The 56619-nt window shown below is 69.2% G+C and carries 55 protein-coding genes, 1 tRNA gene, 1 other RNA gene and 1 pseudogene (1 of these 58 only partly in view); 43 read left to right on the plus strand and 15 right to left on the minus strand.

Annotation, left to right across the window (positions count from 1 at the left end; translation table 11 throughout):
• A partial coding sequence (locus KBI44_07265; protein MBP9144266.1) for a peptidase M48 occupies positions 1–377 on the plus strand: 377 nt, incomplete at its 5' end.
• Between the two features lie 92 nt (positions 378–469).
• Complete coding sequence (locus KBI44_07270) at positions 470–1489, plus strand: hypothetical protein (GenBank protein ID MBP9144267.1); 1020 nt, start codon at positions 470–472, stop codon at positions 1487–1489.
• Between the two features lie 101 nt (positions 1490–1590).
• Here KBI44_07270 and KBI44_07275 read toward each other — a convergent pair whose 3' ends face one another.
• The 9 genes from KBI44_07275 to tsaB form a co-directional block, all read right to left on the minus strand.
• Complete coding sequence (locus KBI44_07275; GenBank protein ID MBP9144268.1) at positions 1591–2679, minus strand: VWA domain-containing protein; 1089 nt, start codon at positions 2677–2679, stop codon at positions 1591–1593.
• Between the two features lie 20 nt (positions 2680–2699).
• The gene (locus tag KBI44_07280; protein ID MBP9144269.1) at positions 2700–4196 is read right to left on the minus strand and encodes a magnesium chelatase; all 1497 of its coding nucleotides are present in this window, start codon (positions 4194–4196) and stop codon (positions 2700–2702) included.
• Positions 4193–5149, minus strand: coding sequence for a thioredoxin-disulfide reductase (gene trxB / locus KBI44_07285; GenBank protein MBP9144270.1), 957 nt, complete (start codon positions 5147–5149; stop codon positions 4193–4195). Before trxB ends, KBI44_07280 begins: the two co-directional genes overlap by 4 nt.
• Before the next feature lie 211 nt (positions 5150–5360).
• The gene (locus tag KBI44_07290; GenBank protein MBP9144271.1) at positions 5361–6320 is read right to left on the minus strand and encodes a hypothetical protein; all 960 of its coding nucleotides are present in this window, start codon (positions 6318–6320) and stop codon (positions 5361–5363) included.
• Entirely contained in the window at positions 6317–7093 is a 777-nt protein-coding gene (pssA, locus tag KBI44_07295; GenBank protein ID MBP9144272.1) for a CDP-diacylglycerol--serine O-phosphatidyltransferase, read from the minus strand. The genes KBI44_07290 and pssA overlap by 4 nt, the downstream gene beginning before the upstream one ends.
• A gap of 4 nt (positions 7094–7097) precedes the next feature.
• On the minus strand, positions 7098–7796 hold the full coding sequence (locus KBI44_07300; protein ID MBP9144273.1) for a phosphatidylserine decarboxylase family protein: 699 nt from the start codon (positions 7794–7796) through the stop codon (positions 7098–7100).
• 43 nt (positions 7797–7839) lie between these two features.
• Positions 7840–8073: a DUF465 domain-containing protein gene (locus KBI44_07305; GenBank protein ID MBP9144274.1), complete on the minus strand. Its 234-nt coding sequence runs from the start codon at positions 8071–8073 to the stop codon at positions 7840–7842.
• Positions 8074–8138: 65 nt separating this feature from the next.
• Entirely contained in the window at positions 8139–8660 is a 522-nt protein-coding gene (gene rimI / locus KBI44_07310; GenBank protein ID MBP9144275.1) for a ribosomal protein S18-alanine N-acetyltransferase, read from the minus strand.
• A complete protein-coding gene (gene tsaB / locus KBI44_07315) occupies positions 8657–9337 on the minus strand; it encodes a tRNA (adenosine(37)-N6)-threonylcarbamoyltransferase complex dimerization subunit type 1 TsaB (protein MBP9144276.1) in 681 nt (226 codons plus the stop codon). The genes rimI and tsaB overlap by 4 nt, the downstream gene beginning before the upstream one ends.
• A gap of 46 nt (positions 9338–9383) precedes the next feature.
• Here tsaB and mutS point away from each other — a divergent pair, with 46 nt between their 5' ends.
• Both mutS and nagZ read left to right on the plus strand, forming a co-directional pair.
• Entirely contained in the window at positions 9384–12038 is a 2655-nt protein-coding gene (gene mutS, locus KBI44_07320; GenBank protein ID MBP9144277.1) for a DNA mismatch repair protein MutS, read from the plus strand.
• Complete coding sequence (nagZ, locus tag KBI44_07325; GenBank protein MBP9144278.1) at positions 12035–13087, plus strand: beta-N-acetylhexosaminidase; 1053 nt, start codon at positions 12035–12037, stop codon at positions 13085–13087. The genes mutS and nagZ overlap by 4 nt, the downstream gene beginning before the upstream one ends.
• On the opposite strand, the gene KBI44_07330 is transcribed toward nagZ, so the two are convergent.
• Positions 13084–13521, minus strand: a complete 438-nt coding sequence (locus tag KBI44_07330) for a single-stranded DNA-binding protein (GenBank protein ID MBP9144279.1) — start codon at positions 13519–13521, stop codon at positions 13084–13086. The genes nagZ and KBI44_07330 overlap by 4 nt on opposite strands.
• Before the next feature lie 90 nt (positions 13522–13611).
• Between KBI44_07330 and dtd the strand changes: the two genes are divergently transcribed.
• Positions 13612–14049, plus strand: a complete 438-nt coding sequence (gene dtd / locus KBI44_07335; protein MBP9144280.1) for a D-tyrosyl-tRNA(Tyr) deacylase — start codon at positions 13612–13614, stop codon at positions 14047–14049.
• Positions 14050–14061: 12 nt separating this feature from the next.
• Here dtd and KBI44_07340 read toward each other — a convergent pair whose 3' ends face one another.
• The 3 genes from KBI44_07340 to KBI44_07350 form a co-directional block, all read right to left on the minus strand.
• A complete protein-coding gene (locus KBI44_07340; protein ID MBP9144281.1) occupies positions 14062–14955 on the minus strand; it encodes a site-2 protease family protein in 894 nt (297 codons plus the stop codon).
• 132 nt (positions 14956–15087) lie between these two features.
• On the minus strand, positions 15088–15354 hold the full coding sequence (locus KBI44_07345; protein MBP9144282.1) for an integration host factor subunit beta: 267 nt from the start codon (positions 15352–15354) through the stop codon (positions 15088–15090).
• 88 nt (positions 15355–15442) lie between these two features.
• Positions 15443–16951 (minus strand): hypothetical protein, encoded by a 1509-nt coding sequence (locus KBI44_07350; protein MBP9144283.1) that lies wholly within the window; start codon positions 16949–16951, stop codon positions 15443–15445.
• A gap of 109 nt (positions 16952–17060) precedes the next feature.
• Between KBI44_07350 and KBI44_07355 the strand changes: the two genes are divergently transcribed.
• The 12 genes and pseudogenes from KBI44_07355 to KBI44_07410 all read left to right on the plus strand — a co-directional run bounded on the left by KBI44_07355 (position 17061) and on the right by KBI44_07410 (position 26157).
• Entirely contained in the window at positions 17061–18947 is a 1887-nt protein-coding gene (locus tag KBI44_07355; GenBank protein ID MBP9144284.1) for a tetratricopeptide repeat protein, read from the plus strand.
• 136 nt (positions 18948–19083) lie between these two features.
• The gene (locus KBI44_07360; protein ID MBP9144285.1) at positions 19084–19728 is read left to right on the plus strand and encodes a hypothetical protein; all 645 of its coding nucleotides are present in this window, start codon (positions 19084–19086) and stop codon (positions 19726–19728) included.
• Positions 19715–20626 carry a 4-(cytidine 5'-diphospho)-2-C-methyl-D-erythritol kinase gene (ispE, locus tag KBI44_07365; GenBank protein ID MBP9144286.1) on the plus strand — a complete coding sequence of 304 codons (912 nt, stop codon included), beginning with the start codon at positions 19715–19717 and terminating at the stop codon, positions 20624–20626. Before KBI44_07360 ends, ispE begins: the two co-directional genes overlap by 14 nt.
• A 1-nt stretch (position 20627) precedes the next feature.
• Positions 20628–21047 carry a septation regulator SpoVG gene (gene spoVG / locus KBI44_07370; GenBank protein MBP9144287.1) on the plus strand — a complete coding sequence of 140 codons (420 nt, stop codon included), beginning with the start codon at positions 20628–20630 and terminating at the stop codon, positions 21045–21047.
• 45 nt (positions 21048–21092) lie between these two features.
• A tRNA-Gln gene (locus tag KBI44_07375) sits at positions 21093–21167 on the plus strand.
• A gap of 105 nt (positions 21168–21272) precedes the next feature.
• Positions 21273–22241, plus strand: a complete 969-nt coding sequence (locus tag KBI44_07380) for a ribose-phosphate pyrophosphokinase (GenBank protein ID MBP9144288.1) — start codon at positions 21273–21275, stop codon at positions 22239–22241.
• A 19-nt stretch (positions 22242–22260) separates the two neighbouring features.
• Positions 22261–22932: a 50S ribosomal protein L25 gene (locus tag KBI44_07385; GenBank protein ID MBP9144289.1), complete on the plus strand. Its 672-nt coding sequence runs from the start codon at positions 22261–22263 to the stop codon at positions 22930–22932.
• A gap of 5 nt (positions 22933–22937) precedes the next feature.
• Positions 22938–23549, plus strand: a pseudogene (locus KBI44_07390) (aminoacyl-tRNA hydrolase).
• Positions 23550–23664: 115 nt separating this feature from the next.
• Positions 23665–24198, plus strand: a complete 534-nt coding sequence (gene rpsF, locus KBI44_07395; protein MBP9144290.1) for a 30S ribosomal protein S6 — start codon at positions 23665–23667, stop codon at positions 24196–24198.
• Between the two features lie 2 nt (positions 24199–24200).
• A complete protein-coding gene (locus tag KBI44_07400) occupies positions 24201–24491 on the plus strand; it encodes a 30S ribosomal protein S18 (GenBank protein MBP9144291.1) in 291 nt (96 codons plus the stop codon).
• A 9-nt stretch (positions 24492–24500) separates the two neighbouring features.
• The gene (gene rplI, locus KBI44_07405; protein ID MBP9144292.1) at positions 24501–24947 is read left to right on the plus strand and encodes a 50S ribosomal protein L9; all 447 of its coding nucleotides are present in this window, start codon (positions 24501–24503) and stop codon (positions 24945–24947) included.
• Between the two features lie 4 nt (positions 24948–24951).
• Positions 24952–26157, plus strand: coding sequence for a class I SAM-dependent methyltransferase (locus tag KBI44_07410; GenBank protein ID MBP9144293.1), 1206 nt, complete (start codon positions 24952–24954; stop codon positions 26155–26157).
• A gap of 7 nt (positions 26158–26164) precedes the next feature.
• Here the strand turns inward: KBI44_07410 and KBI44_07415 are convergent, their stop codons facing one another.
• The gene (locus KBI44_07415; GenBank protein ID MBP9144294.1) at positions 26165–28633 is read right to left on the minus strand and encodes a PBP1A family penicillin-binding protein; all 2469 of its coding nucleotides are present in this window, start codon (positions 28631–28633) and stop codon (positions 26165–26167) included.
• A gap of 31 nt (positions 28634–28664) precedes the next feature.
• Here KBI44_07415 and KBI44_07420 point away from each other — a divergent pair, with 31 nt between their 5' ends.
• The 15 genes from KBI44_07420 (at position 28665) to KBI44_07490 (ending at position 45803) form a co-directional block, all read left to right on the plus strand.
• Entirely contained in the window at positions 28665–29210 is a 546-nt protein-coding gene (locus tag KBI44_07420; GenBank protein MBP9144295.1) for a hypothetical protein, read from the plus strand.
• Positions 29207–31198 carry an excinuclease ABC subunit UvrB gene (gene uvrB, locus KBI44_07425; GenBank protein MBP9144296.1) on the plus strand — a complete coding sequence of 664 codons (1992 nt, stop codon included), beginning with the start codon at positions 29207–29209 and terminating at the stop codon, positions 31196–31198. The genes KBI44_07420 and uvrB overlap by 4 nt, the downstream gene beginning before the upstream one ends.
• A gap of 36 nt (positions 31199–31234) precedes the next feature.
• Entirely contained in the window at positions 31235–33115 is a 1881-nt protein-coding gene (gene uvrC / locus KBI44_07430) for an excinuclease ABC subunit UvrC (GenBank protein MBP9144297.1), read from the plus strand.
• An 11-nt stretch (positions 33116–33126) separates the two neighbouring features.
• Positions 33127–34629 (plus strand): DUF4388 domain-containing protein, encoded by a 1503-nt coding sequence (locus KBI44_07435; protein ID MBP9144298.1) that lies wholly within the window; start codon positions 33127–33129, stop codon positions 34627–34629.
• 48 nt (positions 34630–34677) lie between these two features.
• Positions 34678–35070: RNase P RNA component class A (rnpB, locus tag KBI44_07440), an RNA gene on the plus strand.
• A gap of 30 nt (positions 35071–35100) precedes the next feature.
• A complete protein-coding gene (locus KBI44_07445; GenBank protein MBP9144299.1) occupies positions 35101–35997 on the plus strand; it encodes an LD-carboxypeptidase in 897 nt (298 codons plus the stop codon).
• A 15-nt stretch (positions 35998–36012) separates the two neighbouring features.
• Positions 36013–36828 (plus strand): cyclic nucleotide-binding domain-containing protein, encoded by an 816-nt coding sequence (locus KBI44_07450; protein ID MBP9144300.1) that lies wholly within the window; start codon positions 36013–36015, stop codon positions 36826–36828.
• Positions 36829–37383: 555 nt separating this feature from the next.
• Positions 37384–39633 carry an ATP-dependent DNA helicase RecG gene (gene recG, locus KBI44_07455; GenBank protein ID MBP9144301.1) on the plus strand — a complete coding sequence of 750 codons (2250 nt, stop codon included), beginning with the start codon at positions 37384–37386 and terminating at the stop codon, positions 39631–39633.
• Positions 39634–40812: a glycosyltransferase family 4 protein gene (locus KBI44_07460; GenBank protein ID MBP9144302.1), complete on the plus strand. Its 1179-nt coding sequence runs from the start codon at positions 39634–39636 to the stop codon at positions 40810–40812.
• The gene (locus KBI44_07465; GenBank protein ID MBP9144303.1) at positions 40809–41330 is read left to right on the plus strand and encodes a hypothetical protein; all 522 of its coding nucleotides are present in this window, start codon (positions 40809–40811) and stop codon (positions 41328–41330) included. The genes KBI44_07460 and KBI44_07465 overlap by 4 nt, the downstream gene beginning before the upstream one ends.
• A gap of 121 nt (positions 41331–41451) precedes the next feature.
• Positions 41452–42471: a tryptophan--tRNA ligase gene (gene trpS / locus KBI44_07470; GenBank protein MBP9144304.1), complete on the plus strand. Its 1020-nt coding sequence runs from the start codon at positions 41452–41454 to the stop codon at positions 42469–42471.
• Positions 42468–43259: a segregation/condensation protein A gene (locus KBI44_07475; GenBank protein ID MBP9144305.1), complete on the plus strand. Its 792-nt coding sequence runs from the start codon at positions 42468–42470 to the stop codon at positions 43257–43259. Before trpS ends, KBI44_07475 begins: the two co-directional genes overlap by 4 nt.
• Positions 43256–43921 (plus strand): SMC-Scp complex subunit ScpB, encoded by a 666-nt coding sequence (scpB, locus tag KBI44_07480; GenBank protein MBP9144306.1) that lies wholly within the window; start codon positions 43256–43258, stop codon positions 43919–43921. Before KBI44_07475 ends, scpB begins: the two co-directional genes overlap by 4 nt.
• Entirely contained in the window at positions 43918–45084 is a 1167-nt protein-coding gene (locus tag KBI44_07485; GenBank protein ID MBP9144307.1) for a pseudouridine synthase, read from the plus strand. Before scpB ends, KBI44_07485 begins: the two co-directional genes overlap by 4 nt.
• A gap of 29 nt (positions 45085–45113) precedes the next feature.
• Entirely contained in the window at positions 45114–45803 is a 690-nt protein-coding gene (locus KBI44_07490; GenBank protein ID MBP9144308.1) for a (d)CMP kinase, read from the plus strand.
• Between the two features lie 34 nt (positions 45804–45837).
• Here the strand turns inward: KBI44_07490 and KBI44_07495 are convergent, their stop codons facing one another.
• Positions 45838–46938 (minus strand): Glu/Leu/Phe/Val dehydrogenase, encoded by a 1101-nt coding sequence (locus tag KBI44_07495; GenBank protein MBP9144309.1) that lies wholly within the window; start codon positions 46936–46938, stop codon positions 45838–45840.
• 94 nt (positions 46939–47032) lie between these two features.
• Here KBI44_07495 and queG point away from each other — a divergent pair, with 94 nt between their 5' ends.
• The 11 genes from queG to rpoZ all read left to right on the plus strand — a co-directional run.
• Entirely contained in the window at positions 47033–48154 is a 1122-nt protein-coding gene (gene queG / locus KBI44_07500) for a tRNA epoxyqueuosine(34) reductase QueG (protein ID MBP9144310.1), read from the plus strand.
• 126 nt (positions 48155–48280) lie between these two features.
• On the plus strand, positions 48281–50005 hold the full coding sequence (locus tag KBI44_07505; protein ID MBP9144311.1) for a 30S ribosomal protein S1: 1725 nt from the start codon (positions 48281–48283) through the stop codon (positions 50003–50005).
• Positions 49989–50330 carry an integration host factor subunit beta gene (locus KBI44_07510; protein ID MBP9144312.1) on the plus strand — a complete coding sequence of 114 codons (342 nt, stop codon included), beginning with the start codon at positions 49989–49991 and terminating at the stop codon, positions 50328–50330. Before KBI44_07505 ends, KBI44_07510 begins: the two co-directional genes overlap by 17 nt.
• A 12-nt stretch (positions 50331–50342) precedes the next feature.
• Complete coding sequence (locus tag KBI44_07515; GenBank protein ID MBP9144313.1) at positions 50343–50741, plus strand: hypothetical protein; 399 nt, start codon at positions 50343–50345, stop codon at positions 50739–50741.
• Entirely contained in the window at positions 50738–50929 is a 192-nt protein-coding gene (locus tag KBI44_07520; protein ID MBP9144314.1) for a hypothetical protein, read from the plus strand. The genes KBI44_07515 and KBI44_07520 overlap by 4 nt, the downstream gene beginning before the upstream one ends.
• Entirely contained in the window at positions 50926–52209 is a 1284-nt protein-coding gene (gene lpxB / locus KBI44_07525) for a lipid-A-disaccharide synthase (GenBank protein ID MBP9144315.1), read from the plus strand. Before KBI44_07520 ends, lpxB begins: the two co-directional genes overlap by 4 nt.
• The gene (locus KBI44_07530; protein ID MBP9144316.1) at positions 52206–54155 is read left to right on the plus strand and encodes an ABC transporter ATP-binding protein; all 1950 of its coding nucleotides are present in this window, start codon (positions 52206–52208) and stop codon (positions 54153–54155) included. The genes lpxB and KBI44_07530 overlap by 4 nt, the downstream gene beginning before the upstream one ends.
• A gap of 1 nt (position 54156) precedes the next feature.
• Positions 54157–54897 (plus strand): lysophospholipid acyltransferase family protein, encoded by a 741-nt coding sequence (locus KBI44_07535; protein MBP9144317.1) that lies wholly within the window; start codon positions 54157–54159, stop codon positions 54895–54897.
• The gene (locus tag KBI44_07540) at positions 54894–55772 is read left to right on the plus strand and encodes a YicC family protein (protein MBP9144318.1); all 879 of its coding nucleotides are present in this window, start codon (positions 54894–54896) and stop codon (positions 55770–55772) included. Before KBI44_07535 ends, KBI44_07540 begins: the two co-directional genes overlap by 4 nt.
• Positions 55762–56490 (plus strand): guanylate kinase, encoded by a 729-nt coding sequence (gene gmk / locus KBI44_07545; GenBank protein MBP9144319.1) that lies wholly within the window; start codon positions 55762–55764, stop codon positions 56488–56490. Before KBI44_07540 ends, gmk begins: the two co-directional genes overlap by 11 nt.
• A 56-nt stretch (positions 56491–56546) precedes the next feature.
• On the plus strand, positions 56547–56619 hold the start of the coding sequence (rpoZ, locus tag KBI44_07550; GenBank protein MBP9144320.1) for a DNA-directed RNA polymerase subunit omega. 155 nt of this gene lie beyond the right edge of the window; 73 of the gene's 228 nt are visible here — the first part of the coding sequence; its start codon is at positions 56547–56549; the stop codon falls past the right edge of the window.

A 56619-nucleotide genomic window follows, 5' to 3' on the forward strand; every position in this document is an offset into this window, starting at 1 on the left:
ACTTCGCCGTCACCCGTTCGCAGGGCGGATCCCTGCCGGGCCGCGCGCACTTCGTCGAGCTCGGCGGCAAGGTCTTCGCGCTCTACGGCCTGGCGGTTGCCGAGCGCTGGCCGGAAGTCGCCGGCGCCATCGACGCGACCCTCGCGAGCTTCGCGCCGCTCACCGACCCCGCCCGCCTCGCCGCGCAGCCCCAGAGGATCGACGTCGTCGAGCTGCCTGAGGCGATGAGCTTCGACCAGTTTCTCGCCCGCTTCCCGAGCACGGCGCCAGAGGCGACAGTCGCCCTGGTCAACGGGGTGGAGGACCCCGCCCGCCTCCTTGCCGCGGGTACTCTGCTGAAGCGCATCGTCGGCCGCAATTTCGGCGACGCTCCGTAGCCCCAAGCCTGCCCGGCGCCTGTTCCGAAGAGCGCTGGCGGCTGTCTCAACCTGTGAACGGGCCCTGCGCCCCCAGCTCGACAGGAGAGACCATGCACCTTCAATGCCGCCTTCGTTCCATTCCTGCCCTCGCCCTGCTGTGGCTCGTTGGCGCCGCGACGGCCTACGGCCAGACCGGTGTCCTCGGTCTCGTGATCGACGAGACGCGGGTACGCGAAGGCGCCACCGAGGCCTCGGTCGTCGTGCGCTCGACCGCCGCGCTCAACCTCGCGGCGGGCGCCATCGCCATCGAGATGCAGGACAAGGACGGCCTGCCGGGAAGTCCGTATACGGCGCTGCTCGGCGTCGAGGTCCTCTCCGGTGCGGGCGACGCCGTCGCCAATGCGACCTTCGATCCCCTCACCCTTCGCACCGAGGTGACCTTTTCTTCGGCCAGCGGCACGGTGAACTCCTCTTTCGGCCCGCTGGTGATCGTGCGCTACGCCCTCGACCCGGCGCTCGAGCTCGACCGCCGGTTCATTCTCCGGGTCGATCCCGATGCGCTCGATCTCGACGCGGCCGACGGTCAGCCGGTGCCTTACTTCACCGAGAAGGGGCGCCTGCGGGTCGATGACTTCGACGCCGACGTCAGTCTCGAGGCGGAAGCCGACCACGCGGTGCCCGGCGCGACGGCGGTGATCGGTGCCGGGACCGAGATCCTGGGTGAGATCGCCTCGGGCACCATCGAGATCCTCTTCGAGCCCGGGTTCGCAGACGGTCCGGCGACGGCCTCGATCCACCCGGCCTACGGCGCGGCCGTCATCGACGCAGTGGAGGAACCCGCCCCCGGCGTCGTGCGCGTGACCTTCCACTCCACCGGCGACGACCTCAACACGCTGCTGCCGGGGCCGTTCCTCGCAGTCTCCATTCCGACCCGCGCCGACGTCGCGGTGGGGAGCCGCTACGAGGTGATCCTCGGAGCGGGCACGGCGGTGCTCGATGGCAACGGACAGCTGGTGGAGGTCGAGATGACCGAGCCGGAGATCCTGCGCTTCGTGCAGGCCAACCTGCAGTTCCTCTCCGGCTTCGACGACGGCTCGGCCGACGACTTCTGGACGGGCGGAAACTCGTGACAGCGAAATTCGTGACAGTTACCTCTTTTCGCCCGCGAGGGCGGTGACATTCGCTCGGCTGGAAGCCGAGAGAAATCAGGTAACTGTCACGAATTTCCGCGTCAGCGGACGCGGCTGCGGCGATTGCGGATGTAGTCGGCGAGGAGGAACTCGCCGAGGTTGTCGGGCGAGGCGAAATAGGCGCGGCCGCGGTTGACCTTCGTCAACTGGTCGACGAACTGCTGCAGGAAGCCGTCAGTGGCGATCATGAAGGTGGTGATCACGATCTTCTGCCGCCGGCAGAGGTCGGCCTCCTCGAGCGTCAGGTTGACGATCCGCAGGTCGAGCCCGAACGGGTTCTTGTAGACCCCGCCATCCTCGGTGATCGCCGACGGCTTGCCGTCGGTAATCAGGATGATCTGCTTGTTGGGCTGCTTCTGCCGGGTCAGGAGGCCGCGCGCGAGCTGCAGCGCCTCGCGTGTGTTGGTGTGGAACGGACCGGCCTCGAGGTAGGGGAGGTCGCGGATCGCGATGCGCTCGGCGCGGTCGCCGAAGGTGATCACCGACAGATGGTCCTTCGGATACTTCGTCGTGATGAGCTCGGTCAGCGCCAGCGCCACGGTCTTCGCCGGCGTGATCCGGTCCTCGCCGTAGAGGATCATCGAATGACTGATGTCGATTGCGACCACGGTGGCGCAGGCGGTCATGTGCTCGGTCTCGAGGACCTCGAGATCCTCTTCCGCGAGCTCGAGCTCGCCCTGGGTGCGCTTCAGGGCGTTGGCGAGCGAGCGCACCGAGTCGATCCGCGCGAGGTCGTCGCCGAAGGCGTACGGTTTCGTTTCGGGCAGCGTCTCGACCCCCTCGCCGCTGGCGCGGATCGAGTGGTAGCCGGGAGTCCCCTTGGCGAGGCCGGAAAAGATCTGCTCGAAGGCGCTCTTGCGGATATGGCGCTCGCCGGCTCCCGACAGCACCAGTCCGCCTTCCTCGTCGCGTTCGATCAGACGCTGCTTCTCGAGCTCGGCGAAGAAGGCGTCGAGGTCGACCGACTCGTCGATATAGCCCTGCTCCTGAAGGTAGCGCATCCACTCCATGGCCTCCTCCGGGTCGCCCGCGGAGGCGAGCAACAGCTGGTTGAAGAGGCGCGTGAGGTCGATCCCCGCCAGCATCTGGCGCAGCAGGTCGGGATCGAGATGGAAGTAGCGGTGGCGCATGCCCGGACGCGAGGGTGCGGCTAGTTGATCTCGCCGGTGCCGCGCCGCGGTCCGCGCCGCGGCGGCTTGACGAGCTGGAACTTCAATAGCTCCTTGTAGCTCACGGTGCTGTCGAGGTCGTGGCGGGCCAATTTCACGCTCTGGTGGAGGCCGTCGAGGACGAGCTCCGACCAGAAGGCACGCTGCTCGGGCGCGCCGCCCAGGGGCGCGGCGAGCGCCTCCAGGCCCGGGACGCGGGCGAGCTCCGCCGCGTACTCGGCGAACGGCATCTCGTCCGACAGCGTCACGGCGTTGCCGGCGGCGAACCAGGTGAGGATCGGAGCGTAGGGACCCGGCTCGTCGGGGTTCGCGGGAACGTCGCGCTCGAGCTCCGGGAAACGGCCCTCGAAGAGCTTCCTCACGGCCATGCCGATGAGCTTTCGCGCCACGACCTCGGGCCCCTGCTGCTCGCCCTCGTAGACCATCTCGAGCTTGCCGGTGAGCGCCGGCAGAAGCGGCGGCAGGTCGCAGAGCCGGGGATAGACCGGATGATCGCCGGTCGTGAGGGCCCGCCGCTCGAGATTCGAAGCCAGCAGCTCGATCGCCGAGATGGCCACGCGCGCCGAGACGCCCGAGGTCTGGTCGACGAGCTCGCTGTCGCGCGCCGCGATCGATATCTCTTCGATGAGGAGGCGGGATTCGTCGGTGATCACGATCGGTGCGTCGCCGCGCTCCGTCCAGGCCTCCTGGGCGGTGATCCGTGCGGCGAGCGCGGCGCTCGGGGGATAGTGGGTGAGGATCTGCGAGGCGATGCGGTCGCGCAGCGGCGTGATGATCGAGCCGCGGTTCGTGTAGTCCTCCGGGTTGGCGGAGAAGGCGAACAACATATCGAGGGCGAGACGCACGGGAAAGCCGCGAATCTGCAGGTCGCGCTCCTCGAGCAGGTTCAGCAGGCCCACCTGGATGCGCGGCGCGAGATCGGGGAGCTCGTTGATGGCGAAGATGCCGCGATTGGTGCGCGGGATGATCCCGAAGTGGATGACCTCCGGGTCGGCATAGGTGAGCCGCCGCGTCGCCGCCTTGATCGGATCGATGTCGCCCAGGAGATCGGCGATCGAGACGTCCGGAGTCGCTGTCTTCTCGCTGTAGCGGGCTTCGGGTCCGAGCCATTCGACCGGCGCGTCGTCGCCGGCCTCGGCGATCCGGCGCGCACCCCAGGTCGAGATCGGGGCCAGCGGGTCGTCGTTCACCTCGCTGCCTGCGAGCACCGGGATCTGTGGATCGAGGAGCGTGGTGAGCTGGCGGAGGAGGCGCGACTTCGCCTGGCCCCGGAGGCCGAGGAGGATGAAGTCATGACCCGCGAGCAGCGCGTTGGCGATCGACGGAATGACCGTGCGGTCGTAACCGACGATGCCGGGAAACAGCTCCTGTTTCGCCGCCAGCTTGCGTCGCAGGTTGGCGCGGATCTCGGCCCGCACCGTCTGCGAGCGGTAGGCGGTGCGCTTGAGCTCTCCCAGGGTCTTCGCGAGCGTCGTCATCCGTGCTGTGCCTCCAACCATCGTTCGGCGTCGATCGCCGCCTTGCAGCCGCTGCCGGCCGCGGTCACCGCCTGGCGATAGAGCGGGTCGGTCACGTCGCCGCAGGCGAAGACCCCCGCGACGCTGGTGCGGGTGGTCGGTTCCTCGATCAGCAGATAGCCCGCCGGATTCGTCGGCAACTGCCCAGCGAAGATCTGCGTGTTGGGCTGGTGACCGATGGCCACGAACAGCCCCTGGGTCGCGAACTCCGATTCGGCGCCGGTCACCCGGTTGCGCAGCCGGAGGCCTCGCACACCCTCGTCGCGGCCCCCCAGAATCTCGACGACCTCGGAGTCCAGGATCCAGGCGATCTTGGGATTGGCCTGGGCGCGTTCCAGCATGATCTTCGAGGCCCGGAACTCGCGCCGCCGGTGCACCACGGTGACCTTGGAAGCGAAACGCGTGAGGTACGTCGCCTCCTCGAGCGCGGTGTCGCCACCGCCGATCACCGCGACCTCCTTGCCCTTGAAGAAGAACCCGTCACAGGTGGCGCAGGCCGAGACGCCATATCCCATGAGCTCGCTCTCCGAAGGCAGGCCGAGGAGCTTCGCGCTCGCTCCGGTGGACAGGATGAGCGCGTCGGCGGAGTAGCTCTGGTCGTCGCTCTGGAAGCGGAACGGGCGCGCCGAGAGGTCCACCTTCGACACCATCTCGAACTTGACCCTGGCGCCGAAGCGCCGGGCCTGCTCGCGCATCTGATCGATCAACTCGGGGCCCTGGATGCCGTGCGGGAAGCCGGGAAAGTTCTCCACTTCGGTGGTGATGGTGAGCTGGCCGCCGGGCTGGTTGCCTTCGAAGACCATCGGCTCGAGACCGGCGCGGGCGGCATAGAGCGCCGCTGTCAGACCGGCAGGACCGGATCCGAGGATGGCGACGCGAAAGTGACTGTCTGGGGACGGCGCTGCGTTCGTCATGCGACCGAAGAGCTCCTTTCAGTGGGATCTACGCGATTCGAGGCTGTCCGGACGCGAGGGGCGCAACACCAGCAGCGCTGCGGCAACGCCGTCGTGACGCTGCGACTATAACAACGGCGGGGCGGGGTTCATTTCCGGGCAGCCGGGAGGCTGACGCCAGCGGCGGTGGCCCGCCCGTCCGGTCCGGCGCCCGAAAGCAGCACAGCCGGAATCAGGAGGTCGAGCCCGGACGGAGGAGCTTCTCGGCGAGGCGGACGACGTTACCGGCGCAGCCGACCGTCAGGTTGTCGATCGTCGCCCAGATAAAGAAGGAGTTCCCGCCGGCTTCCTGGATTTCGCCGATGAGCAGCTCTTCTTCGCCGGCAGCCTGCACGGGACCGAGCGCCAGGGGTCGTTTGGCGAGCGCTCCGGCTCCGCTGCGGCCCAGAAGCTTGCGCAGCGCGGCGGCGTCGGTGGGTTGGTCGAGCTCCACGTAGAGGCTCAGGGTCACGGCGTGGAAGACGCCGGCCTGCGCCGTCTGCACCGCGACCCTGTTCTCGAGGCCGAGGGCGACTTCGGTCTGGCGCGCGATCTCCGCGCCCGGGATCGTCGAGGGGAGGAGATTGAAGGCCATCTGGGCCGGGAAATGGACCGGCTTCGCCGGTTTCGCCATCGCCAACAGGGCGCGGCTCTCTTCGAAGAGTGCGTCGATGCCGGCGGTGCCGAGCTCCGAAGCCGGCAACATTGCCGTCGCGACGGCGCGGCGCAGCCCGAAAGCGCGCAGCGGCGCGAGCAGCTGCGTCAGGCCGACGGCGGCGGCGGCCGGCGCGAGGAGGCGGTCCTGCCCCAGCCAGGAGAACTCCTCGACCCCGGCGACTGCGGGTAGGGCGTCGGCCGTGGTGGCGCCGTGCGAGGCGACGATGGCTCGACCGCCGGGGGGAAGCAGCGCCATCGCCCGGCGGTCGAGCTCGATCTCGCCGCAGAAGATGGCGAGATCGACACCCTCGAAGCAGTCCTCTTCGACCCGGGCGACGAAGGCCGCGCCGTCGAGCCCTTCGGTCAGTGTGCCGACCATCGACTCGTCGAGCGCGAACAGGCGAAGGTCCGTGCAGAGGCCGGGTCGTTGGGCGAGGCGCTCGGCGATCTCCTTGCCTGCCAGCGAAACCGAATGCACCAGCGCGATGCGGCTCAAGCGTGACCCTCCGAAACCGGCGGGGATGGCGGCAGGGTCGGTCGTCCGATGCCGAGGCGGCTCAGGAGCCAGAGCACGGGTCCCGAGAGGGCGTAGGCGAGCGCCATGACCGGCAGGAAGGCCTCCGGATAGAAGGCGAGCAGCAGGATCATCGCCGCGAGCGGGAGCGCCATGCGGTAGCTGTGCGGCTGCCGGAAGTCGAGCGACTTGAAGCTCCAGTAGCGGAACGTCGAGACCATGAGGCTGCCGAGGAGCCCGAGCGCCACCGCCATGGCGACGAGCAGCCAGCGCCGTCCGTCGACCTGCGGCATCACCAGGAGGATGCAGGCGATGCCGCCGGCCGCGGCCGGGCAGGGCAGGCCGACGAAGAAGCGCTTGTCGGCGCGCACCGTCTGCACGTTGAAGCGCGCCAGGCGCGTGGCGCAGCAGACGACGAAGTAGAGCGGCACGAGCCAGCCGAGGCGGCTCCAGATGGACAGCCCCCAGAGGTGGGCCACCAGAGCCGGAGTGGCGCCGAAGGTGATGACATCGGCCAGCGAGTCGAACTCGCGGCCGAAGTCGGTCTCGGTGCCGGTCATGCGGGCGATACGGCCGTCGAGGTTGTCGACGACGCCCGCGATGAGGATGCAGCCCGCCGCCCAGACGAACTGGCCGCGCAGCGCGAGGATGACCGCGAAGAAGCCGAGGAAGATGTTGCCGATCGTGAAGACGCTGGGCAGGAGGAAGGCGGCCCGCCGCCGGTGGCGCAGCAGGCGAGATTCGCGGTCGCTCATCGTCTCATCGCGGGGCGGAGGCGACCGGCGGGGCTGCCGGAGATGCGGGGGGCGTCGCCGCGCGGGTTCCGGTGCCGCGATCGCTCGCCATCGGCGTCTCGCCGACCCTTACGCGATCGCCCTTCTTGACCAGGATCTCGTAGGAAGCCGGGACGTAGAGGTCGACCCGCGAGCCGAACTTGATGACGCCCATGAGCTCGCCGCGCTGCACGCGATCGCCCTTGTCGAGGTAGGAGACCACCCGCCGCGCGATCAGGCCGGCGAGCTGGCGCACGCCGACGCGATCGCCGTTGGGGCGCTCGAAGACGTTGGTGTAGCGCTCGTTCTTGTCGCCGACGTCGGCGCGGAAGGCGGCGAGCTTCTGGCCTCTGAGCAGGCCGGAAAAGACGACCTCGCCCGCCACCGGGCTGCGCTGCACGTGCACGTCGAAGACCGAGAGAAAGGTGACGACACGGCGGTAGGGACCTGGACCGATCTCCGGATCGACGACCTCGTCCACCGCGGTGATGAGTCCGTCTGCTGGCGCGAGAACGAGACTCTCCGGGCCGTCGAACCGGCGGGTGGGATCGCGGAAGAACAGCAGCACGAGGAGGCTCACGAGCGCCACTGCGATCGCGGCCGTGCGGCGCTCGAAGTAGAGCAGCGCACCGGCGATCGCGACCAGCGGCAGGACGAATGCCCAGGCCTCCTTGGCGAAACTCACGCGCGGCCCGCCGGCGGGCGCAGCGTGGATGGCGATCGCAGGTTCAGACCCGGACCTGATTTTCCTGGTGTTCGCGCAGCATGGCCTCCATGCGGTCCTTGAGCGCGAGCTTGTGGATCTTGAGACGCTTCTCCTCGGCCTCGTCCTCCTGCGACGGAAGGGTCCGCTGGGCGATCTGAACCAGGCGCTCCTCGCACTCGTGATGCTCGGCGTGGAGGAGCCGGAAGGCCTCGCTGGTGCGCAGGAACTCTTGTCTGAGGGCGTCGGCGTTCGGCATCGAGACGTACTCCTTTCTCCCGTTGGGAGCGGTCGAGTTCGAGGATAGCACCCGGCTTTTGCGCCCTACAACCGCCGCTCACCGCCGAGGCTGCCGGGCTCGCGGGCGAGGAGCCAGGCGTCGCAGTCGTCGCGGTAGTAGCGCCTGCGAAGGCCAGCGAGGGCGAAACCGAACCCCTGGTAGAGGGCCTGTGCGGCCAGGTTGTCCGCCCGTACCTCGAGGTGGCAGCGGACGCCGGACCGGTCCAGCCCGGCCAGGGCGGCGGCCAGGAGGCTCCTGCCGACCTGCCGGCGCCGCCACGCCGGAGCGGTTGCGACCCGCAGGAGCTCGGCCTCGCCTGCGACCTCCCGGAAGAGGGCGAAACCGACCGCGTCGCCGGCCGTCGACTCGGCGAGCCAGCCGAGCGCCCCCGGGGCCTCCCAGAAGCGCGCGATCTGGTCGGGCGTCCAGGGTTCGGCGAAGGCGCCGGCCTCCAGGGCCGCCAGGGTGTCGAGGTCGCGGATCGAAGCGCCACGGATCCGGAGAGGGACCGGTGCCTGCGCCGCGCGCCCGCCGCGCGGGGCGGCCGATCCGCTCCGGTCGTTCATCGACCCGGATTGCGGGGCGTGAACCCTCGCAGGTAGAGCGGCCGGAGCTCGGCGGACACGAGGTCGTCGATCGTGCCGGCGGAAGCGGCCACTGCCACCGCGGCGCAGAGCGCGCTGGCACGGTGGAAGCGGTGGACAGGGGGCTCTGCGAATCGGGCTGGCAGCGGCTGGGTCGCGTGAGCGGCGAGCAGGGCCCCCGCAGGGGGAGCGATCTGCGCGACAGCCTGCCGCGCGGGTTCTGCGATCGTCACGAGGCCGCCTTCGCGGCGCTCGAACTCCTGCACGAACCACTCGTCGCGCAGCGCGTCGACGAGCGCCACGACACGCTCGCCGGGCGCCGAGGCGGTCTCTGCCGCGGAGCTCCCCGCAGCGGCGTCGATGGCCAGGGCGGCGAGATTCGACAGCGCGACGACCGGCACGGCGAGCCCGGCGCGGAATCCGAGCGCGGTAGCGAGGGCTACGCGGATCCCGGTGAAGCTCCCCGGTCCGCTGAGGACGACGATGCCGTCGAGGTCCGCCGTCGCGATGGCGGCGCGCCGGAGACTGGCGTCGATCTGGTGCAGGAGCGACGGGCCGGAGCGGCTCTCGCCGGAGCTCTCGGCGAGCCGGGCGCCGTCGCGGGCGACCGCCGCGCTGGTGACCGGAGAGCCGGCGTCGAAGGCGAGCCAAAGGGACATGACGACGCAGTCTAGCCCGACCGGTCGCGGCTATACTCATCCGTCCATGCGCCCAGGGGTCGAGATGACGCCGATGCTCCGGCACTATCTGGAGCTCAAGGCCCAGTATCCGGACGCGATCCTGTTCTATCGCATGGGCGACTTCTACGAGCTCTTCTTCGAAGACGCGCTGAAGGTCGCGCCGCTGCTCGATCTGACCCTGACCGCGCGCCAGAAGGGCACGCCGAACGAGGCCCCGATGTGCGGCGTGCCGCACCACGCGGTGGCCGGGTACATCGGCAAGCTCATCCGGCTCGGGCTGAAGGTCGCCGTGTGCGATCAGGTGGAGGACCCGGCGCAGGCCAAGGGGCTGGTACGCCGGGAAGTGACACGCGTCGTCACTCCGGGGACGATCTCGGAGCTCGCTCTGCTCGAGAGCAAGGAGGAGAACCTCCTCGGCGGGATCGTCTGGCAGACCGGGGCCGGAGGTGCCGGCGCCTTCCTCGACGTCTCGACAGGGAGCTTCTTCCTGCGCCGCTGGCGCGATCCGCTCGAAGCCGTCGCCGACCTCGAGGTCCTGCGCCCGCGCGAGCTGCTTTGCGACCCCGAGGAGTTGCCGGCCGAGATCGGGGCCTGGGCGGAGCGCGATGTCGCCTGCCGGACGGCCCTCGAAGGCGTCCTCGAATCGCCGGCGAAGGCGTCGGAGCGGCTCGCCCGCCAGTTCGGGGTCGGTACGCTGCGCGGCTTCGGCCTCGAGGACGGCGAGCCCGGGGTGCGTGCGGCGGCGGCGGTCCTCGCCTATGCCCAGTCCACCCAGCGCAGCCGGCTCGATCACGTCACCGAGATCCGTCTACGGGCGGCGTCCGATCGGCTGGTCCTCGACGCCACGACGCTCGCCAACCTCGAAGTCTTGCGCACGCAGCGCGACGCCGAGCGCGGCAGCTCGCTGCTCACCGTGCTCGATCGCACGGTCACGGCTCCGGGTGGCCGCCTGCTGCGAGACTGGCTGCGGCGCCCCCTGCGCGAGCTGCCGGAGATCGCCGACCGGCACGACGGCGTCGCCGCCTTCGGCTCCGATCCGTCCCTGCTGGCCCGCCTGCGGAGCTCGCTCTCGCGTATCGCCGATCTCGAGCGCCTGGCGACCCGCGCCGTCGTCGGTTCGCTCACGCCGCGCGAGGCCGCTCTGCTGCGCGACACGCTGATCGCGGTGCCAGCGCTCTTCGCGGAGCTCGAGGGGCTCCCCAGCCGCCTGCTCGCCGCTGCGGCCGCCGTCGATCCGATCGCCGATCTGTGCGCCGGCCTCAAGCAGGGACTCGAAGAGGAGCCGGCGGGGAGTCTCGACGACGGCAGGGTCATCGCCGCCGGCGTGGACGCCGAGCTCGATCAGTATCGCTCCCTCGCCGCGGACGCCAAGCGCCACATCCTGGAGCTCGAGGAGCGCGAGCGCAAGCGCACCGGAATCTCCTCCCTGAAGGTGCGCTACAACCGTGTCTTCGGTTACTCGATCGAGATCACGCGAGCGAATCAGGCGGCGGTGCCCGCCGACTATGTGCGCCGGCAGACGCTCGCCAACGCCGAGCGCTATGTGACTCCGGAGGTGCAGGAGCTCGAGGAGCGGATTCTCCACGCCGAAGAGCGGCGGCTGGCGATCGAACGCCGGCTCTACGCCGGGTTGGTTGCCGGCATCGCCGGCAATGCGACCCGGCTGCAGAAGCTGGGACAGGCGGTCGCGTCGGTGGACACCCTGGCGGCGCTCGCCGAGGTCGCGGCGCGGCGCGGTTACGTGCGGCCGCAGATGCTGGCGGCCGGGAGCGGTCTCGCGATCGCGGACGGCCGCCATCCGGTGCTCGAAGTGGCCCTGGGCGAGAGCTTCGTCCCCAACGACCTCGAGCTCGATCCCGGGAGCTCGCAGATCGTCCTGCTGACCGGACCGAACATGGGGGGCAAGTCGACCTACCTGCGGCAGTCGGCTCTCCTCGTGCTGATGGCCCAGGCGGGCAGCTTCGTGCCGGCCCGGCGCGCGGCGATCGGCGTGGTGGACCGGATCTTCTCGCGAGTCGGCGCATCGGACGATCTGGCGCGCGGCGAGTCGACCTTCATGGTCGAGATGATCGAAACCTCGAACATCCTGCGCTTCGCCACGCCGCACAGTCTCGTGATCCTCGACGAAGTCGGGCGGGGGACCGCGACCTTCGACGGCCTCTCGCTCGCCTGGGCGATCGTCGAGCACCTGCACGAAAGCGTGCGCCCTCTCACCCTTTTCGCCACCCACTACCACGAGCTCACCGAGCTCGCCGAGCTTCTGCCCCGGGTGGTGAATCGCACCATGGCGGTGAAGGAGTGGGAAGACCGCATCGTCTTCCTGCGCCGCGTTGCTCCGGGGAGCGCCGACAAGTCCTACGGCATTCACGTCGCGAAGCTCGCCGGCCTGCCGGAGGGGGTGGTGAAGCGCGCCCAGCAGGTGCTCGCCAATCTCGAGGCGAAGGAGTTCGATCCCGAGGGGCGACCGCGTCTGGCGCACGGCGAGATGCCGGCCGACCGCAAGGTCGCCCAGCTGCCGCTGTTCTCGCCGCCATCTCCGCCATCTCCCGCCGCTTCCGCGCCTGCGGTCGCCCCGGCGGCCGAACTCGTCGCCGGCATCCTGCGCGAGCTCGAGGTCGAGCGCCTCACGCCGCTCGCCGCCCTCAACCTTCTCGCCAGCCTGAAGGAGCGTCTCAAGTGAACGGCGGCAGCGTCCTCTTCCTGGGCGTCGAAGGGCTGGCACTCGCCGCCGCCGAACGCCGGATCCTGCGGCGCGTGCAACCGGCGGGAATCGTGCTCGTCACCCGCAACATCGGCCGCGCGGAAGAGCTGCGCGACCTGGTGGGGGAGTTGCGCGCCGCTGTGCCGCAGGCAATCCTCTGTCTCGACGCCGAAGGTGGACGGGTCGATCGCCTGCGCGGCGTCGTCGCTCCCGCTCCGGCGGCCTCGGCGCTCGCTCACTGCCGACCGGCGACCGCCAGACGCGCCGGCCGGCTGCTCGGCGAGGCTCTCCGCCAGTTCGACTTCGACCTCGACTTCGCTCCCGTGGCGGACCTCGATTACGGCATCGCCGGCAACGCCCTCGACGAGCGCACCTTCGGGAGCACGCCGCGTCCGGTCATCGCGCGGGCGAAGGCAGTCCTCCAGGGCCTGCACGAAGCCGGCGTCGGCGGCTGCATCAAGCACTTTCCGGGCCTCGGGCGAGCGACTGCCGACACCCATCTCTCGGGGGCCCACATCCGTGCGACGCGAGCCGACCTCGCGCGGGATCTGACCCCCTTTACCGAGCTTTTTTCAGGCGCCGAGTCGGCGATGGTCGGGCACGCCATCTACCCGGGATGGGATGTCGAGGTCCGGCCGGCAAGCCTCAGCCCGGCGATCGCGACGACGCTGCTCCGAAACCGAGCGGGCTTCCGCGGCGCACTGTTCAGCGACGATCTGGAGATGGGGGCTCTCGCCGAGTTCGGCTCGCTGCCGGAGCTGGGCGAACGGGCTCTCAGGGCCGGGTGTGACGGGCTGCTCTTCTGTCGCCGGGTGGAGGAGGCGCCGGCGATCGCCGCGGCGCTGGGCCGGCGGGCGCTGCGTCCGCGGCTCGACGAGGCGCAGCGCCGGCTGGCGCGTCTGCGCTCGCGGCTCGCTGTATGGAAGAAGAAGGCGCCGGCGGCGCCGGGCCTCGCCCAGCTGCGCCGCCGGTTCGAGAGCCTGGCCGCCGACGTCGCGCGCCGGCAGCCGGGTCCCGGCCTGCGTTAGAACGGGATGTCGTCGTCCTGGAAGTCGCCGGGACCGCCGTCATGCCCGCCGCCCGCAGGGGCGCTCCCGCCGGCGTCCCGGCCGCCGCCGCCGCCACTGTCACCCTTGGAGCCGAGCATCTGGAAATTCTCGCAGATGATCTCGGTCTTGTAGATCTTCTTGCCTTCGCGCTCCTTGTCGTCCCAGGACCGGGTCTGGATACGGCCTTCGACGAAGACCATCTTGCCCTTGGTCAGGTACTGGCCGGCGATCTCCGCCTGCTTGCCGTAGACGACGATGTTGTGCCACTCGGTCTCGTCCTTGCGGTTGCCGTCCCTGTCCTTGTAGCGGCGCGACGTGGCGAGCGAGAAACTGGCCACCTGCTGGCCGCCCGGCAGTGCACGCATCTCGGGGTCGCGCCCCAGATTTCCTACCAGCATCACTTTGTTGACCATGGTTGTGCTCCCTCTCGGCGTGGCCGGGACGGTATCATACGCATCGCGGTCACTCACCGAATTCCTTTCTACCGAGATAGGACGTATTTCGTGCGTATCGTCTTGCAACGCGTCAGCCGGGCAGCCGTCGTCGTCGACGGCCGCGAGGTCGCGAGCATCGGCGCCGGCTGCCTGCTTCTCGTCTGCGTCGCGCGCGGCGATGATGCTGCCGTCGCCTCCCGGGCGGCACGCAAGATCGCCGGCCTGCGACTCTTCGAGGATGCGGCCGGCAGGATGAACCTCGACCTCGCCGGAGTCGGCGGTGCCCTCCTGGTGGTCTCGCAGTTCACCCTGCTCGCCGACGTCTCGCGGGGCCGCCGGCCGTCCTTCGAGGGCGCGGCACCGGGCGACGTGGCCGAGCCGCTGGTCGAGCTCTTCGTCGGTGCCCTGCGGGAGGCCGGTTTCGCCGTCGCGACCGGGCGCTTTGGCGCGCACATGCAGGTCGAGCTCGTGAACGACGGTCCGGTGACGCTGGTGCTCGACTTCTGAGCCCGGGCTAGATCAGGGGAGCCCGATGGCGATCGTCGAGATCGGCACCGGCATGAAACAGAGCAGGAAGATCGCCAGCGCCGCGATCGCCAGCCACCGGCGACGTCGGCCCAATGGCTGCGCCTCGTCCACCACCGGCGGATGGCGCAGGCCCAGCCACAGGACGATCGCCGCCCAGAGAAACCATCCCAGCCACAGGAAGCCGCCAGCGACGAGGATGGCGAAGAGGAACGGCGTCATGCGTTCCTGTCGACGTCCGGCGACGGCGTAGAGCAGGTGTCCACCGTCCAACTGCGCCAGCGGCAAGAGGTTCAGCATGGTCGCGAAACATCCGACCCAGGCGGCGAGGACGAAGGGATGGGGATTGAGGATCATGTCCCCCGGCAGGTCACCGTGGAACCACAGAACCAGGCCCCGGTACAGGAGGTTGTTGCCAGGCAACGTGAGTGCCATCGCCTCGGAGCTGGCAGAAAGCCGGATGATGCGTGTCGGGACGGAGTGCGCCACTCCGTAGACCAGGATCGGCACGAGGACGAGAAAGCCCGCGATCGGACCGGCCACGCCGACATCGAACAGCTCGCGCTTGTTGCGGAGGGTGGTGCGGATCCGGATGAAGGCGCCGAAGGTGCCGATGAGGAAGGGCGATGGCAGGAAGTACGGCGGACTCACCGGCAGCCCGTATCTCCGGCAGGCGATGTAATGCCCGAGCTCGTGGGCGAGGAGGATGGCCATGACCGGCAGGGCGTAGGCCAGACCCCATCCGAGGAGCTTCGGATCGGTCCAGACACGCGCGATGGTGTCGGGCAGCAGGAAAGGCAGGAGATCCGTGATGATGTCGGTACGCGCGCCGAGGAGAAATACGCCGCCGGCGGTCACGCAGGTGAAGAAGGTGCAGACGAAGAGCAAGAGAGCCAGCTGAAACTGCCGTGCTTGTCCTCGAAGCGGTTTCCCTGCCGAGAGCTGCCGCCCCGGGGTCAGCGGTCCCGGGAGGAGAGACAGATCCGGCGGTGGAATGGAGTCCGGCAAGGCCGGGCCGGATCAGAGGTTCTTGAGGTCTTTGCCGGGCTTGAAGCGCACGGTACGGCCGGGGGTGATGGCCACCTCGACACCGGTCTTCGGATTGCGGCCGACGCCCTTCTTGCGGTCTCGCACCTGAAAGACGCCGAAACCGCGCAGCTCGATCCGCCGGCCGTCGCAAAGGGCTTCCTTCATCGCATCGATGATCGTGTCGACCGCCTGGACGGCCTTCATCCTCGGCACGTTGGAGACGTCCGAGACCTTCATCACAATGTCCGCCTTGATCATCGTCCGCTTTGCCTTTCGGGGAATCTAGCCGCAACCGCCGGGAGAGTCAACGCGAACGGCGGGCCGGTCGCGGAATCCTCTTCCGCTGTCATGCCTTGCGCAGCTTCGATTGCATGATGCAGAGCTCGAAGGCGATCTCGGCCTTCGCGACGACACGCTGCAGATCGGAGAGGTCGCCGGCGGAGAGCTCGACTCCGGTCGTCGATCGCGGCTCGACGAGAAGCGCCGCGACGAGACGCTCCTTGACCTTGACCGGCAACACCAGAACGTCCTTGCTGAGCGCCGGTGCCGCGAAACAAGCGGCCAGCAGGGCGTGCGCCGGCAGGGGCGAGAGCGGTCCGCGGAAGTAGGCGCCGGCCTCGCGCAGTCCCGCGAAGAGCGACGGCTGGGCGAGATCGAGACGCAGCGCTGCGAGTTTCCCCGCATCGATCCCCTCTCCTGACCCGAGCCAGCCGGCGATCTCCTGTCTGCGCACCACGAAGAGCACCGCGCGTGGCGTGACGCCGGCCGCGAAATCGAGGATGGCGCGCGCGACGTCGTCGCGTTCGCGGGTTTGCAGGAGGCGCTTCTCGGTCTCTTCGACCGTGAAGCGACGATGAGCGGCGGGCCGTGGCGGAGCCACAGGCGCCGCGGGAGCGACGGCAGCCGGCGATGCCGCCGGCGGTGGAGACGCGGCGATCGCAGGCGGTGGAGGAGCGGCAGCCGCGGCGGCGTTCTTCGGAGCCCGGGCCGGTTTCGCTGTCGCCGGCCGGGGGGGCGCAGGGGGTGGCGCTGGCGGCGCGGCGGTTGGCGATGGCGCCGGCGCCGGAGGCAACGCAGCAGGCGGCGGCGGGGGCGGTACGGCGGAGGGCGCGGGCGCCATGGGGGCGAGCAGCGGCAGGTCGAGGGACTGGTGCTGGAACTGCGGCAGCTCGGGCGAGATCGGACCCGCACCGTCGGACCTTCCGGCGGGCTTGGCGGCCGATTTCCCGATGGCCGGGGCGGCAGCCGGGCCCGGGGGGACCTCCGCGGCGGCGTCGCCCGCGATCCGCGAATCCCACTGCAACTGGTCCCCAGACCGGCCGGCGGCTTCCTCCGATGCGACAGCCGAGGTGTCCCGCGCCCAGAGGAAGCGCGACCGGTTCATCTTGTCGAGCAGCTTCGCCATGCGTGCCGGGCACTCCTCGCCATGGTGCTTCTCGAGCGCTTCCATCAACCGGAGCTCGAGAGCCACGTACCAGCGAATCCGCTTGCCCACGACGAAGGAGATCTCGTCCTGGGCGGCCAGATCGCGGGCATCGATGAGCGCCACCTTCACCTGGGTCGAGCTGGCCTGGAAGGCGATGGCGTGACAGCGGCGGGCGACTTTGGACGGCAACAGCGCCAGGACGTCGTCGGGGATCCCCCGAAGTTCCTCCGGTGTCGCACACGGGGCGCCCTGCTGCTGCGCGAGGGCGCTGCAGAGCTCCTCTTCGCTCACCGCTTCGATCTCGAGCAGACAGGTTCCGAGACGCCCCCCGACGACCTTCTGATTGCGCAGCGCGCGCAGGAGCTGGTCCCGCGTGATCTGGCCACGCTGCTCGAGAAGCTCACCCAGGCGGAGTGCGGCAGTGCGCAACGAACCTCCTAATTGTAAGAATCAAAAGAGACTTCTATCGGCTGGCAAGATATCAGGTTGGGGCCGGCGGGAAAAGTGCCAGTCCAGCTATGATTCCGGTGTGTGCGGCATGAGAGTTTCCGTCCTGCTGGCCAGTCTGGCGCTCGGCGTCGTCCCGGTGGGCGCGGGGCAGCTTCCGGACTCGGCCGCTGCGTATCCCTTTCTCCTCGGAGGCGCCCTGCTGGCGGATGGCGAGAGCGAAGCGGCGCTCGCCGCCTTCGCCGAGGCGGCCGCCCTCGCCCCCGAAGATCCCTGGGTCCACCTCGAGTACGCCAGCGTGCTGGCGCGGGGCGGGCGGTTCGAAGAGGCGGCGGTCGAGGCGCGGATCGCGCGTCAGTTCGCGCCGTCCGATCCCGAGGTGCAGCGCATCCAGGCGCGCATCGCCATGAACCTCGCGGACCGCAATCCTGCCGCGCGCATCGAAGCCCGCCTGGCCTTCGAGGGGGTTCTGCTCGCCGAACCCGACGACCTCGAGAGTCTCGTTGCCCTGGGCCAGATCTACCTCGGGGAGAGCTCGCCGCAGCGCGCCGTCGAGGTGTTGACCCGGGCTTCCGGGCTGCGCCCCGGGCAGCCGATGATCGAGGCGCTGCGGGCGCGGGCGCTCGTCGAGGCCGGTGATTCCCAGGCGGCGGAGTCGATTCTGCGTTCGATGCTCGCAGCCCAACCCGATCGTCTCGACAGCCGGCTGGAGCTCGCGGAGCTGTTGTCGAACCGGGGACTCCACTTCGAAGCGGCGGCCCTGCTCGCCGAAGCGCCCGAATCCCAGCAGCCGTCACCTGAGCTGCGCCGGCGGCGGGCGGTGGAGCTCTATCTCGACGGCGATCTGCCGAGCGCCGGCCTCGTCGCCCGTGGCCTGGTCGCCGAGTTTCCGGACAACAGCGCTGCCCGGGCACTACTGGCGACGATCGAGCAGGCGGACGGACGCTGGACGAGCGTGCTCGAGCTCATCGGCGACGTGGCGGAACGCACGCCGCTGAACGATCAGCTGAACCTCCTCGCGGTGCGGGCGCTCGAGCGCCTGGGCCGCATCGAAGAGGCGCTGGCCGCAATGGCCCGCAGACAGGTGGCACTGCAGGCCGCCGGACGACTGGGAGAGGCCCAGCTGGTGCAGGCGAGCGCGGTGCTGCTCGCGTCGCGCAACGACCGCACGGATCTCGCCGTGGAGATGGCCGCAAAGCTGTTCGAAGCCGAGCCGCCGGTCGATCCCGAGATCCTCATGCAGGTCCGTCTGCTGGTGGCCGATCTCGAGTACGAGCGCCGCGGTCTCGGTCCTGCGCTGGCGGTGCTCGGCGCCGCGGACTCCTCGCCCGCCGTCGCCAAGCGCTACGAGCTTGCCGTGCGGGCCGGGGACGCGCCCTCGGCGGCGCGATGGCGGCAGCAGCTGGAGAGCGGATCCCTCGAGGCTGGGCTCGAGCTCGCGGCGGCCGAAGAGCGGCTGGAACGATTCGCGCAGGCGCTGCCCCTGATCGAGAGAGCACTGGCGGCCTCGCCGGAGTCGAGCGACCTGCGCTTCCGCAAGGCGACCGCCCTCGAGCGCAGCGGGCGGTTCGACGAGTCGGCAGGGCTCTTCGAGACGCTGATCGCCAGCGATCCGGAGCATGCGCCGGCCCTCAACTACCTGGGCTACATGTGGATCGATCGCGGTGCCGAAATCGAGCAGGGCCTCGCGCTGGTGCGTCGGGCGTTGCAGATCGACGCCAACAACGGCGCCTACGTCGATTCCCTCGGCTGGGGGCTCTACCGGCTCGGGAGGTTCGCCGAGGCCTGCGAGGCGCTGGAACGCGCCGTCCGGCTGCTGCCGAACGACTCGACGGTGCTCGAGCACCTGGGGGATGCCCTGCTCGCCCTGGGCGCCCGCGAGCGTGCCCGCGATGCCTACCGGCGGGCGCTGGCCCTGGCGCCGGAAGATACCGCCGGCCTCGCAGCCAAGCTGGCAGGTCTGGTCGGGAACTCCTAGCCTGCGAAACGGCATCTCTCGCGCTCTCGTCCTGCTTGCCCTCGCGGCTGCGGGCTGCGCCTCCGGCGGGCCCGGCGGCCGCGCCTCCGGCTCCCAGGCTGCCGCTGCGCCGGCGGCCGTCCCGCCCGCCGCGCAGGTGGACGGCGGGACTTCAGCCGCCGGGCAGTGGCTGTTTCGCGCCGAGGTCTCGGGCGAAGAGGGCTCGGGGAGCCTGAAGCTCCTGTTGCGCCGCTTCGCCGGGGGGAGCTTCACCCTGGTGGCCTCGGACGCGCTCGGGCAGCCACGTTGGGAGATCCGCCGCGACCACGACGAAGCCGTCTGGCTCGATCCGCAAGGAGGCCGGTTCTGCCGGCTCGACGCCCGGCTCCCGCTGCGCGCCACGCAGTGGGTTCCGAAGATTCAGCTCGCGGACTTCCCTGGACTCCTGATCGGCGAGTGGCCGACGGCGTCCGAGGTGGCGGCATCTGGCGCAGAGTCGGTGGAGGCGTCCGCGGCGCCGATGGTCCCGGCCGGTCAGCGGATCACCGGGGAACGCGGAGCGCTCGGATGGGCCAGCTGGACGCTGTGGGAAGAGGGAATCCCCGCGGTCTGGTACAAGCGGCTCGCCTCCGAGTCGCTGCTCTCCGTGCGACGTCCTTCGGTTCAGGTGCGCTGGCGAATGACCGCCCAGGGACCCCTTCCTCTGTCGCCGGAACAGGAGAGGAGCCCCTTCGCACTGCTGCCCGCAGAGCTCGCCGCGAGCTCCCGGGAGATCGAGTGCCCCGGAAATGCGATTCCTTAGCTTCGCGAAACTGAATCTTCACCTCGAGGTGCTGCAGCGCCGCGAGGACGGCTTCCACGAGTTGCGCACGATCTTTCAGACCATCGATCTGGCCGACGAGATCGACCTCTTTCCGGGCCGGGCCGGCGGTCCCAGAATCGAGCTCGAGGTCGCCGGCACCGGTTCCGCCGGCCTCCCGGCCGACGAGTCGAACCTCGCCTGGCGGGCGGCGGATCGTTTTCTGGCCCACTGGGGGGAGCGGGGCGAGAGCGTGCGGATCCGGCTCGGGAAGCGCATCCCGATCGGCGGCGGGCTCGGTGGCGGGAGCTCGAACGCCGCCACGGTCCTGCTGGGACTCTGCGCGCTCCTGGGCCGGAACCCTGGCCTGGCGGCCCTCGAGGAGGTCGCCGCCGGCCTGGGCTCCGACGTGCCGTTCTTCCTGCATGGCGGCACGGGGCTCGGGACCGGGCGCGGCGAACGAATCGAGCGCCTGCCCGATCCGGCCCCTCCTCTCGAGCTCTGGCTGGCGGTGCCACCGGTGCAGGTCTCCACGCGGGAGGTCTTCTCGGCCCACCGCATCGATCCGTCGCCGGCTGAGCGGCGACCGACCGAGGCGGAATCCGCCCGTCTTCCGGCGCCCTGGCGGCCGCTCGTGGGGTGGAACGATCTCGAGCCGACCTGTCTCGCGCTCTACCCGGCGGTCGGCGCCGTGTATAATCGGCTCTCCGAATCGGGGGCGCAGGCGGTTCGCCTGTCCGGAAGCGGCTCGACGATCTTCGCGCAGTTCGCTGATCGGGCATCGGGAGAAGCTGCCGGGCATCGGCTCGAAAGCGATTCGATCTGGTTGGCCGTCAAGACATTGAGTCGGGAAGAATGGCGACGCCGGAGTGGGCTGGACGCTCTGTCGGGAGGGAGTTGACGTGGAGATCACCGACGTCCGGGTCTATCCCGCGCGTGACGAAAAGGTCCGCGCCTTCGTCTCGATCGTTTTCGACCGGTGCTTCATGGTCAACGACATCAAGGTCATCCAGGGAAAGGATGGCCTGTTCGTCAGCATGCCGAGCCGCAAGCGCAAGAGCGGTGAGTTCAAGGACGTCGCGCATCCCCTGAATTCCGAGACCCGCAAGTGGGTGGAGGAGAGGATCCTCGGTGTCTACCAGGCCAATCTGGACGGAACGGTCTGCGAGGGGGCGTCGATCTCGTCGCCGCTCTCGCCCGAGGCCGGCACTCGACCCGGGGAGGCGGCGGGACAGCCTCAACTGGGGAAGGGAATCGGCGAGAGGTCGCTCGAAGAGGTCGAGCGGCTGCAGTTCGGAGACTCTTTCTGGGAAGTGTCCTGAGCAGGGAGATAGAGTTGCCGGCAAGCGTGGCCGGCATGCAGATCGTGGGGCGTCGCCAAGCGGTAAGGCACGAGACTTTGGATCTCGCATTCGGAGGTTCGAATCCTCCCGCCCCAACCAGATATGGCCGTGCAGGACTCGCGGACGAGCGTGGCAGTCGGCAGTGCCAGAGATAGCGGCGACGATTCAGGACCTTGAGACATTGACTCCGAGACCCCATCCTCAATGAGAACACCGAAGAGAGACGGCGACCACTACGGCGGCCTCAAGATTTTCAGCGGACGCGCCCACCCTGCGCTGACGCAGGAGATCTGTGACTACCTCGGAGTCTCGCCGGGCAACTCGTCCGCCTACAACTTCTCGGACGGCGAGACCTTCTGCCAGATCGACGAGAACGTGCGCGGCTCGGACGTCTTCATCATCCAGCCCACCTGCTCGCCGGTGAACGAGAACCTGATGGAGCTGCTGATCCTGCTCGACGCCTTCAAGCGCTCATCGGCGTCGCGCGTCACCGCCGTGCTGCCGTACTACGGTTATGCCCGGCAGGACAAGAAGGACCAGCCGCGGGTGCCGATCACGGCCAAGCTCGTGGCCGATCTCATCTCCCGCGCGGGGGCCGACCGCGTACTCTGCATGGATCTCCACGCGCCGCAGATCCAGGGCTTCTTCGACGTCCCCGTGGACCATCTGTTCGCCGCGCCGGTGCTGCTCGAAGCGATTCGCGCGCTGGAGATTCCGGAGCTCGTCATCGTCTCGCCCGACGCCGGAGGCGTGGAACGCGCGCGCGCCATCGCCAAGCGGCTCTCGGCAGGCCTCGCGATCATCGACAAGCGGCGAACGGCGCCGAATGTCGCCGAAGTCATGCACATCATCGGTGACGTCGAGGGCCGCCATGTACTCATTCTCGACGACATCATCGATACGGCGGGGACGCTCTCCAAGACGGTCGAAGCGCTCGCCGCCCAGGGCGCGCAGCGCATCCTGGCCGCCGGTGTCCACGGCGTTCTCTCCGGGCCCGCCCTGCAGCGCATCGAACAGTCGCCTCTCGAGCAGGTGCTGATCACCAACACGACTCCGGTCGGGGAGAAGCTCCAGAAGAGCTCGAAGCTCCGTTCACTATCGGTCGCGCCGCTGCTGGGCGAAGCCATTCGCAGAATCCACGAGAACAGCTCGGTCAGCTCGCTGTTCGTCTAGACGAGAAGGGAACAAGACAATGACCCAGGACCTCACCATCGAAGTGCTCCGCCGGGAAGAGACCGGCAAGTCTGCCAACCGCCGCCTGCGTCGTGAGGCGATGATTCCGGCTGTCGTTTACGGCGGAGGCAAGGAACCGATCGCCATCCGGGTGCCGCGCAAGACCCTGATCGACCTGTTCAAGTCCGGCGGCAGCGAGAACCGGATCTTCCAGCTGAAGCTCGCCGATACCGGGCAGAGCCGGCACGCGATGATCAAGGACATGCAGGTGCATCCGATCACCCGCCAGGTCGAGCACGTCGATTTCATGCGCATCGACATGGCGAAGCGGATTCGTGTGCGCGTGCACGTCACGCTCGAGGGCATCGCCTACGGTGTTCGCACCGAGGGCGGCCTGCTCGACTTCGTGACCCGCGAAGTCGAAGTCGAATGCCTCCCGACAGCGATCCCGCAGGAGATCAAGGTCGACGTCTCCGAAGTGCGGGTCGGCCAGCATCTCGAAGTCAAGGACCTCGCCCTGCCGGAAGGGGTGAAGGTCATCGAGGATGCCGACCGCGTGATCCTCTCCGTCGCCCATGCCAAGGTGGAAGCCGCCGCCGTCGCCGGCGCCGAGGGCGCCGTCGAGCCCGAGGTCATCGCGAAGGGCAAGAAGGACGAAGAGAAGGAGAAGGAGAAGGAGAAGGGGTCGTAACTCCCGTCGAATCGCGCCGCCTCGTCGTCGGCCTCGGAAACCCGGGGGAATCCTATGTCCGGACCCGGCACAACGTCGGCTTCCAGGTCGTCGAGCGGCTGGCGTTTCTGCACGCGGTCGCCGGTTTCCGCGAAGAGTGCGGCTCCGTGGTCGGTTCGCTTGGGGATTGGCTGTTCTGCCAGCCGCGCACCTACATGAACCGCAGCGGCAGCGCCGTTCGCTGTCTCTGCGAGAGTCTCGATCTCGCGCCCGGCGCCGTTCTCGTGGTGTACGACGACGTGCATCTTCCGCTCGGCAAGCTTCGGTTGCGCGCCGGTGGCAGCGCCGCCGGCCACCGCGGTCTCGAATCGATCATCGAATCGCTGCAGACCGAGGCGGTGCCGCGGCTGCGGCTCGGCGTCGGCGCGCCGCCTCAAGGCCTGGGAGAAAGAGGTCTGGCGGATTTCGTCCTGGCCGAGTTTCTCGCCGACGAGGAGCCGGCGGTGACAGCGATGGTCGAGCGTGCTTCGCGAGCGGCGACAGCCTGGCTGGCGGAGGGCATCGAGGCCGCGATGAACCTGGCGAACGCGCCCGAGCCGCCGGCCCCCGACTTGCCGGAAGGCGCCCGAAGCGAATAGAATCTCAGATCCCCGCGGGTGGACACCAACCCGCCGGTGACGAGGGTGTACCGAGTCGCTGTTCCTTCCTGTTCCGCACATTGCGCGGGACCTCACGGCCATAGGGAGGGCTAGAGTGAGAACGTATGAACTGGCGCTGGTCGCCGATCCGAGACTCTCGGACGACGATGTGACGGCGCTCTCCACGGAGTTGAAGCAGCTCATCACCAGCCGAGGCGGAGAAGTTCTCCGCGAAGAGAGCTGGGGCCGGCGGAAGCTCGCCTATCCGATCCGCAAGCTCACCGAAGGTCGCTACCTCTTCCTTTTCGTCCAGATCGAGCCGGCGAAGGCCGGTCTCCTCAAGGAAGTGGAGATGCGACTCAACCAGAACGACAAGATCCTGCGCTACCTCACGGTGCGAACCGACGAGGATTTGAAGCGCGCAGCCGGACGGGCGAAGCCCGGCGAGGCTCCGCCGCGCACGGGTGGGTACTACGACGTCGATCCGGCAGTCGCTGCAGCGGCAGCAGCCGCCGCCGCGACCGCGGAGGCGGCTGCCGCTCCCGAGGTCCCCGAGGCCGCAGCGGCTGGTGTCGCTGAGGGAGCCGTTGTCGTCGCCCCCGAAGTGGTCGCAGCCGCTGAACCTGTTCCCGGCACCGAGGAGGCCTGAGCATGCAACCGTTCAAGTCAGGTCCGCGTGGTGGCAAGAAGGGCCCGGGCAAGGGCAAGCCGGCGGCGAAGAAGAAGACGTTCTTCCGCCGCAAGAAGGTCTGCCGCTTCACTGTCGAGCACATCGAGTACATCGACTACAAGGACGTGAAGCTCCTCCAGCAGTACATTCTCGAGCGCGCCAAGATCCTGCCGCGTCGGATCTCCGGCAACAGCGCCCGGCACCAGCGAATGGTGCAGGCGGCCATCAAGCGCGCACGCCATCTGGCGCTGATTCCCTACACGACCGACTAGGAGCCGGAGATGAAAGTCATCCTGATGAGCGATTTGCGTCACCGCGGCCGGCGCGGGCAGGTGGTCGAAGTCAAGCCCGGATTCGCACGCAACTTCCTGTTGCCGCAGGGGCTGGCCCTTCTGGCTTCGCCGGGCAACATCAAGCGCTTCGAGCACGAGAAGAAGAAGATCGACGCGCGCCACGATGCCGCCCTCGAGATCGCCAACGCAGCAGCCGCAGAGATCACGGCCGTCAAGCTCGAGCTGAAGAAGAGGGCCATGGAGACCGGCACGCTGTACGGCTCGGTCTCGGTCGCCGACATCGTCACGGCCCTGCACGAGAAGGGCATCGAGGTCGATCGCCGGCAGGTCGACCTGGTCGGTGGCATCAAGTCGGTCGGCGACCATGTCGTCCGCATCGAGTTGCATGCCGACGTCGTGGCGGAGCTGGCCGTAGCCGTCGCCGCCGCAGACTAGTTGCGTGAAGGGAAGCGAGCCGCATCGCGAGGCCCAACCTGGTGCGGGCGCTTCCCGGCCGTCGATCGAGAGATTTCTCGGCGACCCCACGAGAAGCATCGAAGACTGGCGATGGCTGTGGGCCGGAGACGAGTCGTTTCCGATTCGCAGCCATCGCGGTTTTCTGGGCCGGTTCGTCGTCTTCCTCAAGCGGGTGGCGCGCCCTCTGGTGCAGGCCCCGCAGCGCGACCTCTGGGACCGCCAGCGGGTCTTCAATCTCGTCCTGCTCGAGTACCTGCAACGCGGCGAAGACATCCGCAAGCAGGTCACCGAGGTCCACGAGCACCGTATCAACCACCTGGATGCGGTCTACCGTGAAGGCCTGAACGAGATCATGCAGCACAACGACGCGCTCTTCGCGCGCGTCGACCAGAAGCTCGATTTCCTCCGCAGCGAGACGCGCACGATCTGGGGCCGCCTGGGTGCAGCCCTGGCGATCGCCGAGAAGGGCGGCCTGCCGGCCGTCGTCAAGGCGCAGGAGGAGCACGTCTACGTCGAGCTGGAGCGGCGTTACCGCGGCACCGAGGAGGAGATCGGCGAGCGCATCTCGCGCTTCCTGCCGAACCTCGCGGGTCGCGACGAAGTGCTCGATCTCGGGTGCGGGCGGGGCGAGGCCCTCGCGGTGCTGCGCGGCAGCGGGATCGCCGCCCGCGGCGTCGATCTGTCGGCCTCGATGGTCGCCGAGTGCCGCCGCAAGGGTCTCGACGCCGAGGAGGGCGACCTGCTGGAGTATCTGGCCGGGGTCCCCGCGGGACGGTTCGGCGGCATCGTCTCGTTCCACGTCATCGAACACCTGCCACCCGAAGTGCTCGACCGCCTCGTGCGGCTCGCCTGGAGGGCGCTGCGGCCCGGGGGCGTGCTGATCCTCGAGACGCCCAATCCGCTCTCCCTGGTGGTGGCGGCGCGCAACTTCTGGCTCGATCCCACCCACAAGCGGCCGGTGCACCCGGAGAGTCTCAAGCTGAGTCTCGAGTTGGCCGGTTTCGATCCGGTCGAGCGCATCGACCTGCGTCCGTTCCCGGAGGTCGAGCGCCTGCCCGAGATCCGCGTCGACACCGTCGCCGCCGAGCAGCGTGCCCTCGCCTTCGAGATCAACCTGCTGCGCGACAAGGTCGACGATCTGCTCTTCGGCTGCCAGGACTACGCGATCATCGCCAGCAAGCCGGTCTGAACCTCGACTAGTTCTCCGCGGTGTCGTCCTCGGCGGTCTCGGTGGGGAAGTTCTCCGCCGTCAGCCCATCGGGCATGCGCTCGCGCTCCTTGGCGGAGTAGAACGGACGCTGCTGCGCCCAGGGCAGATCCAGAATCCGTCCCCAGCGCGCCTCGTAGAGTCGATCGGGGCCGGTGCCGGCGATGAAGGCTTCCTGGATCGTCCGCTCGGCGGCCGGCGTCGCGGCGAGCCCGGTGCGGTATTCGACGCTGCGGAACTCGACGCCGGGCGGCGCGACGAACTGCTCGCCCTCCATCAGCCAGCCGTCGCGCAGACCGCTTTCCGCGATCTCACGCCAGATCGGCAGCGCGGCTTCGGCGCCGGTCATCTTCTTGCCGAGGGAACGCTTCTGGTCGTACCCGACCCAGACCAGGATGGTGAAACGCGGCGTGTAGCCGACGAACCACGCGTCGGTGTAGTCGTTGGTGGTCCCCGTCTTGCCGGCGATGTCGAGCGGCAGGTCGGCGAGCCGGGCGCCGGTGCCGCGATCGATCACCCCCTGGAGCATCGAAGTCAGGACGAACGCCGTCGCCGGCTCGACCGCCTTGACCGCTTCGGCTTCGTGCCGTTCGAGGGTGCCGCCGCTGCCGGAGAGCACCCGCTCCACCAGATAGGGCTTCACCAGGACTCCCTGGTTGGCGAAGGTGGCGTAGGCGGCGGCGACCTCCATCGGCACCAGATCGGCCGAGCCGAGGGCGAGGCTGGGATAGGGGGGGAGTGGCGTCGTGATGCCGCAGCGGCGCGCGAAGTCGATGGCCCTCTGCGCGCCGACGAGGTCCATGAGCTTGACGGAAGTCACGTTGACGGAAAGCTCGAGTGCGCGGCGCAGGGTCAGCAGGCCGTAGTAACGGCGATAGTAGTTCCGCGGGCTGTAGGTCGGCAGGCCGTCGGCGCCGGGGAAGAGCGCGGGGGCGTCGAACAGGGTATCCGCGGCAGTGAATCCGTTTTCGAGCGCGGCGCCGAAGACGAACGGCTTGAACGACGAACCGACCTGGCGCAGGGCCTGGGTAGCGCGGTTGAAGCGGCTGCGGCGGAAGTCCCAGCCGCCGACCATGGCGCGCACGGCGCCCGTGGCCGACTCGAGGACCAGGACGGCGCCCTCCACCTCGGGCTCCTGTTCCAGCCGCCAGTAGGGTTCGCCGGGCTTCTTCGGCTCCTCGGCCTCCCGGAACCAGGCGAGATCGCCGACTTTCAGGATCTCGGACGGCGCCCGGCGCCCCGTCCAGGCGATCCCGGGTGTTCTCACCGCGATCGCTCCCTCCGGGGTCCGGACCCGGGCCTCGAGCGGGCCGGTCTCGAGGACCAGCCCCGGAACCCAGGAGTCGGGCATCGGGTTCCTCCCGGCGGCGCTCTCGATGGCGTCGCCCTCGAGGTCGAGCCGCTGGGCGCGCAGGATCGGACCGCGATAGCCGCGCCGGTGGTCCAGGCGCAGCAGACCCGTGCGGAGCGCCTGCTCGGCTGCCGCCTGGATGGCCAGGTCGAGCGTCGTCTGGACCTGCAGACCTTCGTGGTAGAGCCGGTCGACGCCGTAGGTCTTCTCGAGGTGCTTGCGGACCTCCTCGGCGAAGAACGGTCCGACGTCGGCCGGGCGGGGCGACCGCACGACGGCGAGCGGGCTCGCGACGGCCTGGCGATGGTCGGCCTCTGAGATGAACCTCTCGGCGAGCATCCGGTTGAGCACGTAGTTGCGGCGCGCCACCACTCGGTCCGGGTGCCGGAACGGGCTGAACTGGCTCGGCCGCTGCACGATGCCGGCGAGCGTGGCGGCCTGCGGCAAGGTCAGCTCTCCGACACCGTGGCCGAAATAGGCGCGGGCGGCGCTCTCCATGCCGTAGTTGGCGTGGCCCAGGAAGACCACGTTGCAGTACATCGTGAGGATCTGTTGTTTGGAGAGCTGCTTCTCGAGCTCGACAGCGAGAAAGGCCTCGGAGACCTTGCGCCGCCAGCTCTTCTCGTCGGTGAGGAAGAGCTTCCGGGCGAGCTGCATGGTGATCGTGGAGGCCCCCTGGGCGTGGCGGCCACGGCGCAGGTTCACCGCGATCGAGCGCAGGATGCCGAGCGCGTCGATGCCGCCGTGGCGGAAGAAGTTGCCGTCCTCGGCCGCGAGAATGGCGTCGCGCAGCAGGGGTGGGATCTCCCCCTGGTCGAGCATCAGTCGCCGTTCGCGGGCGTAGGAGGCGAAGGCGACGGTGCCGGCGCGGTCGTGGATCTGGGTGACCAGCTTCGGACTGAAGCTGGCGATCGAGTCCACCTGGGGAACATGGATCGCCGCGGCGAAGCCCACGCCGGCGGCGACGCCGCAGGCAGCGGTGGCGAGGAACTGCAGGAGATAGCGGCGCTTGCGGCGGGGCTTGCGGGTCGCAACAGGCGACGGGGCCACCGCCCGCACGAGGGACGGCTCGTCAGGCGGTACCGACGAAGAACTCACGTCGGTCATTATAGTCTTCGCTGCGATGGAGGACCGAGCGATGAACGATTCCCTGCCACCCCTGCCGGAGCCTCACGCGAAACCGTTCGCCCCCGAGAAGATCGCCGGCGGCGGCGGTTGCCAGAGGCCCCTGCTGGTCGGATGCGGTGTCCTGGCGCTGCTCCTCGGGATCGCCGCGGTGGTCTTCGTCGTCAAGGCCAAGGACGTCCTCGCCTACGCCATCAACCAGCTGCGGACGGAAGTGATGACGCATCTTCCCGAGGACGCTCCGGAGACCGAGCGCCAGCGCCTCGAGACCGCCTTCGACGCCGCCCTCACCCGCATGCGCAGCGGTGAGCTCGAGCCGGCGTCGCTGCAGGAGCTGCAGAAGAAGCTCACCGCTGCGGCCTCGGCCGCTTCGACCCGAAACCTGACTCGCGAGGAGCTCGCCGGTCTGATCGGGGCGCTGGACAAGTTCAATCGGGTGGGCACCCCCGCCCCGGCAGGCGTTCCCGCAGGGGAGCCGGTGGCCCCGGCGGCCGCGCCTTCCGACCCGCCGGGCGGCGCGACGGCGCCCGGCGAGGCGACGAAGCCTCCGGCTCCTTGAATCGCTTCGAGCTCGTCTCCCCGTTCTCTCCCCAGGGCGATCAGCCGGCGGCGATCGAACAGCTCGCCCTCGGCCTCGAGCGCGGCGAGAAGGAGCAGGTCCTGCTCGGGGTCACCGGCTCCGGCAAGACGTTCTCGATCGCCAAGGTCGTCGAGCGCGTGAACCGGCCGACGCTCGTGCTGTCGCACAACAAGACCCTCGCCGCCCAGCTCTTCCAGGAGTTCCGGAGTTTCTTCCCGCACAACGCCGTCGAGTACTTCGTCTCCTACTACGACTACTACCAGCCAGAGGCCTACGTTCCGCAGTCGGACACCTATATCGAGAAGGAAACCAACATCAACGAGGAGATCGACCGCCTGCGTCTGCGCGCCACCAAGGCGCTGTTCGAGCGCCGGGACGTGCTGCTCGTCGCGTCGGTGTCCTGCATCTACGGCCTGGGCTCGCCGGAGTCGTTCTTCGGGATGCTGGAGTTCTTCGAAAAGGGGAGCGCGACCGGCATGGACCGGGCGCTCGCCCGCCTGGTCGCCATGCAGTACCAGCGCACCTCGCTCGACCTCTTTCACGGCAGTTTCCGGGTCCGCGGCGACATTCTCGAAGTGCTGCCGGCGTACGAGGACAACGCCCTGCGCATCGAGTACTTCGGCGACGAGATCGAGCGCATCACGCGCTTCGACCCGCTGCGCGGCGAGGCGATCGAGCTGCTCGACCGGGTCGCCGTCTTCCCGCGCACCCACTACGTGACGCCGAAGGAGAACCTCGAGCGCGCCATCGGCTCGATCCAGCGCGAGCTCCGGGCGCGCCTCGACGAGCTCGAAGCGGAAGGCAAGCTCCTCGAGCGCCAGCGTCTCGAGCAGCGCACGCGGTTCGATCTCGAGATGCTCAAGGAGACGGGCTACTGCCACGGCATCGAGAACTACTCCCGGCATCTCTCGGGGCGCCAGGCCGGAGAGGCGCCACCGACGCTCCTCGACTACTTCCCGCAGGATTTCCTGCTGATCGCCGACGAGAGCCACCAGACCCTGCCGCAGGTGCGCGGCATGTTCCACGGCGACCGCTCGCGCAAGCAAACGCTGGTGGATTTCGGTTTCCGTCTGCCCTCGGCGCTCGACAACCGGCCGTTGACCTTCGAGGAGTTCGACGCCCGGATCGGGCAGCGGATCTACGTTTCGGCCACGCCAGCGCCGTGGGAGCTGGCGCGGGTCGGCGGCGTGGTGGCGGAACAGCTCATCCGGCCGACCGGCCTCCTCGACCCCGAGATCGAGATCCGGCCGGCGAAGGGGCAGGTGGACGACCTGCTCGAGCGCATCCGCGAGGTCAGCGCGCGCGGCGAGCGGACTCTGGTGACGACCCTCACCAAGAAGATGGCGGAGGAGCTCACGCAGTACCTCATGGAGTGCGGCGTCCGGGTGCGTTACCTGCACAGCGACGTCGAGACGCTCGAACGCTCGGCCATCATCACCTCGCTGCGCCGCGGCGAGTTCGACGTTCTGATCGGGATCAACCTGCTGCGTGAGGGGCTCGACCTGCCGGAGGTGTCGCTGGTCGCGATCCTCGACGCCGACAAGGAGGGGTTCCTGCGCAGCGAGACGGCGCTCATTCAGACCTCCGGGCGCGCGGCGCGCAACCTCAACGGCAAGGTCGTTCTCTACGCGGACGTCGAAACGAACTCCATCCGCCGCACGGTCGCGGAGACCGGCCGCCGCCGGGTTCGACAGGAGACCTACAACCGCGAGCACGGCATCGAGCCGCGGACGATCCTCAAGGACATCCACAGCCCGCTGGTGGCGATGAGCAACCTCGACTACTCGGCCGGCCTGAGCTCCCGGCTGCTCGAGGTGGCCGACGGTCCCGAAGTGCCGCTCGCGCAGCGCATCGCCAGAGTGGAGAAGGAGATGAAGGCGGCGGCCAAGCGCCTCGAGTTCGAGGAAGCGGCGCAGTTGCGCGACCGCCTGAAGGAGCTTCGCGAGCAGCAGATCTATGTCGGATGAGACGCTGACGAGGCCGCTCCCGGTGCCGACGGTCTGATGCACGACGATCTTCGCCGGCAGATCGAGGCGCTTCCGGACACCCCCGGTATCTACGTCTTCCGCAACCTCGCCGGCGAGGCGCTCTACGTCGGCAAGGCGAAGTCTCTGCGCAAGCGGGTGCCCGCCTACCTCGGGCGGGATCTCGAGCCCCGGCTGGCGGCGATGATCGAGCTCGCGGTTTCGGTCGAGTGCGTGGCAACGGCGACCGAGGCCGCCGCGCTGATGCTCGAGAACAACTGGATCAAGCGCCACCGGCCGCGCTACAACGTCCTCCTCCGGGACGACAAGACCTACCCCTACCTCAAGCTGACCCGGGAACCCTGGCCCCGGCTGGTCTTCACCCGCCGGATCCGCCAGGACGGCGCCGAGTACTTCGGTCCCTACCTGCCCGGCGGCCTGGCCCGACGGGCCCTGAAGCTGGTTCAGAAACTCTTCGGCGTGCGCGTCTGCTCGATCGAGATCGACGGCGGCCTGCCGCGCCCGTGTCTCTATCACGACATGAAGCGCTGCCTGGGCCCCTGTGTCGCCGGCCTGACCTCGAGCGCCGAGTACGCCGAGGCCGTCGAGGGCGCGCGGCTCTTTCTCGGCGGCAAGACGGCGCCGCTCTGCAAGAGCCTGCGGACGCAGATGGAAGCCGCCGCCGAGAACCTCGAGTTCGAGCGTGCCGCGCGGCTGCGCGACCTCCTGGCGGAGATCGAGCGCCAGTCGAGCCGTTCGCCGCTCTCGTCGGTGCACGAGGAGGACATCGACCTGTTCGGCGTCGCGGTACACGGCAACCAGGCGGCGGTTTCGATCCTCGTCATGCGCTCCGGACAGGTGCTCGACCGGCGGGAGGTCTTCTGGGAGGGCGAGAGCGCCGCCAGCCCGCCGCAGTTGCTGTCGGAGCTCCTGCCCCAGATCTACGACCTCACGACCTTTCTGCCCAAGGAGCTCCATCTGCCTTTCGAAGTGGACGGCGAAGAGGCGCTCGCCGACTGGATGTCGGAGCGCAAGGGCGAGCGCGTCTACCTGCGCCATCCCGAGCGCGGCCCGAAGGCGGAACGGCTGCGGATCGCGGCCAAGGACGCCGAGTTCGCCTTCCGCCGGCGCTATCGCCTCGATCCGTCGCGCGACGCCGCGCCGCGCGCTCTGGCCCGGCACCTCGGCCTCGCCAAGCCGCCTCGGTGGATCGAAGGCTTCGACATCTCGAACCTCCAGGGCACGGCCGTGATCGCCTCGATGGTGGTCTGGCGGGACGGCCGCATCCGCAAGGGGGAGTACCGCAGCTTCAACATCCGCAGCTTCGTCGGCCAGGACGACTTCCGCTCGATCGGCGAGGCGGTCGAGCGCCGCTACCGCCGGCTGCGCGAGGAGTCCGGCGTCTTTCCCGACCTGGTGCTGATCGACGGCGGCCGCGGACAGCTCGGGGCCGCCGCCGCCGCGCTCGCCGGCCTCCAGCTCGAGGACCTGCCGCTGGTCTCGATCGCCAAACGCGAGGAGGAGCTCTACCTGCCCGGGGCGCCGGAACCGCTCCGGTTGCCTCGCCGCGACGAAGGCCTGCGTCTGCTGCAGATGCTGCGCGACGAGGCTCACCGTTTCGCCATCTCGAAGCACCGGCGCCAACGCACGACCGGCTCCCTGCGCAGCCGCCTGGAGGAGATTCCTGGCGTCGGTCCGGTGCGACGAAGGCTCCTCGCGCATCGCTATGGCACCTGGGAGAGACTGAGCGCGGCGCCTCTCCCGGAGCTCGAGGCGGTGCTCGGCCGCGCTCTCGGCGGTGCCGTCCACCGGCACCTGACCGAGGTCGCCGCGCTCGCAGCCGGCGCCCCCGCCGCAGCTCCGGCGCTGCCAGCCGCCGACGCGGCCGATGCCGATGCCGACTCGCGCAGGATCGACTAGACTCTCCAGCCATGCAAGGGCCGACGGGCGGAAGGATGGGGGATCTGAAGGACAAGCCGATCCTCGATGTGCTCCGGGAGTTCCACTTCCGCCACGCCACCGGCATTCTCGAGGTCGACGGCGGCGAGCACAAGCGCCGGCTCTTCCTGCGTGACGGCAGCCTCTATCTCGCCGGCACGCATCCTCTCGCACGGCGGTTGGGCGAGCTGGTGAGCGCGCTCTCCGACCCGACCCAGGCCGCCGCAGCCGCCGAGTCCAGGCGGCGATTCCTGGAGTTGGTCGAGCGCATGGCGCGGGTGATAGGCGAATGGCGCACCGGCCACTATCGCTTCGTCGACGACCCTGGACTGCTCACGGTGGAGCTGGTCGGGCCGCTGCCGACCCGCCGGCTGCTGATGGTCGGCTCGACGATCGGGGCGACGCCGGCGCAGCTGCTTTCGATGCTGGGTGGAGATCGCGCGGCGTTGGCCGCCGTTTCCGAGCGCGATCTGCCTCCCGAGCCGAAGGATCAGCTCGGTCTCGGCCCCGAAGAGCAGTTCCTGCTCGAGCGCCTGCGTCAGCCGATGACCCTGGGCGAGATCGTCGGGGAGAGTCCCCTCGACCGCGAGGGCACGCATCGCCTCCTGGCCCAGCTGCTCGCGGTCCGCAAGATCCGTGTCCTCGGGCGAGCCGATCCCGCCAGCGCGGCTCCGGTGCAGGACGCGGCGCTGCTGCAGAGCTTCTCGACCCGGTTCGAGCGCAACCTCAGGGAGGAGCCGCTCCAGCTCACCCAGGTGGAGTTCCGGACGCGCGTGGCGGAGCTCTTCGCGCGCATCGGCGCGATGAACTTCTACGAGCTGCTGGAAGTCGATCCGGCAGCCTCGGCCGATCAGGTACAGACGCGCTACGAAGCGCTGGCTCGTCTGGTTCACCCGTCCAACGAGGCGGCGTTCGGCCTGACCGGCTTGAAGCCGATGCTCGCGATGCTCTTCGACCGCGCCACGCAGGCCTACCTCGCGCTCTCCGATCCCGAGCGCCGCCGGCTCTACAACCAGAGTCAGGCGATCGATCTGTCGACGGCGCGGGTCACCGGCGCCGAGCGCGAGGTCGAGTCGAAGGATCTGGCCCGCAACTACTTCGAGCAGGCGCAGGCCCAGGTGGCGCGCGGCGATTTCCACTACGCCGTCGAGCTCCTGCAGCTCGCGGTCTCGCTCGACCGGCGGCCCGACTACCTTCTCGCGCTGGCGCGGGTGGAGCTGCGGAACCCGAAGTGGCTGCAGCGCGCCGCCGACTCCTGCCGGGCGGCGCTGGAGATCGAGCCGCAGAACGCCGAGGTGCGCTTCGTGTTGGGCGAGGTCTACGAGCTGCTGGGCGACACGGAGCGGGCGCGCGGGCAGTTCACGGCCGCGACGCGATCGAACCCGGGGCACGTCATGGCGCAGGCCAAGCTCAGGAACCTGAGCCAACCCAAACCCGCGCCGTCGGACGCGGAAGGCGGCCTCTTCAGCCGCATCTTCCGTCGTCGCGACGAGTAGCGCCGTCGCTGGCAGAGGAGCGAGTCCGGGTGGTATCTTGAATCCGGTCGAAGAGCCCGGCGCGGTCGCTCCACGTTCGCGTGGAGAGGAAAGTCCGGACTCCAACGGGTGGCATGCTCGCCAACGGCGAGGCGCAGTGATGCGACGGAAAGTGCAACAGAAAACAGACCGCCCCGCCTTCGGGCGAGGTAAGGGTGAAACGGCGCGGTAAGAGCGCACCGCCCGGCCGGCGACGGTCCGGGGCAAGGCAAACCCCATGCGGAGCAAGACCAAATAGGGGGATGGCAGTGCGGGCCGCCCGTCCCGCCCGTTCCGGTTCGCCGGGACGACTTCCCCGGGTAGGTTGCTCGAGGCCGGCGGCAACGCCGGTCCCAGAGGAATGACCGTGACCGGCATCGCGAGATGACGGCACAGAACTCGGCTTATCGGGCTCTTCGACCCCTTTTCCGCCCACTCCCGCCCATCTCCGCCATGGCCCCGGTTCTCCCCCCAGCCGTCCGTCCCGGCGATCGCGTCGGCATCGCGGCGCTCTCCGGTCCGGTCGACCCCGTCCGGCTGACGAACGGCATCGCCGAGCTCGCGCGGCTCGGTTTCGAGCCGGTGCCGGCGCGCAACCTCGACCGCCGTGCGGGACTCTTCGCCGGCGACGACGCCCTGCGCGCTGCGGCGTTCCACGAGCTCGCCGACGATCCCTCGCTCTCCGCGATTTTCTTCGCCCGCGGCGGCCACGGCCTGATGCGCGTCCTGCCGCTCCTCGACTGGGATCGGCTCGCGGCGACGCCGCGCGCCTACGTCGGCTACTCGGATCTGACGCCCTTCCTGCTGAACGTCGTCGAGCGTCTCGGCTGGGTCGCCTTCCACGGCCCGATGGTTGCGGCGGAGATGGCCCGCGGCCTCGCCGACGAAGAGAGCGCCAGCCTGCTGACGGCGCTCGCCGGCGATCCCCGGCAGGAGCTCGCGCTCGGACGGGTGATCGCCGGGTCGGATCCGGCCGAGGGTCCTCTCCTCGGCGGTTGCCTCAGCCTTCTCGCCGGTGTCGCCGGCACCCCGTTCGCCACGCCCTTTGGCGACGCCGTGCTGTTCGTCGAGGACGTCGGCGAACCGCTCTACCGGGTCGATCGGATGTTGACCCAGTTGGACCTGTCCGGTAGTCTGGCCGCGGTTCGCGCCATGGTTTTCGGAACCTCCACTTTTTCCCCTCTCGACGAGGCCACGGCCGACCTGATCCGCGATCGCGCGGGCGATCGGACGGTCGCTTTCGGCCTGTCCGCCGGGCATACCGCACCAAACTTCACGCTGCCGCTCGGGTGCTCCGCCCGGATCGACGCGGACAGCTCGCTGCTCGTCATCGACCACCCTCAGGGCTAGAGAGCGAGATCCGCCATGGCGACCAGCAAGCCGGTCTTCAAGACCACGAGCAAGAAGCCGAACCTGCCGAACTACACCGTGGAGTTCGAGGCCGCCGAGTTCATCTTCAGCGAAGGCGATCTCGGGATGGAGATGTACATCATTCACGAGGGCAAGATCGAGATCCTGAAGAGCATCCAGGGCGAGCAGCGCCAGCTCGCGGTGCTCGAGAAGGGCGACTTCTTCGGCGAGATGGCGATTCTCGAAGATCTCCCGCGGACCGCTGCGGCGCGGGCCCTCACCGCCGTGAAGCTGCTGCTCATCAACGGCGCCACGTTCGACCAGATGCTGCGCACGAATCCGGAGATCGCGGTGCGGATGATGCGCAAGCTGTCGCGCCGCCTGCGCGACACCGACCATCTGCTGCGCGACTCGCCGGCGGCCGTCGCCGCGCTGGAACAGCCGACGCCGACCGTGGGCTCGGGCGCATTGCGCCTTCCGGGCAGCACCGAAACCGCGCCCGGCGTCGGTCCGCAGCGCCTCGTGCACGACAAGTCGGGGATGGAGTTCGCGCTCGCCAAGGGGGCCGAGACGATGATCGGCCGCCGCGACCCGGTGACCGGCATCGACCCCGACATCGACCTCACCCCCGCCGACACCCAGCGCTCGATCAGCCGCCGCCACGCCAAGATCTACCGCCGCGAAGGCAAGTTCTTCATCGCCGAAGAGATCGGCACCATGAACGGCACCTTCGTCAACGGCACCCGCCTCGAAACCGGCGTCCCCACCGAAATCAAATTCGACGACGAAGTCCGCTGCGGCCTCGTCAACCTCAAGTTCAAAGCCGAGTAGCACAGCACCCCGCAGCTGGGGACATGTAGCTGCCTCAAGCGAAGGCTGCCCCGACCTGCGATCGCTACAGGGCGGATGCGTGTCCCCGGCGTACCTCTTCCGCCAGCTGGGGACATGTAGCTGCTCCAGCGAAGGTGCTCCCCGCAGCTGGGGACATGTAGCTGCCCCAAGCGAAGGCTGTCCCGACCTGCGATCGCCGCAGGGCGGATACGTGTCCCCGGCGTACCTCTTCCGCCTCGCCCGTGGTCGCGCTGCTCCGGCACTCGGGATCCAAGGCGGGCTCCTATTTGAAGCGTGGTCGCCCACCTTGGATCCCGAGCGCCCTCGCGTCGCGGTGAGACGGGGTAGATGGGGACAATCCTCTTTTGTCCTTGCTGCTGTTCCGCCTGGGGCGCTCTGGCGCTCGGGATCTAGAGTGGGCGACCACGCCTCAAATAGGAGCCCGCTCTAGATCCCGAGTGCCGGAGTGCCCTACCACCGAAGCAAAACTTGAGTCGCAGTGAGACGGACCGGACAGGACCCCGAGCGCACCGGAAGAAGAGAGCACGCAGAGGAATGAAGCGCGATCGCGTTAAGCTCGCGTGCAGCGTGACGGCCGAAAACTCAACCCCGCGAGCCTCCGCTTCCGCTGTACCCATCCGCCTGGACACGCCGCTGCGGTTTCTCAAGGGGGTGGGGCCGGGGCGGGCGGAGAAGCTGGCGGGGGCGGGGCTCTCGACGGTGGAGGATCTGCTGCTGACGGTGCCGTTGCGGTATGAGGACCGGCGGCGGGTGGCGCGGGTGAAGGAGATCCAGGGGCCGGGGGCTTGGACGGTGGCGGGTCGGCTCGAGGATCTGCGGGCGATCCGGACGCGGCGGCGGGGGATGGTCATCGTGCGCGGGCGGCTGGTGGACGACTCGGGGGCGATTCCGGTCTCGTGGTTCAACCAGCCGTACCTTCTCACGCGCCTCCAGCAAGTTCCCGGCGCCACGTGGCTCCTCCACGGGGCGGTGAAGGGGGCCGACTGGGGGCTCTGGGAGATGACCAACCCGACCTGCGAGGCGGTCGATCCGGAGCAGACCGATCGTGCCGGGCGGATCGTCCCGATCTACTCGAAGGTCGCGGGTCTCCCTTCCGGGCTCTTCGCGCGTCTTCTCGCGCAGGCGCTGCCGGCGCTCGACGCCGTCGTGGTCGCTTCCAAGCCCGACGCCGCCCACGCTTCAAACAATGCCGGCGCCGCGGCCGGCGCTTCCCATGTCGCCGCCGCCCACCCTGCCAGCGCCGCGCTCGATCTGCTGCCGCCGGAACTGCTGAAGCGCTACGCGCTGCCTTCGCTGCCGGTGGCGCTGCGGCAGTTGCATCGGCCGCCGGCGAACACCGATGTCGAGGCGCTGAACCGCGGAGAGAGTGGGGCGCACTCGCGGCTCGCTTATGGCGAGCTGCTCGAGTTTCAGCTCCAGCTGGCGCGGCGGCGGGCGGGCGAGGCCGCGATCGAGAAGCGGCATCGCTACCGCGTCGACGACGCGGTACGCGGCGCGGCGCGGGCCATGCTGCCGTTCGCGCTCACCGGGGCGCAGAAGCGGGTGGTGAAGGAGATCGTCGACGATCTCAAGCGTCCGCAGGCGATGCTGCGGCTGTTGCAGGGCGACGTCGGCAGCGGGAAGACCATCGTCGCGGCGATCTGCCTGCTGCTCGCCTCCGAGAGCGGTCTGCAGGCGGCCTTCATGGCGCCGACCGAGCTCCTCGCCGAGCAGCATTTCGGCAACCTGCGGCGTTTGCTGGGCGGGCGCTGCCGAATCGAGCTGGTGAGCGCCTCCGGTTCGACGGCGGCGGTGAAGCGCGCCCTCGCCGATGGCTCGGTCCAGATCGCCGTCGGCACCCACGCGCTCATCCAGCGCGGTATCTCTTTTCACCGTCTCGGCCTCGCGATCATCGACGAGCAGCATCGCTTCGGCGTCGAGCAGCGGAAGGTCCTGCAGTCGAAGGGCGACCAGCCCGACATTCTCGTGATGACGGCGACGCCCATTCCGCGCACCCTCACGCTGACCCTGTACGGCGACCTCGACGTCTCGCAGATCGACGAGATGCCGCCCGGCCGCGGAACGCTCCTCACCGAGGTCCTTCCCGGTGGCGAGCGCAAGGAGGTCTACCGCCGCCTGCGCGCCGAGCTCGCCGCGGGGGCTCAAGGGTACGTCGTCTTCCCGCTGATCGAAGAGAGTGAGGAGATCCCTGCGGCCTCTCTCGCGGCGCTCGGCGCGAAGGTGAGGGAGTACCTGGCCGACTTTCCGAGCGCCGTCCTGCATGGAAAGATCCCGGCGGTGGAGCGCGAGAGGATCATGCAGGAGTTCGCCGCCGGGAAGATCAAGGTGCTGGTCGCGACGACCGTCATCGAGGTCGGCGTCGACGTGCCCAACGCCACCTGGATGATCGTCGAGAGCGCCGAGCGCTTCGGCCTCGCCCAGCTCCACCAGCTGCGCGGCCGGGTCGGGCGGGGGAGCGGGGCGTCGCATTGCCTGGCGCTCCACGGCCGGCTCTCCGAAGAGGGGACGAAGCGGCTCGACGTCTTCGCCTCGACCCGTGACGGCTTCGCCATCGCCGAGGCCGACCTCCAGATCCGCGGCCCCGGCGACCTCCTCGGGACGCGCCAGGCCGGGCTGCCGCGCTTCCGCGTCGCCGACCTCGCGACCCACCTCGCCTGGATCGAGCGCGCCCGCCAGGACGCCCGCGAAATCGTGGCGCGCTTCGATGCCCCCGAGTATGGGCGACTGCGCGCCCGGGTGGAGGCGCGCGCGGCCCGGCTGGGCGACCAGCTGGCGGGAGGCTGAATGGCACCCTCACCCGGGTCACCGCGACCCCTGCGCGTCCTGCTGGTCGCCAACACGCTGCCGCCACACGACCTCTCCGGTGTGGGCGAGCAGGTGCTGCAGCTCGCTGCAGGCCTCCGGGCGCGCGGCCACGAGGTCGAGGTGCTGGGGCGCGGCGGCGACGGCGCCCGCGGACCGAAGGTCCTCTTCCCGTTGACGATCGTCCTCCCGGCCCTGCGCCGGATCCGCGACTTCCGGCCCGATGTCGTGCAGCTTCACGAGTCCGACGGCGGCCTGCTCGGTTTCTGGCTCGGTCTGCGGAAGGTCCGCCCCCTGCTCGTCGCCCTGCTGCAGGTGAGTTACGTCGAGGAACGGCGCGCCGTGCGTCCGTTGCGCGACGGCGCCGAAGTCCTCGGCGTGCCGGAGGCGACGGAGCTGCGCTTCCGGCGTTTCAAGGCGCCGCTCCACATTTTTTTCGGGCGCCGCACGGCGCGCGCCGCGGACCTCATCCTCGCGCCGAGCGCGACCACCGCCGCGGAGCTCGCGCGCGACTACGGCGCCCACGACACGGCGGTTCTCCCCAACGCCTCGGGCGGCATTCCGGCCGCGCCGCAGGCGATTCCGGAGATCGCCCAGGACCGCGAGCCCGGCCTGCTCTTCGTGGGGCGCCTGCGCATCCGCAAAGGGGTCGAGGTGCTGTTGCGCGCCCTCGCGCTCCTCAAGGGCGACGGGCGGATGCCGCGTCTCCGCATCGTCGGCGAGGGGGAGCACCGGCAGGCGATCGAGCGCGCCGCGGTGCGTTTCGCGGTCCGCGACCAGGTCGACTTTCTCGGCCGCCGGGGCCCGGGCGAGATCCGCTGGCTGCTCGAGCGCTCCGCGGCGCTGGTCGTGCCCTCGATCTACGAGGGGATGCCCCTGGTCGTCCTCGAGTCGATGGTCGCCGGGGTGCCGGTCGTCGCGAGCCGCGTGAGCGGCATCCCGGAGGTCGTCCTCGACCCGGAGACCGGCTGGCTGGTGCCGCCCGAGGACCCGGCGGCGCTCGCCCGGGCGCTCGGCGAGCTGCTCGCCGACCCGGAGGGGGCCCGTCGTCGCGGCGCGAGTGGACGCCGCAGACTCGAGGAGCGGTATCGTCCAGAGGTGATCGCCGAAAGCTGGGAGTCGATCGTCGGTGCCGCCGTCGCGGAACGGAGAGGGCAATGAACCGCTTCGCGAGAATCATGCAGGGGCTCGGATGGGTGGGCGTCGCGCTCCTGACGGTCGTCTGGGCGCAGGGCTTCGTCGTCCGCGACGAAGCCCCGGCGCTGGCGCAGCACAGCACGCTCGCCCTGGCGGCCGCCTGCTTCTGCATCCTGCCGCGCTTCTGGACGGTCGCCTACCTGACCCTCGCCGCTCGCGCGAGGCGCACCCGTGGTTGCGTACCGGGGGAGCGTGCCGCCCGCCTGCGTCGCCTCGCAGTGGTGACGGCGGTCGTCGCGGTCGCCGGGCTGGCCGGGTCGTTCGCTCTCGCCGGGGCGATCCTGGCGCGCCGCGCCAGCCCGCTGCCGCACGCCCTCGCCGGCTGCCTGGGGATCGCGCTCCAGATCGCCGCCCTCGTGCTCGAGCGCCGCGCCCTGCTCGCCGACGCCGAAGAGATGGCGGCGATGACGGCGGTGCCGGTACCCGACACCTCCGCCAGGAGCGGCGGCAGGGGCGGGAGTGCCGTCGGCGAAGCCTCCTGAGCGCCTCGGCGTCTGGACCAGCTGCTATACTGCCGGCCGTTCGTCCTGATCCGTGTCCCCCGGTGGTACAGCTTGAGGAAGCGGCGCCGGCGAAGTGACGCCGGAACCTGAAGGAGCCTCTGTGTCGGACTCTCAAATCGTACTTTCAGGAATGCGCTCCACCGGGAAGCTCCATCTCGGCCATCTCTTCGGCACCCTGCACAACTGGGTCGAGCTGCAGGAGAAGCATCGCTGCTACTTCTTCGCCGCCGACTGGCACGCCCTGACCAGCGACTACGCCGACCCGTCGAAGGTCACCGAGAACACCGTCGAGGCGTTCGCCGACTGGATCGCCGCGGGTGTGGATCCCGAGCGGTCCGTCGTCTTCGTCCAGTCGATGGTGCCGGAGCACGCCGAGCTGCATCTCATCCTGTCGATGATCACGCCGCTCGGCTGGCTGGAGCGCGTCCCGACCTACAAGGACCAGATCCGCGAGATCGAGAATCGGGACCTGAACACCTACGGCTTCCTCGGCTACCCGGTCCTCCAGACCTCGGACATCATCCTCTACCGCGCCCACTTCGTTCCCGTCGGCGAGGACCAGGCGAGCCATCTCGAGCTGTCGCGCGAGATCACGCGCCGCTTCAACAGCCTCTACGGCAACGTCTTTCCGGAGCCGAAGGCGCTGTTCACGAAGACCCCGAAGGTGCCCGGCCTCGACGGCCGCAAGATGTCGAAGTCGTACGACAACGCCATCAACCTCTCGGATCCGCCGGCGGTCGTGCGGCAGAAGTGCATGACCATGTTCACCGACCCGACGCGGGTGAGGAAGAGCGATCCCGGGCATCCCGAGAGCTGCAACCTGTTCGAGTTCCACAAGCTGCTTTCGCCCTTGGATCTCCAGGAGCGCGTGGCGCGCGACTGCCGCGCGGCGGTGATCGGGTGCGTCGAGGACAAGAAGCTCCTGGCGGAGCAGATCATCGCCCTCCTCGAGCCGATCCAGCAGCGGCGCCACGAGCTGCTGCGCGAGCGCGGTGCGCTGCTCTCGCTGCTGCGCGATGGTTCGGTGCGCGCCCGCGAGCGCGCCCAGGAGACCATGGCGCAGGTGCGCGGCGCCCTCGGTCTCGACTACGACCGCCTCTTGCAGCGGGAACTCCAGTGAGCGCGGCACCGGCCGTCACCCGCCTGCTGCCGGAGGCGTGGCGGGTCCACCTGCCGGTGTTCGACGGGCCGCTCGACCTCCTGCTGCACCTCATCAAGCTCAACGAGGTCGAGATCACCGACATCCCGGTGGCGACGATCTGCGATCAGTTCCACGAGTACCTGCGGCTGATGGAAGAGATGGACCTGGACATCGCCGGCGAGTACATCTACGAAGCGGCGCTGCTGATCCAGCTGAAGTCGCGGCTCCTCCTGCCGCGCCCGAAAAAGACCGACGGCGAACCCTCCGACGAGGATCCGCGCGGCGAGCTCGTGCAGCGGCTGCTGGAGTACCGCCGGATCAAGGAGGCGGCGCAGGCCCTGGCCGAGGTGGACCGCATGCGGCTCGGTCTCTGGGCCCGCCGCAAGCCCGCCTGGGAGGAGGAGCAGGGCGAAGAGGTCGACATGGACGAGGTCTCGCTCTTCGACCTCCTCTCCGCCTTTCGCGGCGTGCTCGACCGCTACGACCGGGAGAATCCCGATCCGATCCTGTTGCCGGCGGAGAGTTACCCGGTGCGCGGCCAGTTCGAGCGCCTGCTCGACATCCTGAACGCCGGCGCGCCCTTCGACTTCATTCACGACCTGCGGACCCGGAGCTGCCGCGCCGAGGCGATCGCCGCGTTCCTCGCGGTCCTCGAGCTCGCGCGCTTGCGGCTGGTGCGGATTCACCAGACGGAGTCCGGCGAGATCGTCCTCTACCGGACGACCCTCGATCCGACCGCGGAAGACCTGGAGAGTGTGGACGCATGATCAGTCGAGCCGATCTCGAGGCCGCCCTGGAGGCGGTGCTGTTCGCAGCCGCCCAGCCGGTGCCCGTCGACCGCCTGGCCGGCCTCTTCGAAGGTGTCTCGGCGGAGGATCTCGACGCCGCTCTGACCGCGCTGCGGGCGCGCTATCAACCGGAGCCGGGACGGGGCCTGTTCATCGAAGAGGTCGCCGGCGGACTTCGCATCGTGACGGCGGCGGAGTACCATCCCTATCTCAAGAAGTTCTTCGACGCCGCCGGCGGCAACAAGCTCTCGATGGCGGCGATCGAGACCCTGGCGATCGTCGCCTACCGCCAGCCGGTGACGGCGCCGGAGGTGCAGGAGATGCGCGGCAAGCAGTCCCAGGCCGTGATCCGCAACCTGCTGGAGAAGCGCCTGCTCCGGATCTCGGGGAGGAAGGAAGTGGTCGGCCGGCCCTTCCTGTATTCGACCACGCGGGAATTCCTCATGCATTTCGGCCTGAAGGGCCTGGGTGAGCTGCCGCCTCTCGAGGAGTTCGAGGAGACGTTCGGCAGCGAGCCGGTCGAAGCGATCGAAGTTCCCGATTCGACCGCTGCGACGGAGACGATGGAAGCGCATGAGCCCGCCGAATCCGATTCGGCGGCAGCGTTCGAAGTGGAGTCTTTAAGTCCGGAGGAATCGTGACCGCAGAGAGGTTGCAGAAGATCCTGGCGAGAGCCGGTGTCGCCGCCCGCAGGAAAGCCGAGAACCTGATCACCGAAGGCCGGGTGACCGTCAACGGCAAGGTCGCCGTGCTCGGTGAGAAGGCCGATCCGGCCGTCGACTCGATCAAGGTGGACGACAAGCGCATCCAGGCCGCCACGTCGCAGCGGTATCTCCTCCTCAACAAGCCGCGCGGTTACCTGACCGCGGTCGAGGACGAGGCCGGCCGGCCGACGGTCATGCAGCTCGTGCCGCAGCACTGGCGCAAGGCCCTGATTCCCGTCGGTCGCCTCGACTACCAGACCGAGGGGCTCCTGCTGCTCACCGACGACGGTGAGTTCGCCCAGCGCATCTCCCATCCGCGCTACGGTTGCCACAAGACCTACGAGGTGAAGGTCAAGGGAACGCCCGAAGAGGCCGACCTCGACCGCCTGCGCAAGGGGATCGTCATCGAAGGCAAGCGGACCTCCCCCTGCCGGATCACCTGGATGAAGAGCACCGGCAGCCGCGACGAGGAGGGGGGCAACACCTGGTTCGCCGTCGAGCTCTCCGAAGGCCGCACCCGCCAGGTGCGCGAGATGTTCTTCCGCATCGCGCATCCGGTGCAGAAGCTGCGCCGGGTCGCGATCGGCCCGCTGCGCGACACCGAGCTGCCGGTGGGAGCGCTGCGCGAGCTCTCCGATCGCGAGCTCGCCTTGCTGCGCAAGGCGACCGAAAAGGTGGTGGCGAAGGCGACCAAACCGCGCGCCGCCAAGCGTCTGCCGGCCGGACTCTCCGAGCGGTCCACCGGCACCGAGCGGCCGGCGCGAGCCGAGCGCCCGGTGCGCGCGGAGCGCGCCGAGCGGCCGGTGCGTCCGTTCCGGCCCCAGCGCACGGCGCGCGTCGAGAGCCCCGAAGCGGACTCCCGTCCGGCGCGCCCGTTCCGCGCCGACGGTGCGGCGCGGCCCGCGCGGCCTGAACGTCCGGCACGCGCCGAGAGACCCGAACGAGCGGCGCGCGCGACCCGGGCGGAGCGCCCGGCTGCGGCCGACCGCCCGTCGCGCAAGCCACGGCCGGCCGGCTCGTCCCGTCCCGATGGCGCACGTCCCCCCGGTCGTGGGCGACCGGCCCCCGGCGGAAAACCGCGGACCTCGCGCCCGCGGTGAGCGAAACGCCTCCCCCCCAGAGTCCTCCGATGCCGCTCGTCGTGGTCGCGATCGACGGCCCGGCCGGGGTGGGAAAGAGCACCGTGGCCCGCCGCCTCGCGGCGCGCCTCGCGGTGCCGTACGTCGACACCGGCGCGATGTACCGGGCGACGGCGCTGCACCTTGCCGACCATGGGATCGATCCGGAAGACCGCGCGGCGGTTGCGACGGCGGTCGAGTCGATGCCGCTCCGGCTGGTGCTGCTCGCCGGCGGGGCCCAGGTCGAGCTCGGCGGCGAGCGGCCGGGCGAGCGCCTGCGCCGGCCGGATGTCGCGGCGCTGACCTCGCGCATTGCCGTCCATCCCGAGGTCCGTCAGCGCCTGGTCGCACTGCAGCAGGAGTTCGTCCGCCGCCATGGCGGCGTGATGGAGGGTCGCGACATCGGCACGGTGGTCGCGCCGGAGACACCGTTCAAGTTCTACCTCGATGCCGACCCGGGGGTGCGTGCCGAGCGCCGGCACGCCGAGCTGGTGGGGAAGAGGGGCGGGCCAGAGCCCGGCCCGGAGCCGGGCGAGGTCGCCCGCGAGCTCGCCGAGCGCGACGCCCGCGACAGCTCGCGCAGTACCTCGCCCCTCCAGGCGGCTCCGGACGCCTGCCGGATCGACACCGGCAGCCTCGATCCCGAAGCGGTCGTCGAGGTGATGCTGGGCGAAATCCAGCGGCGCGCGGCGCGCGGCTGATCGCGCCCGCCGCGGCCGGCCGCCGGTTGCCGGTTCAGCCCTGCTGGGCGAGCCGCTCGAGCACGGCACGCTCCCAGTGCCGCGGTCCGAGCAGCTTCACGTCGGCGATCCTTGCCTCGGCCATGCGGTCGGCAGCGACGGAGGTCGGGATGCCGTCGCGCTTTGCGATCGCGAAGACCCGCAGGACGTTGTCGAAGATGCCGCGCGCCCGGCGCAGGGCGCGGTCCTGGTCGTAGCCGATGAACTCCTGGAAGACGTTGATCAGGCCGCCGGCGTTGATCACGAAGTCGGGCGCATAGAGGATCCCGCGGGAGTCGATCTCGGCGCCATGCCGGGCGGCGTCGGCCAGCTGATTGTTGGCGCCGCCCGCGACCGCCTTCGCCTTGAGGCGGGGGAGGGTGTCGTCGTTGAGGATCGCGCCCAGCGCGCAGGGGGCGAAGATGTCGCAGTCGACGTCGTAGATCGCCTCCGGCTCGACGATCTCGACCCCCAGTTCCCGGGCCTCGGCGATGGCGTCGCGGTCGATGTCGCAGCCCACGATCCGCGCGCCCTCGTCCTTGAGGTAGCCCGCGAGGTAGCCGCCGACGTTGCCGAGCCCCTGGATCGCGACGGTGCGCGCGCCGAGCTCCGTCGATCCCCAGAGGGTCTCGGCCGCAGCCTTGATCCCCTGCAGGACGCCCAGCGCGGTCACCGGCGAGGGGTCTCCACCGCCGCCGAGCTCGGGCGCGACGCCGGTCACCCACGCGGTCTCCTGCGCGATGAGCTCCATGTCGGAGGTGTTGGTGCCGACGTCCTCGGCGGTGATGTAGTGGCCGCCGAGCGAGCCGACGAAACGCCCGAAGGCGCGGAAGAGGGCCTCCGACTTGTCCTTCTTTGGGTCGCCGATGATGACCGCCTTGGCCCCGCCGAGGTTGATCCCGGCCGCCGCGGCCTTGTAGGTCATGCCGCGCGACAGCCGGAGCGCGTCGGTCATGGCGGCGTCGAAGCTCTCGTAGGGCCACATCCGCGTGCCGCCCAGGCCCGGGCCGAGCACGGTCGAGTGGATGGCGATGATCGCCTCGAGGCCGACTTCCCGGTTCGAGCACAGCAGCACGCGCTCGTGCCCCATCTCCTTCATCTCGGCGAAAGCGTCCATGCGATCTTCCTCTCGTGCCCGAAGGGCCCCATGTCCAAATGGATTGCCGCGAAAACCCGCGGATTCTACTGCACGGTCCCCGTACAATCGCCGCATGAACCGCCGCGCCGATGCCGCCTGGGTCAAGGAGCTCGCGCTCGCCGCGGGCTTCGCGCGCGCCGGCATCGCCACCGTCGCTCCCTCCGCGACGGGCGCTGCCAACGACCGCTGGATCGGTGAAGGCGGGCATGCCGACATGGCCTATCTCGAGAGGCATGCCGCGCTGCGCCGGGATCCTCGCGACCTCCTTCCCGCCGCGCGGAGCGTTCTTTGCGTCGCGCTCGATTACGCTCCGCCCGCCGACTCCCCCGAACCCGCAGGAGACTTCTGGCCGGGTGTCGCGCGCTACGCGCGCGGGCAGGATTACCACGATTCCCTGCGCGAAAAGCTCGGTAAAGTAAAAGTGGCGATCGAAGCGGAGGTGCCGGAAATCGAGGCGCGGATCTGTGTCGATACGGCCCCGCTCCTCGAGCGGGAGTGGGCGGCGCGTGCCGGTCTCGGTGCGTTTGGCAAGAACACCAACCTCCTGCACCCCGAAAGCGGGTCCTTTTTTCTATTGGCCGAGCTTTTGCTTTCTCTGGATCTGGCACCGGACCTGCCGGTCTCCGACCTCTGCGGGGCTTGCACGAGGTGTGTGGAGGCCTGTCCGACCGGCGCGCTGAGCGCCTACCGGCTCGAGAGCTCGCGCTGCATCAGCTACTGGACGATCGAGCAGCGCGGCGACATTCCGCCCGCGATCCGGGCGGGGATGGGGGAGTGGGTCTTCGGCTGCGACATCTGCCAGGAGGTCTGCCCCTGGAACGGCGATCCGGTGGGGGAGCTCGCCGCGGAGTTCGCGACCCCTCCGGCGCGGCAGCAGCTCTCGTTGGCCGGCGTCCTGGGCGGCGAGGAGGGCGACCTCCGGGCGCTCCTGCGCGGCAGTCCGCTTCTACGTCCCAAAGTGGACGGCCTGAAACGAAATGTCGCGGTGGCGATGGGAAATCGGCGCGATCCGGGATATATTGCGTCTCTGGCCGAGGCGCTCGAGAGCGGCTCACCCGTAGTCCGCAGGCACAGCGCCTGGGCTCTGGGGGAGATCGGCACAGTGGAGGCGAAGGAAATCCTGCAGCGAGCCCTCGAAGGCGAGGCGGATCCGGTCCAGCGTTTCGAGCTGGAAACGGCCCTCGGCCCCCTTTGACAGCGGGCGCGAGCGACCCATATACTTTCAAGGCTCGAATTCTCAACGGCTTAGAATGTCGAGTCCCCTTTCCAGGGGCACGAGGCCAGGCCTCGAAAAAAATCCAAACCAGGAGGTAGTACCGGAATGAGCTTGGGCAAGCAGCGCGCGGAAATCGATGAGGAGATGAGCGCCGAGGACCAGCGCGCTTACGAGCAGTTCATCGGACTGTACGACCAGAGCATGAAGAACCTCGCCGAAGGCGAGATCGTCAAGGGCCGGGTCGTCACGATCACCAACAACTCCGTGGTGATCGACGTCGGCTACAAGTCGGAAGGCCTGATCCCCGTCGCCGAGTTCCACAACGAAGAGGGCAAGCTGACCGTCGCGGTCGGCGATGACGTCGAGGTGCTCCTCGAGAAGACCGAGGACCTCGAAGGCCACATCCTGCTGTCCTACGCCAAGGCGGCGCGCATGCGCGTCTGGACCGACGTGGAGAACAGCTTCAAGGAGGGCCGGATCATCAAGGGCCGGGTCATCGATCGCATCAAGGGCGGCCTGACGGTCGACGTCGGCGTCCGCGCCTTCCTGCCGGGATCGCTCGCCGACATCAAGCCGGTGAAGAACCTGGAGAGCCTCAAGGGCCGCGATCTCGAGTTCAAGGTCATCAGCCTCGACCGTCGCCGCAACAACATCGTCCTGTCGCGCAAGGCCGTCCTGGAAAAGGAGTACGAGCGCAAGAAGGGCGAGACGCTCGAGCGCCTGCAGGAGGGCGAGCGCTTGAAGGGCGTCGTCAAGAACATCACCGACTACGGCGTGTTCGTCGACCTCGGCGGCATCGACGGTCTGCTGCACATCACCGACATCTCCTGGGGCCGGGTGAACCATCCCTCGGAGCATTTCAACGTCGGTGACGAAGTGGACGTCATCGTGCTCAAGTTCGACCGCGAGTCCGAGCGCGTCTCGCTCGGCTACAAGCAGCGCCAGGAGGATCCCTGGATCCATGTCGACCAGAAGTTCCCGGTCGGTGCTCGGGTCGAGGGCAAGGTCGTGAGCCTCGTCGACTACGGCGCGTTCGTCGAGCTCGAAGAGGGTGTCGAGGGTCTCGTGCACGTCAGCGAGATGTCGTGGACGAAGAAGGTGGTCAGCCCGGCGAAGCTCCTCGTTCCCGGTCAGCAGCTCGCCGCCATCGTCACCGAGCTCGACCTCGGCCAGCGCCGCATCAGCCTCTCGCTGCGCCAGATCGAACGCAATCCCTGGGAAGGACTTTCCAACCTCTTCCCGGTGGGCTCGATCATCGACGGCCGGGTGCGCAACCTCACCGAGTTCGGCGCCTTCGTCGAGATCACCGAGGAGATCGACGGCCTGGTTCACGTCTCCGACATGAGCTGGACCAAGCGCATCAAGCACCCCAGCGAGGTCCTGAAGAAGGGCGACACCGTCCGCGCGCGCATCACCAACATCGACGTCGACAACCAGCGCGTTTCGCTGTCGATCAAGGAGTTCCTGCCGAACGAGTGGCAGGAGTTCGTCGAGAACAACCGGGTCGGCGACATCGTCACCGGCCGCGTGGTCAACGTCACGGACTTCGGTCTGTTCATCGACATCTTCGACGGCCTCGAAGGCCTCGCGCACATCAGCGAGATCGACTTCGCCGGCGGCAAGCTCGAGAGCACGTTCCCGGTCGGCAAGTGGGTCCGGGCGCGCATTCTCCGGATCGAGCAGGACGAGAAGAAGGTCGGTCTCACGATCCGCGGCGTCTCGCAGCCCTCCGACGAAGAGGTCGCCGAGCTCGAAGCGTCGGTTGCCGCCAAGACGGTCGAACCCACCGAGCCCACCGAGCCGGCGGAGTCGGATGGCGAAGCTTCCTGAGCCGGTAAAGGGGCAGCCCGTGGAGCCGGCGAACGATGGACTCACCAAGGCGGATCTCGTCGAAGAAGTGGCGAGGACCGCGCAGTTGACCAAGAAGCAGGCCGAGGGGATCGTCAATCTCGTTTTTCAGACGATCATCGACTCGCTTCGGGAGGGGTCCAAGATCGAGCTCCGCGGGTTCGGCAGCTTCCGGATCCGCAACCGCGGCGCGCGGCTCGGGAGGAATCCAAAGACGGGGGAGCGGGTGGAAGTCCCGCCGAAGCGGATTCCCTACTTCAAACCGGGCAAGGAGCTCAAAGAGCAGCTCAATCAGTCGGCTTCCTGACGCGGAGATTCGGTGACCGAAGCTGCGAAGTCGAGTTTTCCCCTGCGGGCCGTCCTCCTTGCAGTGCTGGCCTGGCTGTTGCCGGCGTCCGGACACCTCCTCCTCGGGAAGAGGTTCCGGGCGCTCGGTTTCGCCATCGTTCTGCTGATCGCTTTCGGACTTGGAATGCGGCTCGAAGGCAACCTCTACCGGCCGGTGGCGGGGCAGCCCCTGTCCTATCTCGCGACGCTCGGAGCAATGGGGGTCGGTGCCCCCTATTTCGTCGCGCGCTACGGCGCCGGCTATCAGGGCAAGCCCGAGGCCCAGGGCTTCGAGTACGGCACCATCTTCCTGCTCTCCGCGGGCCTCATGAACCTCCTTCTGGTGCTCGATGTCTGGGACATCGCCCGCGGCAGAAAGGAGGACGAGTGAGTCATCTCGTCCTGATGACGACCTATGCCGCCCTGGTGTCGGTCTTCTTCGCCCTCCTCTGGCGGCGCGGACGGCAGCAGCAGGCGAAGCTCTTCCTGCAGATCTTTCTCGGCATGATGATCGGCGCCATCCTTCTCGGGTGGCTGATGTATCCGTTCCCCACCGGGCCAGCCGCTCCGATCCCATGAGCGCCGGCGACCTCTTGGTGGTCGCCGGGGAGGCCTCAGGGGATCAACACGGCGCGAGGATGCTGCGCGAGCTCAAGCGCCTGCGTCCCGGCCTGCGGGCGTTCGGCCTCGGCTCCGACCAGTTGCGGGCGGAGGGTGTCGAGCTCGTCGCCGACAGCCGTGAGATCTCGGTCGTGGGCATCTCGGAGGCGCTCGGCATCCTGCCGCGCGCCAGGGAGATCCAGGATCTGCTGGTCGCGGCCTGTGAAAGGCGCCGGCCGACCGTCGCCGTCCTGATCGACTTCCCGGAGTTCAATCTGCGGCTCGCCCGCAAGCTCAAGTGGCTCGGGATCCCGGTCGTCTACTACATCAGTCCGCAGGTCTGGGCCTGGCGAAAGGGCCGCGTCCGCGCCATTTCTGAGCTCGTGGACCGCATGCTCGTCCTCTTCGCGTTCGAGGCAGACTTCTACCGTCACCATCGGGTTCCCGTGACCCATGTCGGGCATCCGCTCGTGGACGAGATCCCGGCGCTCGCCGGAGCCTGGGACAGCCCTCCGGGGGCGCGGCCCTCCGGCCCGCCCGCCCGGTTCCAGTTGGCCCTCATGCCGGGTTCGCGCCGCAGCGAGATCCGGGCGCTGCTGCCGCGTATGCTCGCCGCCAGCCGCGCGCTGCAGCGCCAGGCCGAGGTCGAGGCGGTGCTGATCCAGGCGCCTTCCGTCACGGCGGAGTTCCTCGCTCCATTCCTGGCCGCCCACGAGGCCGAGACCGGGAAGCCGCTCACCGTGGTCCGCGCGGACCGATTCGAGGCGATCGCCGCTTCGCATCTGGCGCTCTGCGCTTCGGGTACGGCGACGCTGGAGGTGGGCCTCCTGGGAACCCCGATGCTGGTGCTCTACCGGCTCGGAGCCTGGAGCTACCTGCTGGCGCGCGCCCTCGTGCGCCTGCCGCATTTCAGTCTCGTCAACCTGGTGCTCGGGCGCGGCGCCGTTCCCGAGCTGATGCAGGGCGCGACCGCGCCCGAGAACATCGCGGCGCGTGCCCTCGAGCTCCTGCAGTCGCCCGCCCGCATCGCGACGATGCGCCGCGACCTCGCCGCGCTCCGGCCGGCCCTGGGGCGCTCCGGCGCCAGCCAGCGCGCCGCCCGCGAGGTGGCGGCCTTCCTGCCCGAGAAGCGCACAGCCGCCAGCGAGACCACGGATCCCGTGCTTCCTGCCGGATTCGTCGGGGCGAACGGCGCGCTCGCCGGGACGGGAGCCCGCCGAGCGAGTCGCACGGCCGCCTCCCGCCGGGGCAGCGCTTGAAGCTCCTCGGTTTCCTGCTGCCCTATGTCCGCAAGTACTGGCGATGGGCGATTCTCGCGCTCGGCGCGACGGTGCTCTATGCCGCATCGACCGTCGTCCTGATCCAGCTGCTCGAACCGATCTTCAGCGAGGTGCTGCAGATCGGTTCGGCCGAGATGCCGGCCGGGCTCGGAGCGCTGCTGCCCGCTGACGCCAAGGGCGAGGCGGCGGCGGCCGTCCCCACCGCTCCCGACAGCCCTGCCGGCCGCGCCAGCGCCCCCGGCACGACCGCGGCCGCCCCGGCGGACGTCCTCCAGGAGGCCAGGAAGGCGCGTGTCTTTCTCGATCGGCTGCTGCACGACGGGCTCGCGTGGCTCAAGGCGGCTTTCGGCGTCGCGCCGGCGCAGGTGATCTATTTCATCCCCCTGCTGTTCGTCGTCGTCTTCATCCTGCGCAGCTTCAGTGACTTCCTGAACGGCTACGCCTTTCAGCATCTGGGCCTCGGCGCGACCAACGATCTGCGCAACGATCTCTACGCCAGGACGCTGGCGCAGACCAGCCGGTTTCACGCCGAGCACCCTTCGGGAGAGCTGGTGAGCCGCGTCGTCCACGACGTCGGCGTCCTTCAGGCGGCGGTCTCGACCCGGCTCGTCGACCTCGTGCAGCAGTCCGTGACGCTCATCGGTCTGCTCGCCCTGCTGTTTTCGATCCAGTACAAGCTGGCGCTCTTCTGCGTCGTGGTGGCGCCGGCGGTGCTCTATCCGATCGTGCGCTTCAGCAAGAGCATGCGCAAGACCAGCCACCGGACACAGGAGCGCACCGCCGACCTCGCCAACCTGGTGTCGGAGGCCTGTCGCGGGCATCGGGTCGTGAAGGCCTTCGGGATGGAGGCGTTCGAAGAGGCGCGATTCCGGGATGCGACCCGTCGCCACCTGCGCGCGAATCTGCGCGGTCAGATGCTGTCGAATCTCTCCGGGCCGGTGATCGAATCGCTGGGCGTCGTCGGCGCCGGCGTCTTCCTGGTCTTCGCCGGCCGGGCGATCCACTCCCAGACCATGGAGCCGGGCGTGCTGGTGAAGTTCCTCATCGGGCTGTATGCGATGTACGACCCGATCCGAAAGCTCAACAAGGTCAATCTGGTGGTGCAGCAGTCGATGGCCGCGGCGCAGCGCATCCGGAGTCTCATGACCCTGCCGGTCGAGATCCAGGACCGGCCGGGCGCAGTCGCTGTGCCCGATCTCGCGCGCGAGATCCACTTCGAGAACGTGTCGTTCCGCTACGAGGAGAAGGAGGTCCTCTCCGGCGTCGAGCTCACGGTCCGGCGCGGTGAAGCGGTGGCGCTGGTGGGTCCGTCCGGCGGCGGCAAGACCACGCTCTGCAACCTCGTGCCGCGGTTTTTCGACGTGACGAGCGGCCGGATCCTGATCGATGGCGTGGACGTGCGCGACATCCAGCTCGCGAGCCTGCGCGGCATGATCGGTCTGGTGACCCAGGAGACCGTGCTGTTCAACGAGACGGTGCGCGCCAATATCGCCTATGGGCGGCAGGATCTGCCGCTCGAGAAGGTGCGCGAGGCGGCTCTCGCCGCCTACGCCGACGAGTTCATCCTCGAGCTGCCCGAGGGCTACGACACGATCGTCGGCGAGGGCGGCGTTCGCCTCTCGGGCGGCCAGCGCCAGCGGCTCGCGATCGCCCGCGCCTTGCTCAAGAACGCGCCGATCCTCATCCTCGACGAGGCGACTTCGATGCTCGACACCGAGTCCGAGTCGCTGGTGCAGAAGGCGCTCGGGAACCTCATGCGCGACCGGACGACCTTCGTCATCGCCCACCGGCTGACGACCATCACCATGGTGGACCGGATCTTCGTGCTCGAGGCCGGGCGAATCGTCGAGCAGGGGAGCCATGCGGAGCTGCTGGCCGCCGACGGCCTCTATCGGCGCCTCTACGATCTGCAGTTCAGGGAGTGACGTGGGAGGCGCGCGGTCCAGGCGGGAAGGTACCCCGGCGGACGACTGGAGGATCGGTCCGGCGAGTCTCGCACTCTCCGGCCTCATACGCGGCCTCGCTGCAACGATCGACTTCCGCTTCCACGACGACGCCGCCGTGCGCGCCTGGGAGCGCGAAGGACGACCTTTCATCCTCGCCTTCTGGCATCGTCACCTGATCCTGATGCGCTACGCCTATCGCGGCGCGCGGATGAGCGTCCTGGTGAGCCAGAGTTGGGATGGCGAGCTGACCTCGCAGACCCTCGCCCATCTGGGTATAGACACCTGCCGCGGTTCTTCGAGCCAGGGCGGAGCAGCGGCACTGCGCGACCTCCTGCGGCGGGCGCGCTCGGGTTCGGACCTCGCCTTCACTCCCGACGGGCCGCGCGGACCGGTGCGCGAGGTCCAGCCCGGCGTCATCGTCGCGGCCGCGCTGACCGGATTTCCGATCCAGCCGGTCGCCATCGCGGCCAACCGGCGCAAGCTCCTGCGCAGTTGGGACAGAATGCTCGTGCCGTTGCCCGGCGCGCGGGTCGACGTGGTCTACGGTATGCCGCTCCACGTGCCACCGCGGAGCCCGGTCGCCGAGGGGGCCCTGCGGCTGGAGCAGTCGCTGCTCGCCCTCGAAAAGCGGGCGGAGGAGCTCTCGGGGCATCCGCAGGGGCCGCAGGGGCCGCCGGCGGCGGAGAGCACGAACGCTGTCGGCGGTGGAGGGGATCGATGAAGAGCATGACCGGGTTCGGGCAATCGATCGTCGAGCTCGAGGGGATGCAGGTCGCGGTGACTCTCCAGGGCGTGAACCATCGCTATCTCGACCTGGTCCTGCGGCTGCCCGAGGAGCTGCGGTTTCTCGAGGCGGCGATCCGCGACCGCCTCAACGGGGTCATCCGCCGCGGCCGCTGCGAGACCTCGGTCGCCCTGCGCCGGCTGCACGACAGCGAGGTCGAGGTCGAGCTGCGCATGGGGGCGGTCCGGAAGCTCCTGGCAGCCTGCCAGCCGCTGATCGACTCCGGCGACCTCACCCGGCAGTGGACGGTCGGCGACCTGGCGCGCAGCCCCACCTTCCTGCGTGTCGAGAAGGCGGTCTCCTCCTGGAGCAGCGAAGACGACGCGACCGTCTGGCGGAGCCTCGACGCCGCTCTGGAGCAGTTCGAATCCACCCGGGTGGGGGAGGGCGCGCGCATCGCCCAGGCCCTCGACTCGATTCTCGCGCGGCTCCTCGAGGTCGCGGCAGCGCTGCGCGAGCGCCTCCCCGAGGCGCGCGCCGCCATCGCCGAGAGCGTGCGGCTGCGGCTGCGCGAGTGGACGAAAGAGTCCGGAATCGACGAAGAGCGGCTGCTCTCCGAGATCGCCGTCCTGGCGGAGAAGAGCGATGTCCAGGAGGAGATGGACCGGCTCGCCGCGCACCTCGCGCAGATGCAGGAGGTCGTCCTGCGGGCGGGACCGATCGGCCGGCACCTCGACTTCCTCGCCCAGGAGCTGCTGCGCGAGCTCAACACCCTGTGCGCCAAATGCCGCGATACACGCGTCGTGCAGCTCGGCCTGGATGCCCGGCTGCTCTGTGAACAGATCCGGGAGCAGGTGCAGAATGTCGAATGAACACGCCGGGTCGCCCCCGGCTCCCACGCCGCCCGTACCGCCATCTCCGCCGGCGCCGCCGGCCCCCCTGGCGGCGGAGAGGCGCGGGCAGGGCGAGCTCTTCCTGCTGTCGGCGCCGTCGGGCGCCGGCAAGACGACCCTTATCCGCAACCTGATCGATTCGCTGACCGACTCCGGCAGCATGGAGTTCTCGGTCAGCCACACCACCCGGCGTCCCCGGCTGGGAGAGATCGACGGCAAGGACTATCACTTCGTCGAGCAGCAGCTCTTCCGGGGCATGATCGCGGACGATCTCTTCCTCGAATGGGCCGAAGTGCACGGCAACTACTACGGCACCTCCGTTGCGGCGGTCATGCCGTTTCTCGATCAGGGGATCGACGTCGTGGTGGACCTCGACGTCCAGGGCGCCGAACGCCTGATGCACCGGTTCCCGGCCGCCTACAGCATCTTCATCCTGCCCCCGTCCTACGCCGATCTGGTCCAGCGGCTGGAGGGCCGGCGCCTCGACGGAGCCGACGAAATCGCCCGGCGACTCGCCGTATCTCTTTGGGAAATCAAGCGTTTCGACCGTTACCAGTATGTTATTATCAACGACGATGCTGCGCGTGCCAGCCAGGCGCTCGCGGCGATCGTGTTGGAGAAGCGGTGTCGTCTCGCCCGGATGCAGCCCCGGGTCGAGGCGATCCTGGCCGACTTCTCCAGCGTCCCAAAGACCTGACGACGCCACGTAGACCGCGGTCCACCTCCCGGAGGTGGAATCGCCGAGGAGCTTTCATGGAACAGATTCCCGACCGCATCGACAGCACCTTCCGCTACATCCTGATCGCCGCCAAGCGCGCCGAGCAGC

Source organism: Thermoanaerobaculia bacterium, assembly GCA_018057705.1.
Classification (GTDB): domain Bacteria; phylum Acidobacteriota; class Thermoanaerobaculia; order Multivoradales; family JAGPDF01; genus JAGPDF01.

Bases quoted from the DNA above. Each gene is read 5' to 3' on its own strand.
- trxB (MBP9144270.1), bottom strand. From the start codon at position 5,149: ATGACGAACGCAGCGCCGTCCCCAGACAGTCACTTTCGCGTCGCCATC.
- KBI44_07460 (MBP9144302.1), top strand. From the start codon at position 39,634: ATGGCACCCTCACCCGGGTCACCGCGACCCCTGCGCGTCCTGCTGGTC.
- KBI44_07510 (MBP9144312.1), top strand. From the start codon at position 49,989: ATGGCGAAGCTTCCTGAGCCGGTAAAGGGGCAGCCCGTGGAGCCGGCG.
- uvrC (MBP9144297.1), top strand. From the start codon at position 31,235: ATGCACGACGATCTTCGCCGGCAGATCGAGGCGCTTCCGGACACCCCC.
- KBI44_07355 (MBP9144284.1), top strand. From the start codon at position 17,061: ATGAGAGTTTCCGTCCTGCTGGCCAGTCTGGCGCTCGGCGTCGTCCCG.
- KBI44_07450 (MBP9144300.1), top strand. From the start codon at position 36,013: ATGGCGACCAGCAAGCCGGTCTTCAAGACCACGAGCAAGAAGCCGAAC.
- pssA (MBP9144272.1), bottom strand. From the start codon at position 7,093: ATGAGCGACCGCGAATCTCGCCTGCTGCGCCACCGGCGGCGGGCCGCC.
- KBI44_07415 (MBP9144294.1), bottom strand. From the start codon at position 28,633: ATGACCGACGTGAGTTCTTCGTCGGTACCGCCTGACGAGCCGTCCCTC.
- KBI44_07280 (MBP9144269.1), bottom strand. From the start codon at position 4,196: ATGACGACGCTCGCGAAGACCCTGGGAGAGCTCAAGCGCACCGCCTAC.
- gmk (MBP9144319.1), top strand. From the start codon at position 55,762: ATGTCGAATGAACACGCCGGGTCGCCCCCGGCTCCCACGCCGCCCGTA.
- KBI44_07445 (MBP9144299.1), top strand. From the start codon at position 35,101: ATGGCCCCGGTTCTCCCCCCAGCCGTCCGTCCCGGCGATCGCGTCGGC.
- rimI (MBP9144275.1), bottom strand. From the start codon at position 8,660: ATGAACGACCGGAGCGGATCGGCCGCCCCGCGCGGCGGGCGCGCGGCG.
- mutS (MBP9144277.1), top strand. From the start codon at position 9,384: ATGCGCCCAGGGGTCGAGATGACGCCGATGCTCCGGCACTATCTGGAG.
- KBI44_07540 (MBP9144318.1), top strand. From the start codon at position 54,894: ATGAAGAGCATGACCGGGTTCGGGCAATCGATCGTCGAGCTCGAGGGG.
- KBI44_07435 (MBP9144298.1), top strand. From the start codon at position 33,127: ATGCAAGGGCCGACGGGCGGAAGGATGGGGGATCTGAAGGACAAGCCG.
- queG (MBP9144310.1), top strand. From the start codon at position 47,033: ATGAACCGCCGCGCCGATGCCGCCTGGGTCAAGGAGCTCGCGCTCGCC.
- KBI44_07330 (MBP9144279.1), bottom strand. From the start codon at position 13,521: ATGGTCAACAAAGTGATGCTGGTAGGAAATCTGGGGCGCGACCCCGAG.
- ispE (MBP9144286.1), top strand. From the start codon at position 19,715: ATGCGATTCCTTAGCTTCGCGAAACTGAATCTTCACCTCGAGGTGCTG.
- KBI44_07420 (MBP9144295.1), top strand. From the start codon at position 28,665: ATGAACGATTCCCTGCCACCCCTGCCGGAGCCTCACGCGAAACCGTTC.
- KBI44_07495 (MBP9144309.1), bottom strand. From the start codon at position 46,938: ATGGACGCTTTCGCCGAGATGAAGGAGATGGGGCACGAGCGCGTGCTG.
- KBI44_07505 (MBP9144311.1), top strand. From the start codon at position 48,281: ATGAGCTTGGGCAAGCAGCGCGCGGAAATCGATGAGGAGATGAGCGCC.
- recG (MBP9144301.1), top strand. From the start codon at position 37,384: ATGAAGCGCGATCGCGTTAAGCTCGCGTGCAGCGTGACGGCCGAAAAC.
- KBI44_07465 (MBP9144303.1), top strand. From the start codon at position 40,809: ATGAACCGCTTCGCGAGAATCATGCAGGGGCTCGGATGGGTGGGCGTC.
- scpB (MBP9144306.1), top strand. From the start codon at position 43,256: ATGATCAGTCGAGCCGATCTCGAGGCCGCCCTGGAGGCGGTGCTGTTC.
- KBI44_07385 (MBP9144289.1), top strand. From the start codon at position 22,261: ATGACCCAGGACCTCACCATCGAAGTGCTCCGCCGGGAAGAGACCGGC.
- tsaB (MBP9144276.1), bottom strand. From the start codon at position 9,337: ATGTCCCTTTGGCTCGCCTTCGACGCCGGCTCTCCGGTCACCAGCGCG.
- lpxB (MBP9144315.1), top strand. From the start codon at position 50,926: ATGAGCGCCGGCGACCTCTTGGTGGTCGCCGGGGAGGCCTCAGGGGAT.
- rplI (MBP9144292.1), top strand. From the start codon at position 24,501: ATGAAAGTCATCCTGATGAGCGATTTGCGTCACCGCGGCCGGCGCGGG.
- KBI44_07345 (MBP9144282.1), bottom strand. From the start codon at position 15,354: ATGATCAAGGCGGACATTGTGATGAAGGTCTCGGACGTCTCCAACGTG.
- KBI44_07490 (MBP9144308.1), top strand. From the start codon at position 45,114: ATGCCGCTCGTCGTGGTCGCGATCGACGGCCCGGCCGGGGTGGGAAAG.
- KBI44_07275 (MBP9144268.1), bottom strand. From the start codon at position 2,679: ATGCGCCACCGCTACTTCCATCTCGATCCCGACCTGCTGCGCCAGATG.
- KBI44_07380 (MBP9144288.1), top strand. From the start codon at position 21,273: ATGAGAACACCGAAGAGAGACGGCGACCACTACGGCGGCCTCAAGATT.
- KBI44_07400 (MBP9144291.1), top strand. From the start codon at position 24,201: ATGCAACCGTTCAAGTCAGGTCCGCGTGGTGGCAAGAAGGGCCCGGGC.
- KBI44_07305 (MBP9144274.1), bottom strand. From the start codon at position 8,073: ATGCCGAACGCCGACGCCCTCAGACAAGAGTTCCTGCGCACCAGCGAG.
- KBI44_07270 (MBP9144267.1), top strand. From the start codon at position 470: ATGCACCTTCAATGCCGCCTTCGTTCCATTCCTGCCCTCGCCCTGCTG.